Raw genomic sequence first — 55,970 nt, 5'->3', positions numbered from 1 at the left:
TCCATCCTCATCGGAATATCCAGCATCTTTGCCGTCGTGAGCACAGTCGAGACCGCCAAAAAGATGACGATGGAACGGTTGAAGCTTTACACGGGAAACGCAGACTATTCCATACAGTCAAGCAGCCATACCTTTTCCGGCAGCGTCCTGGACGACATACAGCAAGACAGCAACGTAAAAGCCGCCATAGGCGTCATTCACAAGCAGGCAAGATTTGATTTGGGCGGTCCCGAGAACCTTGCCCAAACACGCTTGCGCATAACGGGTCTGTCATCGCTCCGGAGCGAACTGCTTACTTTGGAGGCCGTTTCCGGGAACCTTGCAAACGAGGGGATCATTCTCCCTCAAACAACTGCTGGCTTGTGGAAAAAGAACGCCGGGGATCTTGTCCGTTTGCAGTTGCCTACGGGCAAGATGGAGGTCCCTGTCGCGGCGATTGTCAAAGACACGCCGCTGTTGGAAGGGCCAAGCAGTTGGGACGAAGCCAGCAGCAAAAGCTGGCGGGCTTTGGCTCCCCTCCAGACAGTCCAGCAATGGTACTCTCTGACCGGCCAAGTCCAGGAGATACGCATAAAATTGAACGATACAGCGGAGGAACAGTCCGCTCTTGCCTCTATCGGCAATAAAATTAGCGATCCGTCTGTTTTCATGGAAAAAATTGTGCTGGACGAAAAACAAACCAATCAACTGGAAGAGCTGTATCTCATGCTTTATGCCATTGGCGGCCTGTCTATGATAATCAGTGCTTTTATTTTGTACAACACCTTGTATGTCAGCGTGGTGGAGCGAAAAAATGAGATTGCCGTCATGAAAACAGTCGGTTTCATCCCCTCACAAATCAAAAAGCTGTTTTTGTGCGAGGTTCTGATTCTTTCTTTGCTCGGGCTGATTTTTGGAATACCTCTCGGGTTGGGGCTGGCATCCCTGATGCAGAAAGGATTATTCCATTCCTTCCAAGCCAACATCAGCTATTCGCCGGAGTTTGCCATCGCTCTGCCGATCACGATCATCTTGGGCTTGTGCATCCCGTTGGCCGCTGCGCACATCCCGGTTGCATATGCGAGTAAAATCGATGTGATCGCCACGCTGAAACAAGTTCCTGCTCAACAGAAGGAAAAGACAACCTATCGGGTTGTAGCTGGCATTGTGCTGTTATTTGGCGTGTTCTTGAACAGCATTGTCTCGCTCCTGTTTTTATTGGCGGGGGTCACACTGCTGTTCCCGTTCATACTCAGCCTGTTCACGCGCTTTTTCAAAAGGATCGGCTTCATGGGCTACGAGGGAAAGATCGCCAGCAACAACATTCTTCGCACGCTCAATCGCTCGGCCAACATGTCTGTCATCCTGGCCTTCGTCATTTGTCTAGGCCTGTTCGTCTCCTCCATCTTCGCTTCCATGGAAACGAGCATTGAATCAGAGGTGAATCACTCCTTCGGGGGAAACCTGCAGTTGTCCACGGAAACCCCACTTACTCCCGAGAAACTGAATGCGATCCAACAGTTCGAGGGCATTCATGGCGTCACCGCTTACAAAGAAAAAGAGGTTCTATGGAGTGGAGACAAGAAAATAAACCGGTTTACCATCATCAGTGCCAATCCGGACTGGTACCAAAAACACCCGTTGTTTTATGATCCCCAAAGGAAAAATACGGATTTGCTCCAGCTTCTGAAAGCGCACCCGAACGGGGTATTGCTAGGCGACTATGCTTTTCGCGAATGGGGCGGAAAAGCAGGCGAGCCGATACGAATCATCCGGAATAACGTACCGACAGAGCTGATCGTGCTCGGCAAGGTCAACACTTCTCAATACGGCGGTTATACCGCTTTTATGGAAGAAAGCCATTTCGACAAGCTGTTCCCCGAAACGAATGCCTACAAAGGCTTGATTACAGTCGCAGATCGCGCTGCCGAAACCAGTGTGAAGGACTTTCTCCTGAATACGTTCCCGTTTGATCTTGAGCGCGTGCAGACTTTATCCGAGGAGCTGGAAAAACAAAAGCGCGCCCTTCCAGGCGTAAAGAGTCTGTTCAACGGCCTGTTAATGATCTCCATCGCCGTCGTCGGGATAGGCATTCTCAATACGTTGATCATGAATGTCATGGATCGGATGCGGGAGATTGGCGTAATGAGGGCAGTGGCGTTTACTTCCGGGCAAGTCATAACATCAATCGTGAGCGAGTCGGTTGTGATGGGAATATGCGGGACCTTGATGGGCATCCTTCTGGGAATCGCGATGACTTATGTAAATGCGTTGACCATGCAGGACACGGCCGCCTCCTTTGTCATTTCTATAGATACGCTGTTGCTGTCTACCTTCAGCGGTTTGCTGATCAGTCTGCTGGCAGCTGTCGTTCCTGCCCAAAAGGCGGCGAGATACAACCTTGGTCAAGCGCTTAAACATGACTAAACAATAAGGAATGGGTTTATATGTCTGTGAAGTACGCGATATTGACCTTGTTATCGGAAGCACCCCGTCACCGCTACGATCTGAAGGTTTCATTCGAGCGTATGGTTTACCATCAATGGGAACTGAATGCCGGTCAAATCTATACAACCATTGACCGGCTTGTCCGTGATGGACTGGTTGAGGAGGCAAGGGACGGTTCCTCCGAACTGAAAGTTTACAAAATTTCCGATAAAGGAAAGGAAGATTTGTCTGCCTGGCTTCTGCAGCCCGTTGAAAAAACATTGTTGAAGGACGAGTTTTTCTTCAAGCTGCTGTGCGCCAAGAAGCTCCGCTTTGATTCGTTGCACGACATGATCAAAAGCCAACAGGAGCTCATTATTCAAACCATATTTCAATTGCAAAGGCTGCGCAGAAGTATCGATCCAACCGGCGACAATAAATACATTCTGTACCTGATCGAGGGAAAAATCCTCCATCTGGAAGCCGACATGAAGTGGCTCACCATGTTTTCACACTCTTTGTAAAGGGAGACAACAACCATGGATTACATTTTAGGCCATAAATGGATGTTCTTGATTCTCGCAGAAGTCATCTTTTGGATTTCCATCATCACTTTCTTGGTCCTCAGGTATTGGTTTGGCAAAAAAACTCTCAGTTTTGTGTTTTTTCTTCTCTTTATTATCAATGACCTGTGGATCGCTTCCTTAGGCTTTTTCGATTATTTGCAAACTGGGCAGTTTTCCAGTTACCAAGTCGTGATCGTGGTTGTTTTCCTCTATGCGATCACGTATGGGAAAAGCGACTTCAAAAAACTTGATTCCTACATCCAAATCTATGTAGCCAAGTGGAAAGGGGAGCCTGCTCCCGCTATCGCTCCGCCGAAGAAGCTGGTCGGCAAGGAACACGCACAAAAAGAACGGAAGCATTTTTACGTTCATCTGGCCGTCTATGCGGCAGCCCACCTGGTTTTCTTCTTACTGTTCGGGCTGTCCTCACGCGTCTATGAAATGGCAAGCATGAACCAGTTTTTTGACGAGTTTTTCTCAGCCAAGGAAGGAACACTGCCTTTTGCCAATCCAACTGTCAACAACCTTAGCAGAATTTGGACCTTGATCTTCGTAATCGACAGCATCGTCGCTCTTTCGTATACCGTATTTCCGAAGGGCGGCGGGAAAGCCTCCTAGACTACTTCAGACATGCATTCCACACTCCCATGCGAGAACAGCCGCGAAGAAAGAGACCTGTTTTTCTTCGCGGCCCCTTCTTTTTAAGGGGCTATGACCATCCCGGTGAGAGTATCGGCTTGGACCTTGCCCGAGAACGCCCCGCGAATATTTACACCTCCTCGAACATTCACGGCCAAGTCACATTCTTGAATTTTACAGAGGGATTCACAATTGTGTAAAGTCGAAACCCAGAAACCACCGATAGGCGATGTTCGTTTCGATCATCATCCAAACGAACCTGCAGAATGTTGATAACGGCCTTCATCCTGTTGATTGTAGAGCATAGTGCCACCTCTTAAAACGATTGCTGATATGAATTCCTGTATTCAACAAAAAAGCCTGCAGACCTGTTCCTCACGAAACCTTGTCTGCAGGCAAAGACTGCCCGACGCGGCGGTCTTTTTTCTCACAGGAAGCCGAGCGAATGCAGAAAGACGACGATGATGGCAAGCGGCGCCGCGTACTTGAGCAGCAGCAGCCAGGCGGCAAACAGCTTTCTGCCCAGCGGCGTACGGGCCTGCAGCTCCTGGATCAGGACCTCCCGCTTCATCTTCAACGGCACGAACACCGCGATCAACAGCGCCCCCAGCGGCATCAGCACGTTGCTCACGAGAAAATCGGCGGCGTCAAACATCGTTTTGCCGAAGAAGGTGACGTCCGACCAGACGCCGAACGAGAGCGCGGACGGAATCCCGACGGCGAAAATCAGCATGCCGACGATCCAGGAAAGCCGCTTCCGTTTGTCTTCGTTCCCCCTGGCGAGCGAAGCCACGATCACCTCCAGCATGGAAAAGGCGCTCGTCAGCGTCGCAAACAGAAACAAGGCGAGAAACACCAGCAAAAACAGGGTGCCGAACGGAATATGCTCGAACACCGACGGCAGGATGATGAACAGCAGGCCCGGCCCCGCCTCCGGCTTCATGCCGAGCGAAAACACCGCCGGGAAGATCGCCAGCCCCGCAAAAAAGGCGACCAGGAGATTCAGGCCGACAATCGACCCGGCCGATTTCACCAGGTTTTCCTCTTTGCCGAGGTACGAGCTGTAGGTCACCATCACCGACACCCCGACGCTGAGCGAGAAAAACGACTGCCCCATGGCGTACAGGATCGACTCCGCAGACAGCTTGGAAAAGTCGGGCATCAGGAAGAACGCTACCCCACTTCCCGCCCCGTCCAGCGTCAGCGAGCGGACCATCAGCACCAGGAACAGGAGAAACAGCCCCGGCATCATGTACCGGTTGGCCGATTCGATCCCGCTCTGCACCCCGCGGGCCACGACCACGATCGTCGCCAGCAAGAAGACGAACTGCGCCGCGACGGAGCCGATCGGGTCGGCGATCACGTCCTGGAACAATTGCTCATAGGGCTGCCCGATCAACTGACCGGTGAGGCCGCGAAAGAAATAGGTGAAAATCCAGCCGCCGACCACGCTGTAAAACGACAGCAGCAGGAAGCAGGTGGCCACCCCCAGCCGCCCGATCCAATGCCAGCCCGTACCCGGAGCGATGGTGCGGTACGCCGAAATCGCCTCCTGTTGGGTGCTCCGTCCGATGACAAACTCCCCCAACAGCAGCGGCAGACCGATCAGCACGGTAAACAGCAGGAACAGCAGAAAAAACGCCCCGCCCCCGCTCGTGCCCGCCACGTAGGGAAATTTCCAGATGGCCCCGAGCCCGATCGCCGACCCGGCGGCCGCCAGGATGAACCCCAACCGGTTCGTCCATTGTTCCGTTTGGTTCGTCATACACGAACCCCTCCTTCACCAAATCGTATGTCCTGTATGGAGAAACAAAAAAACTCGTCCCCCTGAAAGGGACGAGTCGATTCACTCGCGGTACCACCCTTGTTAGACCAGGGACAGACGCTGCTGCCAGACACCCGGCCTCACTCGTGCCATTGATAACGGGGATGACCCGGTTCCTCCTACTGGGGGCGCCAGCCGTTCAGAGGACAGCTCCAGAGGGAATTCGGCGGGGCGCGCTTCGGATCGGCTCTCAGTCAGGACCGATCCTCCCTGTGAAGCCGCTGGTCCGCTTACTGGTCTCTGTCATCGCTGATGATGGATGCGGTTGTGTGGGTGTGGCAACGGGCCCATGAAAAAAACCCGCCCCTGTAGGGACGAGTCTGCTCGCGGTACCACCCTGCTTAAGCCTGAGGTGCCTTCGGGTGAAGGACAGCTCAGCTTCTCTTTGCCATTGGTAACGGGAATGACCCGGTGCTCCTCCTACTGGGACAACCGTTCAGAGGACAGCTCCAGAGGGAATTCCACGGGGCGCGCTTCAGAACCGCTTTCAGTCTCCGGCGATTCCTCCCTGTCAAGCCGCTGGACCGTGTACTGGTCTCTGTCATCGCTTTTGGCACAATGAAAATGATATGTATAAATGTAATGCAGTCATTGAAAAAATGCAAGGTTTTTTTCGTGAAAATGAAAAAGCGAGGAACGTCGCCACCCCCTCGCTTTACTTCTGCCGGTGCTCATGAAGATCGGCCAGCTTCCGCTCCAACGAGCCCATGATCTCGCGGCCGATTTCCTCCTCGATCAGTCCCAGACGGACGGCAAATTCTACTTCACGCGACAGCCCGAACATCTGCGTGTCCAGCACTTCTTCATACAACGGGCACTGCGGCATGGTCAGGTTTTCCATCTGTACGTCGATCAGTTTATAGATCTTTTCTGCGTCCGCTCGCAGCAACGCTAGCGCTTTTTGTTCCAGATCGGGAACCTTAATCTCTGTCAAAACCTATCCCTCCGTTTGCCACCATCCTTACCATACATAGTACGCCATTCTGGCGCATTTGAAAAGGGGAGATGGGGAGACAACTGTAACCGGTCCGCCCTCCCGAACGGCACAGATCGTTCCGAAGACCTGCAACCGCGCTCCTAAAAGATGCTCAGGTTCCACTCGGTGGAAATGGTTTCCAGAAGTTTGACCCCGGCCAGCGAGTTGCCCTTGTCGTCCAGGGCCGGGCTGTACACGCCGATTCCCATGCGGTTCGGAACCGCGGCCATGATGCCGCCGGCCACGCCGCTTTTGGCCGGTACGCCGACGTCGATGGCAAACGCGCCGGACGCATTGTACATGCCGCATGTGACCATAAACGTTTTGCAGATCCGGGCCACCTCCCGCGGGATGAACCGCTCACCGCTCGCGGGATCGCATCCGTCGGCGGCCAGCACTGCCCCCAGCCGCGCCAGCTCCGCGGCCGTCGTCTCGATCGCGCAGTGGCGAAAGTAGAAGTCGAGCGTCTCTTCCACGTCGCCTTCCAGGATGCCGCTGTCCTTCAGAAAGTAGGCGAGCGCCCGATTGCGGTTGGCCGTCTTCTGTTCCGAACGGTACACCGCTTCGTTCACGGACAGGTCGGGATTGCCCGTCATCTTCCGCAGCAGACGCAGCATGCGCGCCAGCCGCTCCTCCACGCTAGCCCCCGCGATCATCCCGGCGACGGCAATCGCCCCCGCGTTGATCATCGGGTTGAGCGGTTTGTGCGGCTTGATCAATTCCAGCTTGACGATGGAATTGAACGGGTCGCCGGTCGGCTCTTTTCCCACCCGCTCAAACACGTACCGCTGTCCGTGGTCGCACAAGGCCACCATCAGCGAAAAGATTTTGGATATGCTCTGCAGGGTAAACGGCACATGCGCGTCTCCCGCCGTGAGCAGGGTGCCGTCAAGGAGGCAGACGCTCGCTCCCAGCCGGTTTTTGTCCTGTTTGGCCAGTTCCGGTATGTACGCGGCCACTTTTCCTTCGCCGGTGAACCGGGCCGCCTGCTCGACGGCCGCTTCCAACTGCGACTGCATGTCCTTCAGACCCATCCTGTTCATCTCATATCGCCCTCGCTGCCAGTGTACAGCCTGCAGCGCTTATGGCTGCCCGTTCCCTCATTGTAATAAGCGGGCATGCCGATGTCAAATTCAGGAAGTTCACCGCGTTTCCAACGGGAACTGCTCTACGCTGACCAACCGCTCCTGATCGTACAGGCAGGCGAAGCGGCGCGGACGCGGATCGCGCAGCATCACCGGCAAGAAGTGGCGAATGTTGCTCACCACGCCCCGGTTGGCGGGATCAAGCACCCAGGCGAGCGGCTGCCAGGCAAGAATGCCCTCCGGCGTGTCCCGCACGCCCTGCACAATGGTCTTGGGAGGTACGGAAGCGAGAAAGACGTGCATGCCGCCCGCTCCGCCCTCCCACTGCCAGGTGACGACACCGCCGTAGACGACGTCCGGCAGAACCAGCCCGGCCTCTTCCCTCACTTCCCGCAGGATGCTCTCGGTCGGCGTCTCCCCCGGCTCGATTTTGCCGCCCAGCCCGTTCCACAAGCCCATGTTGGGGGCGCGGCGGCGGTTCAGCATCAGCACGTACTCGCCGCTCGTCACGAAGCAGATGGTGTAGCGAAGGTCGCACAGCGCTGCCGCCCTACTCATGGAGAGCCCTCTCCAGGCGGGACATCGCTTCCTCCAGGACGACGCGCGGGCAGGCAAAGTTGATCCGCTGAAACCCTGCCCCTTCCTTTCCAAACACCGTCCCGTCATGCAGGCCCAGCTTCGCCCGCTTGCGCACGAGTGCGTTCAGTTCGTTTTGGCTCAGGCCCAACCGGCGGAAGTCCATCCATCCGAGATAGGTGGCCTCGGGAACGGCCATGGATACTTCGGGAATTCGCTCGGCCAGAAAGTCCCGGATGTATTCCGCATTCCCCTTCAAATAGACGAGCAGTTCATCCAGCCACGGCTCGCCGTGCCGATAGGCGGCAATGGTCGCTTCGATGCCGAACAGGTTGAGGAATGGGTGCCCCATCCGCCTGGCCGCCTGCCTGAACGCCTGCAGCAGCCGGGGAGCGGGGGATATCACGAACGCGCTCGTCAACCCGGCGAGATTAAACGTCTTGGTGGCGGAGACCAAGGTAAGGCTTTGGCTTGCCAGAGGTTCCGGGAGCGAGAAATAGGGCACGTGCCGCCCTTTTTCGTAGACGAGGTCGGCGTGGATTTCGTCCGACACCACCACGATGTCCCGTTCCGCGCACATCTGTCCAAGCCGCACCAGTTCCTCCCGGGTCCACACCCGTCCCACCGGATTGTGCGGACTGCACATCAAAAACAGTTTCGGCCGGTTCTCGTCCAAGACCTGCCGCAGGCCGTCCCAGTCCATGACGTACCGGCCGTTCTCTTCCCGCAGCGGATTTTGCACGAGCCGGCGGCCCAAGCTTTCCACCGCGTAAAAAAACGAATGGTAGACCGGCGTCTGAATCAGGACGCTGTCGCCCGGTTCGGTAAACGCTTCGACGGCGATGTGCATTCCCGGCACGACCCCCGGCACCGTTCCCAACCAACCGGTGTCGACCGTGACGCCAAACCGCCTGGCGAACCAGTCCGCCACCGCCTCGTACAGCTCGGCCGGCCGCCCGGGATACCCGTAAACGGGATGCTGCGCCCGGCGAACCAGCGCCTCCGTCACCGCCGGCGGGCACGCAAAGTCCATATCGGCCACCCACATCGGCAGGACGTCCTCTTCTCCCATCATCCGCTTGTTGTAATCCCATTTCAAACTGTTGGTGCCTCGTCGTTCAATCCGGATGTCAAAGTGATGCGGCACTGTTCTCCCCTCGCTTTGCATGTTTCTTCCTTTTCACCATACCCCTTTCTCCCGCAAATGTCCAAGCCTGAATGTCTTCCGTTCCGGCAAAAAGAGCCGCAGCTTCGACAGCATGCGGCTCTTCGCCTGTCGGCCTCAGCGGGGATAGACGCCGGGACCGACCGGCAGATCAAGGACAAACCAGACAATCATCTGTACGATCCAGATCAGCAGGAAGGACAGCGCGTACGGTGTCATCGTCGCGAAGATCGTGCCCATTCCCGCGTCCTTTTTGTACTCTTGATAGTAGGCCAGGATCAGCGGCAGGTACGGATTCACCGGCGAAATGGTGTTGGTGGCCGAGTCGGCGATGCGGTACGCCACCTGGATAAACGCCGGATGATAATCGAGCAGCATCAGCATCGGCATGAACACCGGAGCCAGCATCGCCCACAACGCCGAACCGCTGGTGATGAACAGGCTGGCGAATGCGGTGAAGAGCGTGAACCCGAGCACGACCGGCAGCCCGGTCAGCCCGATGCTTTTCAGGAAATCAGCGCCGCTTACGGCCAGCAGGATGCCGATGTTGCTCCAGTTGAAAAAGGCGATGAACTGGGCGGCCGTAAAGGCCATCACGATAAAGCCGGACATGTCTTTCACCGCTTCCGTCATGTAGCGGGGAATGTCCTTTGTAGTCGTGATGAGCCCCATCTTCTTTCCGTACACGGCGGAAACGGTCACGAAAAAGAGCAGGATGATCGGAATGATGCCCTTCAGGAACGGCGACGTCAAAAAGTCTCCTGTCTTGGGATCGCGCAGGAGCGCTCCTTCCGGCACGACGAGCAGGGCCGTCACTGCCGCAAATACCAGGGCGGCGATGCCGGCTGCGCGCAGCGCCTTGTTCTCCCGCTCGCTCAACTCCTCAAAGCGGACCTGCTTTTCTCCCTGATACACGCCCAGGCGCGGCTCGATCACCTTGTCCGTAATCCAGGCGCCGATGAAGGACAGGAGAAAGACGGACGCAGACATGAAAAACCAGTTGTCCAGCGGGGAGACGTGGGCGTGGGGATCGATCGTCTTGGCCACCTCCGTGGAGATGCCGGAGAGCAGGGCATCCGTGCCCGCGATGAACAGGTTGGCCGTGAACCCAGACGAGACCCCGGCCATGCCGGCGGCGATACCGGCGATCGGATGGCGGCCCATCGCCAGGAAGACGAGACCGCCCAGCGGCGGAATAATCACCATGGACGCGTCGGAGGCGAGGTTGCCCAGCACGCCGACAAATACCACCGCGTAGCTGACGATCGCTTTCGGCACGCGGGTCATGATTTTGCGCAGGACGGTCGTGAGCAGGCCCACCTTTTCCGCCAGACCGATCCCCAACGTCATGGTCAGCACGAGGCCGAGTGCCGGGAATTCGGTGAAGTTTTTCAACATGCTGGTGAGAATCCAGTGGATCCCTTCGACGCTCAGCAAACTTTTCACCGGGACGGCTTCCCCTTTGCCGGGATGCATCACGGAGATGTCCAGTCCGGCGAGAATGGCTGAGATCACCATCAGGATCAGGCACAGATACACAAAGAGCATAAACGGGTGAGGCAGTTTGTTCCCCACGGTTTCGATCCATTTCAAAATCCCTTTTTGGTTTTGCAGGTCTGGCTGCAAGCCTGCCGCGCCATTTGCCATTCTCTATCGCCTCCTACGTGCTTGCTGTTGGTTGGCCGGTTTCCGCACCCGTCCATTTCAATGCGCCCCGAACGAACAGGGCAACCCCATCCCGCAGGGCGTCTTCGTCGACGGTGAAGCGCGGATGGTGATGCGGATACACGATGCCCTTTTCCGCGTTGCCGGCGCCAAGGCAGATGTAGCAGCTTGGCACGCGAGCGGAGAATGCGGAAAAATCTTCGCCGCCCATCATCGGCGGCATGCGCAGAAGCGCCTGTTCGCCCCATTCCTCCACGATCAGTTCCTCCACCGCCCTGGTGACCTGTTCATCGTTTACCACCGAAGCGTACCCGTACCGGTAGTCAAAGCTGTACGCGGCACCGTGCGCTTCCGCGATCCCCTTGACAATCTGTTCCATTCGCTTCACCGCCGCTTCGCGAACGGCTTGGCTGAAGCTGCGCACGGAGCCGCGCAGTTCCGCCTTGTCGGGGATGACGTTGTAGGCCCCCGTTCCTCCGTGAAAATTGGTCACGGAGATGACCAGTTGTTCCAGTGGATCGATGTTGCGGGAGACGATCTGCTGCAGATTGGCGATCACCTGCGCGCCGATCGCCACCGGATCAATCGCCGAATGCGGCGTGGAGGCATGACCGCCCCTGCCCTGAATCGTAATGTCGAACCGGTCGGAATTGGCCGTGACCGGACCGTAGGCAAGCCCGATTTTGCCGACCGGGACAGACGACATCAGATGGATGGCGAGCATGGCATCGACGCCCTCCGCCACGCCTGCCTCCACCATCTCACGGGCGCCGCCGGGGTGCATCTCCTCCGCGTGCTGGAAAATGAAGCGCACTTCTCCCCTGATCTGGTCCTGCAGGCGGGAGAGCACGTTCGCCGCGCCCAGGAGCATCGCCGTATGCCCGTCGTGCCCGCAGGCATGCATGACGCCGGGAACCGCGGATGCGAACGGAAAGTCGTTCTCTTCCTGGATCGCCAGTGCGTCCATGTCGGCCCGAAGACCGATCACGGGTCCCGGTTGGGCACCGATGAGACGGGCGACCACACTGGTTTTGGTCGGCCGGGAGAGTTCCAGATTCCCGAACGACTGCAGCCGGTCGTACACGAACTGCGCTGTCTTCTCCTCCTGAAACGACAGTTCCGGATGCTTGTGCAGGTGCCGCCTCCACTGGATCACGTCGTCCGCAACGGAGTCCAGCAGGGCGCGAACGCTTTCCCTGTTCATGACAACAACCCCTTTTCCGTACATGCTTGTCCATCCTGCCGTAAGCCCAGAGTGGTAAAAAGCAGACAGGTTTCCGTATTGATTGGTTACTATTATTAATGAATTCAAAATCATGAGTCAATTACAAAATTACTCTTATTTCAGAAAATTTTCTTTTCCAAGATCCGTTTGCCGCATCCCGGCATGTACAGTACAATCAAGGGTAGGATTTTGTACAAACGGAGGAATGCTGGATGTCAGATGTGATCGTGTTCAAGGGGGCCGTGTCGTTCCCCATCACGCTGGACCCGAGTGTGTGGATCTTCGACGAACGAAAAATCGACCTGCGCACCTACCGGGGAGAAGAAGAGCAGACGGACGGACGGCAATCCGCCTACCTGCAGGGAACCGGTTCCCAGTGGGACAAGGAACTGCGGGAAGGAGCCACACTGCCGTCGGAACGGCGGAGTCTGGCGGAAGAACGGAAAGCGCTTGAGGGCGATTACGGCATGCGGCTGGCCCCGTTTATCGACAACGCCAACCCGCTGCCGGAAGCGACGCACGTGCGCATCCACCGGCACGGACAGGAGCCGGTGACGCTGCCGATCGAACAGGCCAGACGGGCGATCCTGCAGTTTTCCCGAGACGGCAAACCGCTGCGCGAAGACGGCCCCGTCTACTTTTTCCTGCCGGAGTGGTTTGCGTCTGGCGAACCGCCGCTCAAGGCCATCACCGCGTTCGAATTCGTCACGGCAGAGTAAGCGGCTGCCCCCAACCGGACATGCCGCGGAAGACAGCCGCCGTACCCGAGCGGTGCGGCACAAGCGAGGGACAGTGTCCCGAACATACGTGTGGAGATGCATCAAAAAAAGCCATCCGCCGAAACGGATGGCTTTTCTATGATGGATGCTGTCTTGAGGTTTGCCCATCAAGCGCTGACTTGTGTAATGCGGAGGTTTCTCCTTTCCATCTCTGCGCAGAGCAGCTCGATGAAGGCGGGATCCAATTGAAGGTCGACGGCACGCTGATATACTTCTATCAACATCTGGTCGCTCAAGTATTTCACCTTGGTCACCTCCATCTGTTTCATGTGCCCATTGTAGCAGAAGGGACGTGCGCGAACAACCGTTCCGATATCCACAGCCCATGTGGACATCGTGTGGGTAAGCTGTGGGCAAATTGTTGACAACTGGAAAAAGATACCGGTTTGTCTCTGTGGATTTCCATCGAACGCTTATCCACACCATGTCACAATTTGTCGAACGATTGTGGCCGGTCAGGAGCGGCAGCCGGACTCCGCCCCCATCCCCGGCGTCAGGATCAAGGTAAGACGCAGCAAAAAACCACCCGGTCGGGGTGGTTTTCGTTTTTCAGCGGTATGGGCGCAGCCGTGCTTTACGCGTTGGCCGGCTCGGCGATGTGCAGCACCTGTCTGATCCGCTCGATCGCCCAATCCAGCTCTTCTTTGCTGATGACCAGCGGCGGCGCAAAGCGGATGGTCGTCTCGTGCGTCTCTTTGCACAAGAGACCCCGTTCCTTCAACTGCTCGCAGTACGGACGGGCGGCCGTTTTCAGCTCCAGTCCGATAAACAGGCCGCGGCCGCGGATTTCCTTGATCAGCGGGTTGCGGATCTCTTTCAGCTTTTCCATGAAGTACGCCCCCAGTTCGCGGGAACGATCCACCAGCTTTTCGTCGATCAGGACGTCCAGTGCGGCCACGGCGACGGCGCAGCCCAGCGGATTGCCGCCAAACGTGGAGCCGTGGGACCCCGGTTCAAAGACCCCGAGCACTTCCCTGTCCGCAGCCACTGCGGAGATCGGGAACACGCCGCCGCCCAGTGCTTTGCCCATGATGTACACGTCCGGCTTGACGTCCTCCCAATCGGACGCGAACAGCTTGCCCGTGCGGCCAAACCCGGTCTGGATCTCGTCGCAGACGAGCAGCACGTTGTTGGCTTTGCACACGTCGTACGCCTGCTTCAGGAAGCCGTCCGGCGGAATGATGATGCCGGCTTCGCCCTGGATCGGCTCCAGCATGAACGCCGCCGTGTTCGGCGTGATCGCCTGCTTGAGGGCCTCGATGTCGCCGTACGGGATGATTTTGAAGCCCGGGGTGAACGGCCCGAACCCGCGCTTGTAGGACGGATCGGATGAGAACGACGTAACCGTGATGGTACGGCCGTGGAAATTGCCTTCACAGACGATGATTTCCGCCTGGTTTTCCGGCACCTTTTTCACCTCGTACGCCCAGCGGCGCACGGCTTTCAGCGCTGTCTCCACCGCCTCCGCTCCGGTGTTCATCGGCAGGATCATCTCCTTGCCGGTCAACTGCGCCAGTTTTTCATAGAACACGCCCAACTGGTCGTTGTAAAAAGCGCGCGAGGTCAGCGTCACCTTGTCCGCCTGGTCCTTCAGCGCCTGGATGATGCGGGGATGGCGGTGGCCCTGGTTCAGTGCCGAATACGCGCTCAGCATGTCCAGGTATCTGTTGCCTTCCGGGTCTTCCACCCATACGCCTTCCGCTTTGGAGATGACGATCGGCAGCGGATGGTAGTTATGCGCGCCGTATTTCTCGGTTTGATCGATGACCGCCTTGGTCTTGTTCATGTTGTCTGCCTCCTTGAATCGCTTGTTGTCCTGTTCATCCATTCAAGAATGATGCCAACCAAGCCAAATCTTGCCGCAGCTTGAACCTCCGGTGGTTCCATTCCAGCAGTTGCAAAATTTTTTTGCATGTCCCTCGTATGTTTTCGCACAGGTGCACAATCATTTTGCACATGCCTCCTCCTATGGTATGATAACCTTCATAGGAATGACAGGCAGGTGCATGATGATGGCGAACGAGTCGCATGAAACCTTCTTGCGCATCTACGAACACATTCTCGACAGCATCAGCGAAGGGGTCCACGTGATTGACGCCCAGGGGACGTCCATCGTGTACAACCGGAAGATGACGGAACTGGAGGCGATGAACAAACGCGACGTGCTGGGCAGGCCGCTGGCAGAGGTGTTCCAGTTTCCGCAGGGGCAGGAGAGCACGCTCCTTCGCTGCCTGCGGACGGGCAAAAGCGTGCGCAACGTGCGGCAAACCTACTTCAACGACAAAGGGATCGAAATCACCACCATCAACAATACCTTCCCGCTTATGGAGGACGGCCGGATCATCGGGGCGATGGAGATTGCCAACGACGTCACCAAGATGGAGCGGCTGATTCGCGAAAATCTGTGGGACAAAAACGGCGCCCGCTACACGTTTGACACCATGATCGGCGAGAGCCCGGCCATCCGCGAAGTGATTGAGAGCGCCAAACGTGCGGCGCGGACCTCGTCTTCCGTGCTGGTGGTGGGTGAAACCGGCGCCGGCAAGGAGCTGTTCGTGCAGAGTATCCACAACGCCAGCCTGCGCGCGGGAGGCCCGTTTATTTCGCAAAATTGCGCCGCCCTGCCCGATACCCTGATCGAGGGGCTGCTCTTCGGCACCGCGCGCGGCGCCTTTACCGGAGCGGTGGAGCGGCCGGGGCTGTTTGAACAGGCGGAAGGCGGCACGCTGTTTTTGGACGAGATTAACTCGCTTAGTATGCCGCTGCAGGCCAAATTGTTGCGTGCCCTGCAGGAAAAGTCCATCCGGCGCATCGGCGACACGAAGGACCGGGCGATCGACGTGCGCATCATCGCCGCGCTGAACGAAGACCCCATCGAGGCGATCTCCCAACAGCGGCTGCGCAAGGACCTGTACTACCGGCTGGGTGTGGTCACGCTCTTCATCCCGCCATTGCGCGAGCGAAAAGAGGACATTCCCCTGCTCGTCGACCATTTTATCCGCAAGTACAACCAGTTGTTTCAGATGAACGTGACGGGGATCAGCGACGAGGTCATGCGCTTTTTCCTCTCCCACGACTGGCCCGGAAACGTGCGGGAGCTGCAGCATGTCATCGAAGGCGCGATGAACCTGATGGCGGACGAAACGGTCATCACTTCCGCGCATCTTCCCTATCACTTTTTGCGCCGCACGGCAGGAGCCGCCAAGGAAAAGATGCCGGTTCAGCCGTTTGCGGACGAGATCAAGCCGCTGAAAGAAAAAATGCGGGAGTTTGAGACATACTACATACAGCGCGTGGTCGAAAAGCACAACGGCAACATCTCCCGCGCCGCCAGGGAATTGGGAATCAGCCGGCAGAGCCTGCAGTACCGCCTGCGCAAACTGGGCGTGAAGCCTTCGTGAGGTGCGCCAACATTTTTGGCGGCTGACGAATTTTTTTGCGCTTGCTGCCCAATTCGTTTGCAGAGGCTGTCCCCGTTTTTGCAATTGTCCGCAAACGCAAGACAATTCCGACTTGGTACACTCCTTGCATGACATGTCCTCGCAGGTTATGCAAGGCTGTTTGTATTTTTCCTGAAGGAGAGGGTTACATGACATCACGGAAAGAGCACCACCACGAATTGAAACGGGCCATGAGCAGCCGCCACCTGTTCATGATTTCGCTCGGCGGCGTAATCGGAACCGGCCTGTTCCTGGGCTCCGGCTATACCATCAGCCAGGCGGGACCGATCGGAACGATTGTCTCCTACCTGGTTGGCGGCCTGATCATGTATCTGACGATGCTCTGCCTGGGCGAGCTGTCTGTGGCGATGCCGGTGGCCGGTTCGTTCCAGACCTACCTGACCCGGTTTGTCAGCCCGTCGCTCGGGTTTGCCGTCGGCTGGCTGTACTGGTTCGGCTGGGCCGTCACGGTGGCGCTGGAGCTCTTGTCTTCGGGCATGCTGATGCAGCGCTGGTTTCCCGATTCACCGGTCTGGATGTGGTGCGCGATTTTCGGTGCCGTCTTGTTCGTATTGAATGCGCTTTCGGCGCGGGCGTTCGGGGAGACGGAATTCTGGTTTTCGAGCATTAAGGTAAGCGCTATCATCCTGTTCATCATTCTGGGCGGCGCCGCCATGTTCGGCCTGATCGAGATGAAAAACGGCCAACCCGCCCCGATGCTCTCCCATTACCTGGACAGCCCGCTTCTGCCCAACGGGATCACCGGTCTCTTGCTGACGATGATCACCGTCAACTTTTCCTTCCAGGGAACGGAGCTGATCGGCATTGCCGCCGGTGAGAGCAAGGAGCCGGAAAAGACGATTCCCAAATCGATCCGCAACACCGTTTGGCGCACGCTCGTCTTTTTCGTGCTGGCGATCTTCGTCCTGGCCGGCATGATCCCCTACCAGCAGGCGGGCGTGATCGAAAGTCCGTTTGTTGTCGTCTTTGACAGCATCGGCATCCCGTATGCGGCCGACATCATGAACTTCGTCGTGCTGACGGCGCTGTTGTCCGTGGCCAACTCCGGCCTGTACGCGGCCACCCGGATGCTCTACTCCCTGTCGAAAGAAGGCATGGCCAGCGACAAACTGGCGACGGTCAACCACAAGGGGATTCCGATGCACGCGCTCCTGATCACCTTTGCCATTTCCCTGCTGTCGCTCTTGTCCGGCTTCATCGCGGAAGACACCGTATTTATGGTCCTGCTGTCGATCGCCGGTCTGGGAGCGCAGGTGGGCTGGATTTCCATCTCCCTGTCCCAGCTCGCATTCCGCCGCCATTACCTGCGAAACGGCGGCTTGCTGGAGGACCTGAAGTTCCGGACGCCGTTCTACCCGGTGCTTCCGCTGATCGCGCTGATTCTCAACATCACCGTGCTGGTCAGCCTGGCGTTCGACCCGGAGCAGCGGATCGCGCTGTACTGCGGGATTCCGTTCCTCGCGGCCTGCATCCTCATCTACCATCTGCATGTCAAAAAAAAGAACGGCTGGACGGATCAAAACGCGGCCTGACCGGCCGGATGCACCGCTGATCCGGGATGGGGGCGCGGGCGGTCCCCTGTTTCCCGCACCAAGCCAAACCGAACCGAACGCGGAACGCGCCTTTCCACACAGAAAAGCTTGCGGCCTTTGAGGGACCGCAAGCTTTTCGTTTCCGCAAGCGATTCATGTAAGTTGCTATCGTGCGTCGTACGGCGTGTTACATGGCTACGCGTACAATCTCCGTGATTACCACCATGGCAAAGACGGCAAATCCAAGGGAACTGGTTACAAGCAGCATCCGTTTCAGTTTCTTCATGTCTTCCATATGTGATTCCCTCCCTTTCTCTTGTGCCAACCATCTCTACCGTTATATACGAGCGGAAGATGGAAAATGTTTCAAGTCAGCACAAAAAAAATTTTTCAGGAGCGGGCCATCCTCATACAGTCGCTGCCGGATTGAGCCATCTCCTGCTCCATCCGGTACAGCTTCCAGGCCACCCAGAGGCCGACGAACAGGCACAGCGTCCACGGCAGCCAGGACATCTCCAGCCGCTGGGCCGCATCGTACACCCAACCGCCGGCAAACTGGCCCACGGAACCGCCGATCGCCAGCGAATACCCGTTGAAGCCGTAGTAGGCACCGACGTGCTCGCGCGGCGCAAAACGCTGCACCATGTCCATCATATGGGGCACGGCGATCATCGTGCCCAGGGCGAACAGGAGCGCATCCGCGATCAACATCCACAGCGTATCAGCAAACGCCAGCAAAAACAAGCCGAATCCCATGACCAGGGTGCCCAATCCGATCAGGGTGAGGCGCTGCGCGTACCCTTCCAGCCACTGGCTGACCTTCATCTGCAGCAAAATGACGGAAACGGAGACGGCCGACAAGACGATGCCGACGGCGGTTTTGCTGTGCGTCACGTCCTCCGCCAATTGCGGGATGGTGAGAAAAATCTGCATGTTGAGGTAGTAGTAGCCCATCAGGATCATCGTGTAGCGGACAAAGCGCCTGTCTTTCAGGACCAGCGACATGCTCGCCCAGACGCCGTGCCGCTCGTGCTTCGCCTCAATCGGCTGCAGCAGGAACAGCGCGATCAGCCCGTTTCCCGCGAAAATGGCGCCGGCAAACAGCGACAGGTACGTAAAATCGACGGCGGCCAGGGCGGTCCCCACGACCTGGGAGCCGACGACGCCGATGTTGGTCAGCACGTTGCGAAACGCAAACACGTCTTTGCGGATCGATTCGGGAGTCAGCACGGCAAAAGCGGCCGACATGGCCGGTTCAAACAGCGAGCCGCCCAAACCGGAGAGAACGGCCGCCAGAAAAAAATGCCACGGCTCTGTACAGAACGCAAACAGGGCAAAACCCGCGGCGCGAATCAACAGGCCCAGTACCATGGTGCCCTTGTAGCCAAAGGTGTCGGCCACCACCCCGCCGAGAAAGGCAAATCCCTGCTGCGAGAATTGACGCACGCCAAGGACGAGGCCGGCCATCGCCACCGTCCACCCGATGCTGCCCGTCAAGTACAGGGTCAGGTACGGAATCAGCGCGTAAAACCCCAGGTTCATCAAAAACGAGGTGGCCAGCAGCAACTTGACGGAAAACGGCGTTTCGCTCCACACTTCCCTCTTCATCTCTCTCACACTCTCTCTACCAACTGTCAAACAATTCGCGATACCCTCAGCTTACGGAAGCGGGTATAATTTGAGAAACGAACATTTTTGCACAGAGTAATCAAAGAATGTGATAAGAGGGAACCCAGCATATGGATTTCGAACAGTTGCGTGCCTTTTATACCGTGGCGCAAACGAAAAACTTCACAAAAGCTGCAGAAATGCTGCACGTTGTCCAATCGACCGTTACGACGAGAATCAAACAACTGGAAGAAAAAGTAGGCAAGCCGCTGTTTACCCGGGACAAGCGCAGCGTGAAGATCACCCAGGCCGGTTTGACGCTGCTGCCGTACGCCGAACGGATCCTGAAGCTCGCCAACGAGGCGCTGAACGAAGTGGCCGCCCTCCAGCCGTACGAGGATTACCTCTCCATCGGCAGCCTGAATTCGATCTGGACCTCCATCCTGGAGCCGATTCTCAAGGAGTACCACTACCGCTACCCGCACATTGCCATCAGCACCAAAACGGGCCACTCCGCCGACGTAATTCAATTTCTCCTGGACAACGTCATCCAGATCGGGATCGTCTACGTGCCACCGTCCCTGCCCAACTTTGAGGTGATTCCCGCCTGGGAAGACGAGATCGTGCTGGTCAGCCCCCCGGACGACTCGATACTCGCGGCGACCCGTGTGGACGCTCGCGAACTGCGCAACCTCCCCCTGCTCTTCATGAATTGGGGGCCGCCGTTTGACGAGTGGATCCGGCAGACGCTGCCGCGCAGCTTTGTCCCCAAACTGCACGTGGACAAGGCGGAGCTGGCCATCGACCTGGTGAAGGAAGGGCTGGGCGTCAGCCTGCTGACCCGTTCGACGGTAAAGGCCGACCTCGCCGCCGGAACGCTGAAGGAAATCGCCATTGTCGGCAGCCGACCGCCCAAACGTTCCGCCTACATCGTCCTGCCCCGGGACAAAAAGAACAAGCCCAGCGTGGAAAAATGGCTGGGCCTGATGCAGGAATTCGGCTATTCCGTCTGAGCGGGCGTGACAGGACCGACCGTCTGCGGCCGCGGCCGGCTGCCCCACGCTTCCAGACCGTATCGGACAAGGCAGTACCAGCAAGCGCCCAGACAGAGGCCTGTCAGCACATCGCTCAGGTAGTGCACGCCGAGGTAGACGCGGCTTGCGGCAATCAGGACGATCAAGAGCACACCAGCAGGTGTTATGTACACGGACCACGCCTTGTCCGCCAGCCGCCCGCGCAGCAGATGGGCGAGCATGGCGTAAAAGGGCGGGCTCACCATCGCATGACCGCTGGGAAAGGAGTACGAGTCGGGCCGCTCGATCAGGTTGAAGCCGATCGGCCGCGGCCGGGCAAACCAGTGCTTCAGCCCCTCGTTCAACAGTTCGCTGCCCAGGAGGGCGATCAGGACGGCAGCCGCTTGCGAACGGTACCCGTTCACGAACAGCAGCGCGGCCGCGAGCAGCCCGAGCGGCGCGAGCACGATTCCCCCGCCCAACTGGGTCACCGCCGTCATGGCCGCCGTCAGGGGCGCGGACCGCATCCCGGCGGCTGCCGCAAACGCCGCTTGATCCAGCGGGCCGAACCAATCCCGGCGCCACATCGCAATCAGGGCGAGCGACAAGATCAAAAAGAATCCGGCTCCCCACAGGAGACCGGCCAAATGGCGATTCATCCTCGTCCTCCCTCCTCCATCAACCAGCGCAGCGCGTCCGCAAACCGCTGATCGTCCTCCTGCGTGCGCGCGGACGGTCCGCGGGTTCGCCCGCCTCCCCGGCGGAAGCGCGCTTTTTCGTTTCGTTCTTCCAATTGAAACGCGATCCGTTCCGCATCGAACACCGACCCGTGCGGCGTCACGGCCCTGGACCGTTTCCCCAGCACGAGAGCGGCCAGTCCGATGTCCTGAGTGACGACGATGTCGCCCGCTCCCGCTTCGTTGGCCAGCTTCATGTCCACCGCCTGGGGGCCGGCGTCCACCACGACGTGATCTTCGCCGTGAAGCTGGTGATGGTAGCTGGCAAAGGTGACGCAGCGCCACCCTTTTTCCTCGCACAGCGCCCGGGCAATCTCCAGCGCGCTTCGCGGACAGGCGTCGGCGTCAATCAGCACGCGGCCGTTGGCTGCAGTCGTCACAATGGTTCACCTCTTTGCGGGCTTGGCCCTCCCCCTGCGGCTCCTTTTTTGGTATGATGGGAGCGGAGAGGAGTGAAAGGGCTTTGCGTTACCAATTTCAGTACGACGAACGGCTGGGCATTCGGCTTCCCGTCCTCTACCACGACTGGGACGAGTATTCGCCGGAAGAGCGGGCCAGCATGCTGCTGGAGTGGGAAGAAATTCGCGCAACGATTCCCGACCGCATCATTCAGTTGGAAGCCATCATCATCGAAAAGCAAAAACAGATGTTCGAGGAAGAAAACTTCGCCCGCTCCTGCGAGTTGAACAGCGAGATTCACGAATTGGCCAGCGTTATAAACGATCTTAATATATGGTTTCGCGTCCAGCAAGACTACGAAACAAAAACGCACCAGTAACCGCAGGCGGAACAGGACGGCACAAAGAAAACGGGCAGGCGATCAGCGGCATCGCCTGCCCGTCATTGTGGAGCCTCCGGCCGGTCAACTCGCGGCCGTTTTTTTCCGCCGCGCCAAGCGCAGCGCAATCAATCCGGTCACGTGCGGAGCCGCCATCGACGTTCCGTTCAGCTTCTTGAAGCTGTTGCCCGGCCAGGTGGACAAAATGTCCACGCCCGGCGCTGTCGTCGTCATCCCTTTTCCGCGCGAGCTGAATTCGGCCAGCTTGCCGTTTTGGCCCACCGCCCCGACACCGATCACCTCCCGATACCGGGCCGGGTATTCCACCGTCCCCCCGTTGTTGCCGGCCGACGCCACCATGACGATGCCCCGGTCCGCGGCCTTTTTGACGATCCGCGCCAGCGCCTCGCTGTACTGCGGCATGCCGAAGCTCATGTTGATGATCTCCATGTTGTGTTCAATCGACCAGTTCAACGCCCGCATGATGTCGGACAGCGTGGCGGTGCCGTCCTCGCGGAACGTGCGCACGTCGTAGAGATCGGCCTCCGGCGAGACGCCGACAATCCCCCGCTGGTTCATTTCCGCCACGATGATGCCGGCCACGTGGGTGCCGTGTCCGTTGCGTTTGCCCCGGACCAGTTCGATGCCTCCTTTCACCCGATCCCGCAGTTCGAAATGGCTGCGGTCAATCCCCGTATCGATGACGGCGATCTTCACCCCGGTTCCCTTGCTTCTCTTCCACATCCGTTCCGCCCCTACATACTTCACGCCCCAGGGCACCTCTTCTTCCGTGTGCACGCTGACCACCACGTTTTCTTCCACGATCGGATTGTGCCGCAAAAAGTGGTCCTGGTACATCTGAAACAGTTCATCGCGAACGCACATGCAGGACACGTCGTCAAAGCAGCGCCACGGCTGTTTCACCGCCCGGGTGGCCAACTTCTCCTTCAGCTCCGCCAAAATGTCGGCAAACGGCGCTTGATGATGAAACGTCAAGATCTTCACCTGGATTCCTCCCTGTCGTGACAAATGTCTGCATCATCCTATGTACAGATGCCGCGTTTGGGGTTGGGTGTTCACACAGGTTGGAAAAAAAGGGCGAATGGCTGTGCGCTGTTCCAGCCGCCCGCCAAGCTGCTGTGCCTCACGCGCAAAAAAACCGCAAAGCAAAAGGGAGCGCTTCCGCTCCCCCTTTGCTCATACCCGCCTTTTGCGTGTCCGGATTAGTTGTCGCAGGCGCACCCGACGATCGTCAGCAAGACAAACAACACCAGCACCAAGGCAAAATCGTCAAAAAAACCGCCATTAAACAGACTACTCATTACGCTTCCCCTCCTTTGTCGGCAACTACTCATACGGTATGAGTCAAACGTATGGATTGATTGGACGGACGCCCATGTGCTGCATTTCAGCGCCGTCCAATTTGGCAGGCCTGCCCCATCGGTTCCCGTTCCGCCGCATGCGGCGGGGAGCCGGACAATCCCGGCGGTCATAGCCATAGAGTGTGAGCTGATTTCCCGGCGAACCGCAACCGAAACGATGACAGACGAAGGAGGTGGCGCGCGTGCCGCTGCGCGTGAACAGCGAGCTGGAACGGCTGACTGCTGTGCTGCAGCGCGAGCAGCAGGCCGACGGCTCCTGGCGGTACTGTTTTGAAAGCGGGCCGTTGACGGACGCGTACGCGATCATCCTGCTGCGCACCCTGAACATCCCCAACGAACCGCTGATCAGCGGGCTGGCGAAGCGGATCGCTTCCCGGCAGGCACCGGACGGCACCTGGAAGCTGTATTCCGATGAGAGAGACGGCAATCTCTCCACGACGATCGAATCCTATTTCGCCCTGCTGGCAGCCGGAGCCGCCGCGCCGTCCGATGAGCGCCTGCAGGCGGCCAGACGGTTCATCCGGGCCAAGGGAGGACTGGCGCAGGCCAATCTGGGCACGAGGGTCATGCTCGCCCTGACCGGCCAACATCCCTGGCCGCCGTTTCCGATTCCGGCGGAGTTCATGCTCGTTCCGCCCTTTTTTCCCCTCCATCTGTTTGATCTGGTCGGCTTTGCCCGGGTACATCTGGTCCCGATCATGGTGGCGGCTGCCCGGACGTTTGCCGTCAGGTCCCGGCAGATGCCCGACCTGTCCGACCTGTTTCGCGGACTGCCATCGGCCGGTCCGCAGCAGCTGGACCTCATCTGGTTCCACGAGCTGATCGACAGCGGAATCCGCAGTCTCCCCTCCTTCTTGCGGCCTGCCCGCGAGCTGGGGCTGCGGGAGGCGGAGCGTTTTCTCCTGGACCGTCTGGAGCCGGACGGCACCTTGTACAGTTTTTTCACCGCCACGTTTCTGATGATCTTTGCCCTGCTCGCGCTGGGCTACCGACCGGATCACCCCGTCATCATCCGGGCGGTTCGCGGCGCTGAGCGGTTGGTTTGTCCCGTTGGCGACGTTTTGCACATGCAAAACTCCACGTCCACCATCTGGGATACGGCACTGCTCAGTCACGCCCTGCAAACGGCCGGCATGCCGGTCTCCCACCCCGTCATCCAACAAGCGACTCGTTACCTGCTCAGCCGCCAGCACAACCGATACGGCGATTGGGCCCGGCGCAGTCCGGGCGTGCCGCCGGGCGGGTGGGGCTTTTCCGACATCAACACGATCAATCCCGACGTGGACGATACGACGGCGGCGCTGCGTGCCCTGCACCGCGCCGGCAGTGGGGACCCGGCAATTCGGCAGGCGTGGGACAGGGGACTGCGCTGGCTTCTTTCCATGCAAAACAGTGACGGCGGATGGCCGGCGTTTGAACGAAACACCGCCAATCCGCTGGTCAAGCTGCTTCCCGCCGGCGGGGCGGAGGCCGCTTTTACCGATCCGTCCACAGCCGACCTGACGGGGCGGACATTGGAATTTTTGGGGAATCACGCCGGTATGACGCTGCAGCATCCGGCCGTCCGGCGGGGCGTTGACTGGCTGCTCCGTCATCAGGAGACAAACGGCTCTTGGCACGGACGTTGGGGCATCTCCTACCTGTACGGCACCTGGGCGGCCCTGAGCGGGTTGATCGCGGCAGGTGTCTCTCCCGATCATCCGGCGATCCAAAAAGGCGTCTCGTGGCTGCGGAGCGTTCAGAACCGGGACGGCGGCTGGGGGGAGTCGTGCCAAAGCGACGTGCTGAAACGATACGTTCCCCTCGGCGCCAGCACGCCGTCGCAAACGGCCTGGGCCGTCGACGCGCTGACTGCCGTCTCCCGCAGAACGGGCCCGGAGCTGGAAGCGGGCGTCCGCTTTCTCCTCGCGGCGGGAAAGCGGCGGGACTGGACGTCGTCTTATCCGACAGGCGCCGCCCTGCCCGGAGGCTTTTACATTCACTACCACAGCTACCGCTACATCTGGCCGCTCTTGACGCTCGCCCAGTACCGGAACAAATTTCAGCCGTAGCCGAACGGCAAAACCGCCCGTCGTCCGTCCTCCCTGCCGTTTGCAAACGCCAAAAAAGCCTGCGCTCCGTCAAGAAGCTGCAGGCTTTTTGGCTTGGGGGGCAGGCGCCATCCCGTACGGTTTTTGCATGACGGTTTGCCAGAACGGGATCGTGCGCTGGATCAGCGGGCCGGTCAGCAGCGCGATCAGCACGGTGCCGATCGACACCGGTCCGCCCAGGGCCGCTCCCGCCAACAGGACGGTTACCTCGATGGCGATGCGCACCTTTTGAATGCTCCAGCCCATCCGTTCGTTCATCGCCAGCATGAAGCTGTCGCGCGGCCCCGCGCCCAGCCGCGGGGAGATGTACATCCCGGTGCCGACGGCCATCACCAGCACACCGGCGAGCAGCATCAGCAGCTGTTCCAGCATGGTTTCGGCTGTCGGGACGACGTCCAGCCAGAGAAAAAAGTCGAGAAAACTGCCAAAGCAGACCATATTTAAAAACATGCCAAACGTCGGTTTGATTTTCGCCAGCACATACGAAAGAAGGATGACGATGACCCCCACGATTTGCGACCAGATGCCGATCGTCAGCCCAAAGGTCTTTTGCAGGCCGATGTGCAGCACATCCCAGGGCGAGACGCCCAGGTGGGCCTTGATCGTCAGCGCGCAGCCAAACGCGCCGATGAACAGCCCCAGCACAAACATGGCGTAGCGAACCACGAGCGGCCCGCCGATTCGTTTCCCGGACACTCCCGTTCACCTATCCTCTCCGGTTCTCTCTCTGTTCTTCACCGGTTACCGCCATCCGGCCACCACTTCGTGAAAAATGCCGTCTTTGCGGAAGTACGCCTCCGCTTTCGGGCGGTCGATGTAGGCTTCCAGCTCGTTCAGCCGCTCTCCCGCCAGGACGACCTGCCGCTGCCGGTTTTCCTCGTCACGGTACTCCACGATCAGGGAAAGGTTCTCCCGCAGGCAGTGCTCCCGCAGTTCTTCCGGTGTTGCAAAGGTAACCCGTTTCATGCTCTCCCTCTTTCCTGATGATGATCATTCATTATAGCAGGGATTTTCCGTTTCTCCCACCGTGCCGCGTACCCGTTTTACGGGGATGCTGGCAAAATCCTCCGCCAGCGTCGTATTGGGAAAGACGTCCTGCGCCTCCGCCAAGAGATCGGCCATCGTCAGGTCCCCGTCTTCATTTTCATAGCGCGGGCTGAAGTGGGTGAGGCAGAGCGCCTTCACCCCCGCTTCCCGGGCCAGCAGGGCCGCTTCCCGGGCCGTGGAGTGGCCGCTGCGCACGGCCAGTTCCTTGTCCCGGTAGGCGTACGTCGCCTCGTGAATCAGCAGGTCGGCCCCGGCCGCCAGTTCCCGGACGGCGCGGCACGGCTGCGTGTCTCCGCTGTAGACCACTTTCCGCCCCGGCTGGGCCGGACCGACAAAATCGCGGCCATCGAAGACACGGCCGTCGGACAGGGTGATCCGCTCTCCCCGCTTCAGCGCCCCGTACAGCGGCCCCTGCGGGATGCCGGCCCGTTTGGCCGCGTCCGCCAGAAACGCGCCGGGGCGATCCTTTTCCACCACGGCATAGGCGTACGCCGGTACCCGATGCTGCACCCGGCGGCATGACACCGTCATCTCTTCGTTTTCCCAGACGGTCCCTTCCTCGATGATGTGCACATGCAGCGGGTAATGCAGATGGACGGGGCTGACGTCCATCACCGCCTGGATGTAGCGGTCCACACCCGGCGGCCCGTACAGCTCCACCGCCGATGCCTCGTCGTTGCGCAGCGAGCGGCTGGCCAGCAGGCCGATCAAGCCGTACAGGTGATCCCCGTGGAGGTGGGTAATGAAGATTTTTTCCAATTGACTCACTTTTAGCGGCGAACGCAGAATCTGGTGCTGCGTGCCCTCGCCGCAGTCAAACAGCCACCACTTGCCTGTTTGGACAAAGCGAAGGGCAATCCCGCTGACGTTTCGTCGCGTCGACGGGGCACCCGATCCGGTTCCCAGGAAGGTAACGATCATGTAGCGATTGGTCTCCTTTTCATCCTGACGTCCAGGTGCCTGTCCGGACGCTGGGCATTCACCCTTTTTTCAGGGGGCGCATACCCTACATCAGGCAAATCGTTCAGGCACTTGACCTGTCAGGAGGGATTATGATGAAGCGACTGCTCTCTCTGGGGCTTGCCGCCGGACTGGCGCTGACGGCGCTGTTGACCGGCTGTGCCGACGCCCCGGAAAAAATACGGATCGGGGAAGTAACCCGATCGATCTTTTACGCCCCCCAGTATGTCGCGCTGGAAAAAGGCTTTTTCAAAGAGGAAGGGCTCGACGTGGAGCTGACCACCACGTGGGGCGGGGACAAAACCATGACCGCCCTGCTCTCCGGCGGCATCGACGTGGCGCTGGTCGGTTCGGAGACGAGCATTTACGTCGCCCAGCAGGGAGCGGCCGATCCGGTCATCACCTTTGCCCAGTTGACGCAGACGGACGGCACCTTCCTCGTGTCGCGCCAAAAGCTGGATCACTTCAGCTTCGACCAACTGAAGGGCAGCGTCTTTCTCGGCCAGCGAAAAGGCGGCATGCCGCAGATGGTCGGCGAGTACGTGCTGAAAAAGCACGGCATTGATCCGCACGCCGACCTGCAGTTGATTCAGAACATCGAATTCAAAAACGTCGCTTCCGCTTTTGCCTCGGGGACGGGAGCGTACGTCCAGTTGTTCGAGCCGCAGGCGTCCCAATTCGAGGCGGACGGCATCGGGTACGTCGTCGCCTCGTTCGGCAAGGAAAGCGGCACGGTTCCCTACACCTCGTACATGGCCAAACAAAGCTATCTCGACGAGCGGAAAACCGCTATCCAAAAGTTTACCAATGCCATCTACAAAGGGCAACAATGGGTGGCCAGCCACTCTCCCCAAGAGACCGCCCAGGTGATCGCGCCCTACTTCCAGGAGGTCAAGCCGGAGATTCTGGAAAGCTCCGTCAAACGCTATCTGGAGCAGGGCTCGTACGCCACCGACCCGATTCTCGACGAAACCGAGTGGAACCTCCTGCAGGACATCATGGACCAGGCGGGTGAACTGAAACAGCGCGTCGATTACGCCAAGCTGGTCAACACCACGTTCGCCAAAACCGCCAAGGAAGGGAAGTAAGCTCCATGAACCAGCTTCTTTCTCTGCCGGCCAAGATCGAGCTGCGCCACGTCACCCATCTCTACGTCACGACGTCCAGGGCGTTCATGGCGGTCAGGGACATCAACCTGCGCGTGGAGGAAGGCGAGTTCATCTGCCTGGTCGGCCCCAGCGGCTGCGGCAAAACGACACTGCTCTCCCTGATCGCCGGGCTGGAAAAACCGACGGCCGGCAAGATTCTGATCGAAGGACGGCCGGTGGAGGGAACCTCCCGCCAGGTGGGCTACATGCTGCAGCAGGATTTTCTGTTCAACTGGCGCACGATCGAGGAAAACATCTTCCTCGGCCTGGACATACAAGGCATCCGCAACCGGGAGACGGAAGCGTACGCCCTGCATCTGCTGGAGGAAATGGAACTGGCCGACGTGCGCAAGGCGTATCCGTCGCAGCTTTCCGGCGGGATGAGGCAGCGGGTGGCGCTGGTACGCACGCTCGCCTGCCAGCCTGACATCCTGCTGCTGGATGAACCGTTTTCGGCGCTGGACTACCAGACCAAACTGAAGCTGGAGGACCTGATTTTCTCCGCCCTGCGCCGCCACAAAAAAACGGCCGTGCTGGTGACGCACGACCTGTCCGAGTCGATTGCGATGGGCGACCGGGTGTACATCCTGGCGCGCAATCCCGGCCGCATCAGCAGCGAAGTGGTCGTGCCGGCGGCGATCCGTGAAGCGCTGCCGTTTGACGCCCGCAATCATCCCGGGTTTCACGAGCTGTTTCACCAGGTATGGAAAGAGATGGAGGTGGTGTCCGATGCAGCCAAATGAGATTGACGCGATCCACCGCAGCCATTTGAGACAGGCAGCGAGACAGCGCTGCCTGATCGTCGCCACCCAACTGGCCCTGTTGCTCTTGTTCATCGGCGTCTGGGAAGGCCTCGCCCGCGCCAACGCCATCAACGTGCTGATCTTCAGCTACCCGTCCAAAATGTGGCAGTTGTTCTGGTCGCTGATGCTGGACGGCAGCCTGCTGCCGCACGTGGCGATGACCGTGGGGGAGACCGTTGTCGGCTTCCTGCTGGGCACGCTGCTCGGCACGCTGCTCGCCACCCTGATCTGGTGGTCCCCTTTTCTCTCCCGGGTGCTGGAGCCGTATCTCGTGGTCGGCAACAGCATGCCCAAGGTGGCGCTGGGCCCCGTCTTCATCGTCGGTCTGGGGCCCGGCCTGCTCTCCGTGATCGCGATGGGATGCGCCATCTCCGTCATCATCACCACCATCGTGATCTACACCAGCTTCAAGGAAGTGAACCCCAATTACGTCAAGGTGGTCCAGACGCTGGGCGCCAACAAGCGGCAAACCTTTACGATGGTGATCCTGCCCGCCACGATCCCGACGATTCTCTCCACGCTCAAGGTAAACGTCGGCCTCTCCTGGGTGGGCGTGATCGTCGGCGAGTTTCTCGTCTCGCAAAAAGGGCTGGGCTATCTGATCATCTACGGTTTTCAGGTGTTCAATTTTACCCTGGTGATGGTGAGCCTGGCGATCATCGCGGTGGTCGCCACCCTGATGTATCAAGGCGTCGCCGTTCTCGAACGGCTGCTCACCCGCCAGTTTCAATAGAGGCTTGGCACCGGCGCCGTTCCGCTCTCGCGGGGAACGGCGCCGGTCTGCGTGAAGCACGTTCCGTTTGTCCATGGTAAAATGATGCCAAGACAAAGGAGGTGGCTCACTTGTTCGTGTGGGAAGGATCTGCCGCCGTGTGTGTCAACGACCACAGGCAATTGCTGATGGTGCTTCAGGGAACACCCGAAGAGCCAAAACGCTGGTCTGTTCCTTCCGGCGGCAAAAAGCCGGGCGAAACGCTTCAAGAATGCTGCGTCCGCGAGGTATGGGAAGAAACCGGGTTCGTGGTGCGGATACGGCGCGAGATGTGGGTGAAGCGAATGAAATCGAACGATGCCCAGATTACGGTTCACTACTTTGAAACGGAGATCATCGGCGGCCATCCTCGTCTCCACGATCCGGACGGCCTCATTCACGAGGTGGCATGGATTTCACCAGAGGCGCTGGAACATCTGGAACTTTCCTTTCCGGAAGACCGCGACCCGCTCCTTTCCGTGCTCCGCTCCCGCCGGTCGCCGTGAAGCATGCCCGCGCCCTCATCCCCACACCGGCGCCACCACTTCCACCTTGATCCGATCCGGATCTTCAAAGTACACCGCGTAGTGATCAGGCCCTCCGGCATGGGGATGACGGTCCTCGTACAGGATCGTCACGCCCCGCCTGCGCAGTTCCTCCGTCAGCGCATCCACCTGCCTGCGGCTGCGGGCGTGAAACGCCAGATGGTTGAGCCCGACCCGGCAGCGGTGGTAGGGAATGTCGAGAAACCGTTCCTCCGCCTGGACAAAGACCAGATACGTCTCCCCGCATCGCCAACTGACGCCGTTTTCCCACTCCTGAAACGGCTCGTATCCCAACTGTTCCAACAGCCAGCCCCAAAAGGCGGCCGACCGGCGCAAATCGGACACGTACAGTTCCACATGGTGCAGCATTGCCGTCCCCTCCCCTGTACAAAAAAAGCGTCCGGCCGTACGTACTGCCGGACACCTGGACGCAAGCGGGCTATTGCCAAAACTTCCACCAGCTCTTTTTGTTCGATTCTTCCTGTCTGGGTACCGTCTGCGCCTGCGCCTGCTCCCGCATCGCCGCTTCCGTCTCCTGCGCTCCCGGCACCCGGGCCAAAAAATGGTCCACCATCGGCTTGTACTTGTCGGGCAGATGCTGCTGCATCTCGCGCAGCACGGCGATGGCCTTCTCCTTCTGGTCGGTGGCCAGCAGCGCGTTGGCGTAGTTGAACCCCGCATACGGAAAGGGGAACGCGGGTGACCAGTACTCCTCGCAGATCTGGATCAGTTGATAGACGTACCCGGCTTGTCCCAGCTCGCCGGTGACGGTCATGACCACTTCGTCCTTCCCCTTGGCTCTCTCGATGGCCTGCCTGTACCACTGCATCGCCTTCAGCAGATTGCCCTCCGTCAGGAACAGGCGCGCCATGTGGAGCTGCGGCATCCACGCCCCCTCTTTGGCGGCAAGCGCCTCCAGCCGCTGTTTCAGCTCGTCCCGCTTGCTGAACTGCAGGAAGCTTTCCACGTACATGTTCAGCCCGTTTTCCTGATTGGGGTCCTTGAACAGCCCGGCTTCCAGGGTTTCAAACGCTTTGGCCTCTTCGCCCTGAAACGCGTAGATTTTGGCCAGATTGGTGCAGGCGGTGCCGGAGGTGGGAAAGCGCTCCAGACAGTCGATCAGCATCGTCTTGGCCTTGTCGAACTCGCGCGCCTGCATGTGCACCACGGCGCGAAAAATGAGCGCAGACTCGATCGGTCCGTACAGTTCCAGCAGGCGATCGGCCGCGACGGCCGCCTGTTCGGTGAACTGGTCGCGCACCAGCCCCATCGCAAAATCGCGAAGCTTTTCCTTCTCGTCCCAGTACTTGTCCAGATAGTTCGGAATCACTTTCTTCTGGTAATCTTCGCGCGACATCTGGATCGTTTGGCCAAATTCGTTGGTAAACGTCACAAATTCCGACATGCAACAGCCTCGCTTTCGTCTCTGTGCCATGTCAAACAGGGAAATGTCCCCAAGAAGAAGAACGATTTCCCCGAAAGGAAACCGTTCGCTGTCCATGGGCCCCCGTTAGATCCAGGCTTTTATGTTCACTTTGCGAATGAACTCTTCCATTGATTCCTTAACAGGGTCGCCATTGTCCGCTGCTTCGTCCTGCATGCCCATCAGTTGGCGGAAGAGGGCCTCGTTGCGCGTAGCCAGCGCAAAGTCAAGCAGAGCTTCCCGCTGGATGCGTTCCGCCTCCTGCTCGATCAGCTTCTCTTCCAAGGCGATGTCCTCTTCCGGCACAGCGTACTGCTTATCTATCTTCGGAATGCGTACAATCCACGCAAACGCGCTGTCGGGATTTCGGTCACGACCAATCAGATACCCGTATTCACCAATCGGCATCCCTTGTTCAAAGGAGTCAGCAACGATGACGACACGTTGTCCTAGCTTGAACATGGGCGTCAGCTCCTTTTGAGTCTCATTCTAATAATACTAAATTGTATGTGCGCTTGGGAAGAGCAAACCGCCCACTCTGCACATCCGCCCGACAACGCGGACGGAATGCCGCCTTCCGCTCGCCGCTGCCGGCCGGCCCGTCCGTTTGCAAACGGCCTGCGCTTCTAGTACGCTGTATCCAGGCACCCCTGGTGAGAGCGGCGTACAGCGCGTGGAAAAAAGATTTGTTGGAAAGCGTGAAATGCGCTATAGTTGCGCTTAGAAGAACAGGATTGAGGTGTTGCACACGCTATGCAAATGTCCACGGGTTTTTCCTTGTTTATCATCGGCTGGACGTTTGTTCTGGTCGCGCTGATGGGCATCGGCGGGTATTTCATGTTCCGCAAGTTCTTGAAATCCATGCCGAAACAGGACGGCAAATCCGATCTGGATTGGCAGGACTACTATATCGAACAGACCCGCTCCATGTGGACGGATGAAGGGCTTGCACTGCTCAACGAACTGGTGGAGCCGGTGCCGAAGCTGTTCCGCGATGTGGCCCGCCGCTCGATCGCGGCGAAGATCGGCCAGCTCGCCCTGGAGGAAAAGGCGACGACCATCACCATCGAGCTGATCGTCAAAGGCTACATCATCGCCACGCCGAAGCGGGATCACAAGTGGCTGATTCAGCACCTGCAGAAAAAACAGATCGATTACACGCCGTACGAACAATATCTGCACGCGGAATCGTAGGCTCGCCGTTCTCCTGAAACCGGACGCCGGCCCGTTCGTACAAACAGGTAGACCCACATGACAAGGAGACGATGAGCATGTCAGTCATTCTCGCCATACTCGGCATCGGCCTGCTGCTGTTGATCATCGCGGCGGTCGTGGTGATCGCCCTGCTGAAAAAGGGGGCCGGCCTGCTGATGAATACGGGCGGACACCGCCGATACAGCAGCAGCGATTACCGCCACCGCGGCCCCTTCGGCCACACCGGTCACACTTCTTACGGCCACGCGCACTACCGCCGCAGACACTCCAGCCGCAGCGGCTTTTTCAGCAGTTGACGGCTCTGATTCAAGATCAATTCCTTTTTACGCAGAAAACAGACCCCTCTCCGTCAGGAAGGGGTCTGTTCGATGTTGGGCTGTTTTCCGGACACCCCGCCGGAGACGAGGAAGGTCATCGCCTCCGAGCTGTCCACCTCCAGCGGCTGCACCTGCTCTTTGGGAAACAGCAGGAGATTGCCGGCGAAACTGTACGACTGCGGCAGGTAGACGGCCACATGGTCATGCAGGCCATACGCCTCCAGGCTTTCTCTGGTGACAAAGCCGATCGCCTTGGCGTGGCCGTCGCGGGTGAGCGTGACCAGCACCGGCTTGTCAAAACTTTTCTTTTCTCCTACAAACGCGCCGATCAGATCCTTGATCGCCGAGTAAATCAGCTTGATGACCGGCATTTTTTCAAACAAGGCGGCCACCAACGAGAGCAGCCCGCGCGTAAGGACGTTGGACGCAAGAAAGCCGATGGCCGTAATCCCCGCGATCGTCAGCAGGAATCCCGCTCCCGGCACGGGCAGCCCCAGCCAACTGTCCACCGTGACAAAGATCGTGTACAAAATGTAGACGGTGGCGGCCAAGGGGATGACGTACAGCAGTCCTTCCAGGAAATAGCGCACGACACGTTTCACAGACGTTTCTCCTTTCGCTCCCTTCTCCCCGATCATTGTACCCGACTGACGGGGAGAACGACAGCACCATTTCCCGTTCTGCGTACGTGCGCCTTTTTTCATGGGCAAACAGCAGGACTTCAGGCTGGCTGCCGCCCTCTACAGGCATGACAGCAGCAGCGTCTGTACATGTTCAAGCACTCTTCTGTTATTATTTTCCACACCATTATCGGTCGGGAACCGCCCGTTACCCCTTCACGCTCTCCTTGGCATACCGGTTTGCCGGGATCGGCAGCCCCAGATTGCCGCGCAGGGTATCGTGTTCATACTCGGTTCGGAAGATGCCCCGCTCCTGCAGAATCGGCACGACCAACTCGACGAAGTCGTCCAATCCCCTCGGAACGTTGGCATGAATGATAAATCCGTCCGCCGCCCCCTCTTCAAACCACTGCTGGATCAGATCGGCCAACGTCTCGGGCGTCCCGATGAAGTTGTCTTTCGGGGTCGCTGCGCGCAGCGCCACCTGACGCAGCGTCAGACGCTGTTCTTTCGCGATTTGCTTGATTCGGTCCGTGGTGCTGCGGAAGCTGTTGCTTCCGATCTCCCCGATATCGGGGAAGGGCTCATCCAGCGGAAACTGCGAGAAATCGAAGTGATCGAAGTATCGGCCCAGATAGTTCAGCGCATGCTCGATGGTGACCAGCCGGGCCATTTCCTCGTACTTCCGTTCGGCCTCTTCCCGGGTTCTCCCGACAATCGGACCGATTCCCGGGAAAATGAGAATGTCGTCCGGGGAGCGGCCGTAGCGGGCAGCCCTCTGTTTGACATCCTGATAAAAGCGCTTGGCGTCCTCGATGGTTTCATGGTTGGTAAAAACGGCGTCGGCCGATTTGGCCGCCAAGGTTTTGCCGCTGTCCGACGACCCCGCCTGGAAAATGACCGGCTGCCCCTGCCTGGAGCGGGCGATGTTGAGCGGACCCTGCACGGAAAAGTACGTCCCTTTGTGATTCAACCGGTGCATTTTCCTGGGGTCGAAGAAAATGCCCGATTCCTTGTCTCGGATAAAGGCGTCGTCTTCCCAGGAATCCCACAGCCCTTTTGTCACTTCGAGAAACTCCTCGGCAATGTTGTACCGCTCCTCGTGGGACGGGTGTTTTTTCCCGTAATTGAGCGCAGAGCCTTCCAAGGGTGACGTCACGACATTCCAGCCTGCCCTGCCTCCGCTGATGTGGTCGAGGGAAGCGAACTGCCGCGCCACCGTAAACGGCTCGCTGTAGGAGGTTGACAGGGTGCCGACGAGGCCAATCCTGGAGGTAACCGCGCCCAGTGCCGACAAAATCGTAAGCGGCTCAAACCGGTTTAAAAAGTGCGGAATCGATTTTTCGTTGATGTACAGGCCGTCCGCGATAAAGATCAGATCGAACTTCCCGGACTCCGCCTTCTGCGCCTGCTGCTTGTAAAATCCGAAGTTCACGCTGGCATCGGAGAGGATGTCCGGATGCCTCCAGCCATCCATCGTGCCCCCGACACCGTGGATCATCGCGCCCAGTTTCAACGTCCGTGCCGCTGCCATTTGGATTCCTCCTTTTCAAAACGCTTGTGCCCGTTTCCCGCATGCGCGTGTCCGACAAACGTCCTGCTCACCATGCGGGAATGTCCGCCAACCAAAAAGGAGATGCGTCACTCCCATCGGGGGGGTGAGGCATCTCCAGTTGACTGGTCGACAGATGGATATTCTCCGTGCTTTTGCGAGACGTTCGTAAGAGGCGGACCGGTCGATCCGTGTCCTGGTTACAGTGACTTCGCTTCCTTCGCAGTCCCCTTCACCGCGTGTACCCACTCGGCCAGCGATTGCTGCAGGCGGGCTTGCAGCTCTTCGGCCAGCTCGAACCCGCCGCCCTCCAAACGGGTGACCTGTGTGTCCAGCGCATAGACACCCGTGAAAATGTGGTTGGCTCCGAGTGCCGACAAGACCGGCTTCAAGGCGTAGTCGATGGCCAGGAGGTGGGCAATGGTGCCCCCGATCGCCAAGGGAAGCACGATTTTCTTCTCCAGCCCCTTCTGCGGAATCAGGTCGAGAAACGACTTCAGCACACCGGTATACGACGCTTTGTAAATGGGCGTCGCAACGACGACCGCGTCGGATTTGGCGATGATTCGGTTCGCTTCCAGAATGGCCGGGCTGTCAAACCGGGTATAGACCAAATCTTCCGGGGGGAGCTGCCTGACCTGAATTTCATGGTACTCCCATCCCTCGGATTGGACCGTTTTGCGCACTTCCTGCAGCAGCCCGTTCAACCGTGACGACTCGGTCGGACTGCCTGAAATCACCGTAATGATTGCCATTCAGAGCACAACCTTTCACATGGATTTGACAAACAAAACCGTTATTTCCCACCTGTTTACTAGGTTATGGAAAGTATAGCGCGGCTTCGGCAGGGTGTCAACGGCCGATGCCGGCAGCTTGACCGTCTCCCTCAAAACGCGGGCACCACGGCGACCCCGTATTTGTTCTGGATAAATGTCTTCACGTCCGGCGTTTGCAGAGCCGCTCCCAGCTTTTTGATTTCTTCGCGGTTTTCGTCGCCTTTGCGGACCACGATCACGTTGGCGTAGGGGGAGTTCCCGTCTTCCCGGAACAGCGCGGAGTTGGGATCGATGTTGGCTTCCAGCACGATGTTGGTGTTAATGACAGCGCCGTCCAGATCCGGCAGGGCCCTCGGCAGGGTAGCGGCCTCGGCCTCCACGAATTGCAGGTGTTTCGGGTTTTCGACGATGTCGTTTGGCGTTGCCTCGTACGTGGTCAGGCCGTCTTTCAGTTTGATGAGTCCCTGCTCCTGCAAGAGCACCAGCGCTCTGTACTCGTTGGACGGGTTGTTGGGAATCCCGATTTTGGCTCCGTCCTTCAGCTCGTCTTTCGATTTGAGTTTGTCCGAATAGAAGCCGATCGGTTCCACGTGAACCTTTGTGGTCACGGCAAAGTCATACCCCTTTTCCTTGCTGACCGAATCCAGGTACGGGACGTGTTGAAAGAAATTCGCATCGATTTGGCCGTCCTGCAGCGCGGGATTCAACTGGCCTTCGTCGTCCAGCACGACCACTTCCAGATTGATGCCTTCTTCTTTCAGCTTCGGTTTGATGAATTCCAAAATCTCCGCATGCGGGACGGGGGCGGCCCCTACCTTCAGCGTCACCTCTTGTTTCGGCTGCGCGGTTCCTCCCGCGTCGGATGACGTACCGGCGTTGGCCGGGCTGCCCTGCGCGGCTGTGTCCGAAGCGGCTGGTGCGCTGCTGCCGCCGGAGCCGCAACCGGCAAGGACCGAACTGAAGATGGCCAAAAGTGCGATAACGACGAACAAACCTTTCTTACCCATACGAACACTCCCATTTTCTTTGGATTTAGGTGAAATGAATGAAACCGTGACTGATCCTGTCTGCTGCCTTACTCGAATTTGTAGCGCTTCTTGCTGATTTGTCCGGCAATAAAGTCGCCGCCCCACTGAATGAGTTGAACCAGCAGGATGATCAGAATGACGGTCGCAAACAGCACGTCCTCCCGAAACCGTTGATAGCCGAAACGGATGGCCAGGCTGCCGAGGCCGCCAGCGCCGATCGCGCCGGCAACGGCGGTAAATTCCGTGATGCCGATAATGCCGATGGTGATCCCCCGCACCAGTGCCGGCAGGGCCTCCGGAATCAGCACGTGAAAGATGATGGTAAACGGCGGCGCACCGATGGACTTCGCCGCTTCGACTTTTCCCGGGCTGACCTCCTTGAGCGTGTTCTCGATGATTCTCCCGAGAAACGGAGCCGCACCGATGGAAAGCGAAACGATGGCGGCGGTGGGGCCCAGCGTCGTCCCCACGACCCAGCGGGACAAGGGCAAAAGCAGCACGATGAGGATGATGAACGGAAGCGAACGGACACTGTTGATCAGGGTACTGATCACCTTGTGCAGCCGGGGGGCTTCCAGAATGCCGCCCTTCTCGGTCACGACCAGCGTAACCCCCAGTGTCATTCCCAGAACGAGGGCAAACAAGGACGACCAAAACACCATGTACAGCGTTTCCAGAAGGCCTTTCCACAGCAAATCAATCAGATCGTCCCTCATATCCCCGCCCCCGTTCCTTCCATGACCATGCGCTTGTCGCGGTAATACTCGATGATTTTCACGAACCGTTTGGCGGTGTCGCTTTCCGGATTCAGGAAAAACTTGTCGACGGAACCGGTTTCGACGATTCGGCCGTTCTCGATGACCGCCATGTTGTTGCAGATGTGCTGCAGTACGTCCAATTCGTGTGTTATCAACACGATGGTAAGGTGCAGCTTCCGGTTGATGTCCTTCAATAGTTCCAGAATCGAGTAGGTGGTTTGCGGATCGAGCGCGGAGGTGGCCTCGTCGCTGAGCAGGACATCCGGCTCGTTCACCAGTGCCCTGGCGATGCCCACGCGCTGCTTTTGTCCGCCGCTGAGCTGGAACGGATAGACGTTCTCCTTGTCGCTTAGTTGGACGAGATCGAGAATCTCTCTGACCCGCTTTTGAATGAACGGCTTCGGGTGACCCGCCACCTTCAGCGGGAACGCCACGTTCTGGAATACCGTCTTGGAGTCGAGCAGGTTGAACTGCTGAAAAATCATGCCGATTTTCCGCCGCGCCTGCTGCAGTTCCGACTGGTTCAACTGCGTGATCACTTTGCCTTCGATCTCGATGCTGCCGGAATCGGGTTCCTCCAGCCGGTTGAGGCAGCGGATCAACGTGGACTTGCCCGCGCCGCTGAAGCCGATAATGCCGAAAATATCCCCTTTTTCAATGCGCAGGTTGATGTTCTCCAGCGCCGTGACGGTGCCTTTGGGGGTTTTGTACGTCTTGTTGAGGTTGGAAATGACGATCATGTATTCACCACCTGTGTCGGGACGTGAGCGTTTTCTAGACGTGATGCTTATTCTCGGACAGGGCAAGGCGATACGGCGGAATCGGCAGTCCGAGATGCCCCCGCAGGGTGTCGCTGTCGTAGTCGGTACGAAACAGCCCTTTTCGCTGCAAAATCGGCACCACGTGATTCACAAAGTCGGCCAAGCCGTCCGGGAGCAGCGGCGCCATGATCATGAAGCCGTCCGCAGCCCGTTCGGTGAACCATCTTTCCAGCGTGTCGGCGATTTTCTCAGGCGGGCCGACCAGGCTGTCATCGCTGAACGATCCGGTCAAGAGGGAGTACAGCTCCCGCAGCGTCGGATTTTCCCTGGCGATGACGGGCTGATGCTTTTTGTAGTCGGCTTTGGTCTCCGGCAGCCGGTCCAGTCCCAGATCGGCGGCTCGTGTCTCCAGCGTGGCGTGGCTAAAATCGACGCCCTTGAAATAGTCGGCCAGGAAGCGCAGGCCTGTTTCTTCCGTGATCAGCGATTCGAGAAGCTTCTGGGTCGCCCGCGCCGCTTCTTCCGTTTCGCCGATGATGGGAGAAATGCCCTGCAGGATGCGCACATCCTCGGGAGAACGGCCAAAGGCGGCCGCTTTCTCCTTGAGGGAACGGTAAAACGCCTTGGCGTCCTCGATGTTGTATTTGATGGAAAAGATGACCTCCGCCGTCCGGGCGGCGAGGTTTTGCCCCGATGCGGAAGAGCCGGCCTGTACGAGAACGGGGTGACCCTGTCGGGAGCGTCCGATGTTCAGCGGCCCCTGGACGGAGAAGAACCGTCCTTTGTGGTTGAGGCGGTGCAGCTTGTTCCGTTCGAAAAACCGGCCGCTCTCCTTGTCCCGCACAAACGCGTCATCTTCCCACGAGTCCCATAATCCTTTCACCACATCCACAAATTCCTCCGCACGCTGGTAGCGGAAGGTGTGGTCGTAATGCTCCTCGCGCCCAAAGTTGAGCGCGGTGTTTCCCGACAAATCACGGGTGGTGACGACATTCCAGCCGGCTCTCCCTTTGCTGATGTGATCGACTGACAGAAACTGCCGGGCCAGGTTGAACGGTTCGGCATAGGACGTGGACGCGGTCGCCACAACGCCGATGGTCGAAGTCGCTCCCGCCAAAGCCGTGATCAGCGTGATCGGCTCAAACCGGTTGAGAATGTTCGGGTGAGATTCTTCATTGATGGCCAAACTGTCCGCGATAAACACCATGTCGAATTTTCCCCGTTCGGCCAGCACGGCAAGCCGTTTGTAGTAGTCGATATCGATGCTGGAATCGGCCTGTGCATGCGGGTGCCTCCAGGAAGCCACGTGCATGCCCGTTCCGACCAAATAGGCGGCCAGTTTGATGTGACGGTTTCGGATCACGAGAGCACCTCCACTACACCAAGTTATGAAAGTTGGATACTCGGATATAAAGCGGCGCTATTCTGTCAAGCGGGACGATCTCGGTCGTGTGCCGCCTCTTTTGATCTGCCGTTACGTCCCGGACCACCTGGCTGCCGGACGATCCCGTTCCGCATCCGCAAGCAAACGGGTGTCCGCGTACTGTTTCAGCGACGCCGCCAGCACTCCCTTTCCAGCTTCAACCGGTTTGTCCGGGGCTTGCGGCCGGTCGCCTGCAGCCGCTCCAGGAAATCAATCACGATCCTTCTGCGGGAGACGATATGTTTGACGCCGCATTGGTAAAACCAGAGGTCGATTGTATTGTAGACCCCCCTGTTCACACCGTACTGCTCCAGGCACCAGGCGGCGAAGGAAATGTCGGGCTGGTGCAGCACGTCCGGGTCAACCGAGGGTGGCGCCGGTTGACTGACAGACAAGATGGTTCCTCCCATCGCCTCATCCACTCCACGCTCGTAAAATGGTTTCAATATGCCGCACGCCAACCCCCGTCATACTGCGGCGGCCATGGCCTGCTTGATTCGCTCAATCTGCCGCAGATGAACCTGCACGTGATCGATAAACGCTTGAACAACCTCGGCCAGACTGATGGTCTCCCCTTTTGCGTTCACGCCCGTTTTTCCCCAATCTTCGTCCGTCAGCCGCTGAAACAGCAAGCTGTTGTAGATCAGCAGGGCGTGAAAGATGGTCAGAATCACCGAAGCGGAACTTTCGTTGGCCTTGGAATGGCTTACCCACGGGTCTTGTGCGAAAGCCGGCAGCCTCGCCGAAGAACCGGACAGAATCTCCCGGATTCGGAAGGAAACGACGATGTTATGGTCGGCCAGATGGGACAGCACTTCCGTCACGCTCCACACATGCGGCGCCTCTTTCCACTTCAACTGCGCTTCCGTCAACCCTTCGATGGCCTGCTTTAGCTGCTGATGCGTATCCATGTAGTGCCGAATGTCAATCTGGTGTTGACTCATTTTCCATTCCTCCCCTGTTCTCCCGTTCTCGGCGTTCGCCCGGCCTCCACCCGATGTCCCGCCGCGTCCGGCTCGGACCACCTCTCCGCCGCGTACAGGGCCGCAAGCGCGAACAAGGCGGCGCTTGGCACGAGGGCCTCTTCGTTTACCGTAAACCGGGGATGATGCCACTCTTCCGTCCCGCTGGTCCCCATCCAGATAAAGGTACCGGGGACTTTTGTCTGATAATGGGCGAAGTCTTCCCCGCCGGTGGAAGGCTGCGCCTCCACAATCGTCAGATGCAGGGCTTTCGCGGCGGCGCGAATCACCTCGGTCGTCACCGGATCATTCCGGACCGTTGGCGTTCCGGCAAACCATTCCAGCCTGGCGTCGGCGCCGTACCCGGCTGCAATTCCTTTCGCGATCCGCTGCAGCAGGCCGGGCATGTTTTTTCGGACGTGCGGTTCGAACGTTCGCACCGTCCCTTCCAGAATGGCCGTGTCGGGTATCACATTCCACGATGTGCCGGCGTGGAACTGGCACACGCTGACCACCGCGCGTTCAAACGGACTGATGCTGCGGCTGATCGCCGTCTGCAATCCGCCGATGATCGCGCTGGCCGCAACGATCGGATCGATGGCCGCTTGCGGAACGGCCGCGTGTCCTCCCTTTCCGCTGACCGTGATGGCAAACCCATCGACGCTGGCCATTAACGGACCGGTTTTCACCCCGATCGTTCCCACCGGCAGGTCCGGTTTGTTGTGCATGCCAAAGATCGCGTGCACCCCGTCCAGCGCGCCCGCTTTGATCAAGACGTTGGCGCCGCATCCCTTTTCTTCACCGGGTTGAAACAGAAAGCGAACCCGGCCGTGGAGATGACGGACATGCTTTTGTAGAAGCACCGCCGCCCCCAGCATCGCCGCCGTGTGAAAATCGTGGCCGCACGCGTGCATCTTCCCGTCGATCCGAGACGCAAACGGCAGTCCCGTCTCTTCCTGTACAGGCAGCGCGTCGATGTCGGCTCGCAGCGCAATCGTAGGGCCGGGCCGCTCCCCCGCGACTTCCGCCACCACCCCCACCGGGACGTCCAAGGGCAGAATCACGATGCCTTCGTCCTGCAGAAACCGGCGAATTCTGCGCGTCGTCTCAAACTCCGCCATGGACAACTCCGGATACTGGTGCAGTTCGCGCCGGATGTCCACCAGTCTTGGCCGCAATTCTTCAGCGTCCTTGCGAAACCGTTCCGCTACCATATTGCAATGGCCCCTCCTCCCTCACTCTGCTCCCCGGATCGTGAAGCCGGTCCCGACGAGCTGCTTTTTCAAAAAGACCAGCGTGTCGTCATGCCCCAACTCCCGTTCATAAAACGGAACATACCCTCTTCGTTCATACATGGACAAAAGCCACGGGTGCTTGCGCGATGTCGCCAGGGTGACGGCCGGCACCTGCAGCGTATCCCGCACCACCGTTTCCTCAACATACCGCAGCAGCTTGGACCCGATTCCCCGATTCGCGCGGGCGGGGTCTACCGCAAACCAGTACAGGAACGGATACTCCGTCACCTCTTCCAGCGTTTTCAGGGAAATGGTCGCCACAAGCGAGCCGTTCTGTTCCAGCACATAGCACGTATGCTGCGTCAGATTGTCCTGGATCATGCCGAGGTCGGCCTCGGTCGCGGTAAAGGCGATGTCCAGCGCCCTGATGGATTCGTATGCACGCGTGATCAGATCCAGCAGCGTCTCCGCGTCTTTCCATGTCGCCAACCGGTACGTGTCGCTCACCTTCCTCACCTCAACGCTTCCATCGGATAGCTCCATTCCGGCGTGATTCGTTTCAGGAACTGTCGTGTTCGTTCTTCCTTCGGGTCAACAAAGATGTCGGCCGGTGTTCCTTGTTCCACGATGACTCCTCCGTCCATGAAGACGACGTGATTGGATACCTCCCGGGCGAAGCCCATTTCGTGCGTGACGACGATCATGGTCACCCCTTCGCTCGCAATGGTTTTGATGACCGCCAGGACTTCGCCGACCAGTTCCGGGTCAAGCGCGGATGTAGGCTCGTCGAACAGAATCAACTCGGGATTCAGCGCCAAGGCGCGGGCGATCCCGACACGCTGCTGCTGTCCGCCCGAGAGCTGGCTGGGGTAATGATCGCACTTGTCGGACAGCCCCACTTTCTCCAGCATCTCTAGGCTTCGCTCCCTTGCCTCTTTCTTGGGCACCTTTTGGGCGACGATCAGCCCTTCCATCACGTTTTCCAGGGCCGTTTTATGCTTGAACAGATTGTAGTGCTGAAAGACCATGGCCGTTTTCCGGCGCAGTTCCAAAATGTCTTTCCGGCTTGGATGCCTGCAGTCAACCGTGAGCGCGCCGATGGTCACCTCGCCGTCGTTCGGCCGCTCCAAAAAGTTGATGCAGCGCAGCAGCGTGGTTTTCCCCGACCCGCTGGGGCCGAGAATGACGACGACATCCCCCCTTTCCACGGTCAGATTGATGCCGTTCAGCACATTCAGCCTGCCAAAGGATTTGTGAATGTTTTTCAAGTGGATCATGCCATGCCTCCCCTGCTGTACGCAGTGACTCGTTTTTCCAGAAACGCCGTAATCCGTTCGGCGATGATCGTCATGCCCCAGTAGATCAGGGCTGCGGCGATGAACGCCTCGAGAAACTTCAGGTTTACCGACGCGACCACGTTGGCTTTACCGAGCAGTTCCATCTGGGACACGGTAAAGGCGAACGTCGAGGTATGCAAAAATCCGATGAACAGGTTGCACAAATTGGGCAGAATGGCGCCGAACGCCTGCGGGAGCACGATCCGCCACACCGCCTGCGGGGTGCTCATGCCGACCGCATAAGCGGCTTCGATCTGGCCCGCGGGGACCGACAGGATGCCGGACCGGATGATTTCCGACATGTACGCGACGGCCGTCAGCGAGTAGGCCGTCAGCACAAACAGAAGGATCGGGATCGACGCGGATTTGAACGACCAGCCGAAATAGGCGGACAGGCTGTCAATCAGCTTCGGCATGGCGAAGTAGATGATCAGCACATGCAGCACAATCGGCGTTCCGCGCAGAAAGGAGACGTAAAACTCGGCCAGCTGATGCACAACGCGCACCTTGTACAACCGGATCAACGCCGTCACGACCCCGATGCCCAAACCGAAAATCAGCGGCACGACCGTGATGGTCAGCGTCAGCGGCAGGGCCGTCAGAATCTCAAAGAACGCGGTAACGATAAACGCTATGTCAATCGTCATCCCCTCTCACCTCCCCCTCTCCGTCAGGCACTGGCCCATTTTCGCTCGTGCTGCTGCAGTTTTCGTTCCGAGGCGGCAAACAGTCTTTCCAGCACAATCACGACGAGGTAGTAGATCACGGCGAGGCTGATATACACCTCAAGCGCATGGGCGGTGGCCGAGATGAGCGTCTGCCCGCGTCCCATCATATCCATCACGCCGATGGTAAAGGCGAGCGAGGTATCCTTGAGAAACCCGATCACCTTGTTGGCGAAGTTCGGGACAGCAACCATCAGCGCCTGCGGCAGCACGATGCGCCCGAACGCCTGACGCGCGGTCATCCCCACCGCATAGGCCGCTTCCGTCTGTCCGAGGTCCACACTGTTCACCGCGCCGCGTATGGTTTCGGACAGAAACGCCGCGCTGCTCAGCGAGTACGTGACGATCACGAACAACAGCGGATCGGCTCGTGACAGATCGAGATGGACCAGGCCGAGCACTGCCGGCAGCCCGTAATAGACCAGAAACAATTGGATCAGCACGGGCGTTCCCCGGATAAAGGAAACGTACACGACAACCAGTTGGGTCAGCACCGGAATGTTGTAGAGCCGCGGAATCGCAAGCAGCAGGCCGAGCAGCAGGCCAAAGAACAGGGACGCGGCCAGAATCAGCAGCGTGATCGGCAGGTACGCCAGAAGTTCGGGAAGAAACGTCCCCAGCAATGACAGATCAAATGCTTTTCCCATGTCCACCCTTCACCTTTCGATGACATGGAACCGGCTATTGTTCCACGGTGTAGTCTGAACCCAGCCACTGTGTGCTCAGTTTGGCCAGCGTGCCGTCCGCCTTGATTTCCCGCAACGCTTCGTCGACTCTTTGCTTGAGTTCCGTTTCGTCCTTCCGCAGGAGGAAGTACACTTTCGAATTGGAGAGCGTCTCCCCCACCGTCTTTAATTGGGCGTCCACCGACTTGTTGAGAAAATCGATCGCAAACTGCGTGCTGATCGTCGCGTCAACCCGGCCCGATTTGATTTGCTCGTTCGCATCCTCGCCGGCGCCGGTGTACACGATTTGGATCGGGTTCCCGTGTTCGCTGTTCCACTTTTCCGCCAGCACCGCCGAGTTGCTGGTCGCCGTCACAATCAGTTTTTTGCCTTTCAGATCCTCAATCGACTTGACGGTGTTGTTATCCTTGTGAACGACCACTTTCAGGGGAAAAATGTTGTAGGCTTCATCGTTGTACAGGAATTTCTTCTGACGTTCTTCGTTGACTTCCATCTGGTGCGCGATCAGGTCGATTTTCTTCGTTTCCAGGCTGAGCAGCAGATTTTTGAATTCGAACGTCTTCAGCTCAAATTCATAATCCGGCAGGCGCTTGTCGATTTCCCTGATCAGTTCGACGTCATACCCGGTCAGCTTGCCGTTCGCGTCGATGAAGCAGATGTTGGGAAACTGCGTCCCGGTCCCCACCACCACCTTTTTCACGCCTGCCGATGCTCCGCCCCCCTGACTGCCCGGGTTGTCTTTGGATGTGGCCGCGTCGGAAGAGCATCCCGCCGCAATCAACAGCGTACTGATCAGAGCGGTCAACATGATTTGCTTGTTCATGAATCATCCCCCTTCCTGTGTCCTCTATTTGTGTGAAAGGCTCGATTCGGCAAACGCTTCCCTGAGCAGCACGCACGTCCGGAGACGATCTGCAAATCGCTTCACGGCCAACGTGATGAGCAGCTCATCCACTTCGTACTTTTTCTGCAGGGCGAGCAGTTTCCGGCGGACCGTTTCCCGGGAGCCGCAGATGAGGTTGGCTTCCTTTACTTCGATGGTGTACCTCTCATCCGACTGCCGCCCGTACGATTCCGCCGCTTCGACGCTGCTCACCGTCAGCGTTCTTCCGCTTTCCAGATGAATTTTCACATTCTTCACATCAGCCGCCAGCGCTCCGGCTTCCTCATCCGTATCCGCCACAATGACACCGAGGGCAAGAATGGCCAGCGGGCGGGCAGCTTTCCGGGTGTCGAATCGGTTCCGGTATGTGTCAAAAGCCTGCTGGATGACGGTTTCGTCGCCGTTGATGAACTGCGCAAACACGTAGGGCAGTCCCTGCTGCGCCGCCAACTCTGCACTGGAGGGAGTGGTTCCCAACACGTACAGATCCACAGGCTGCTGCGGGATGGGAACGGCCCGCAAGCCGTAAAGCGGATGGGCCGGGTCCAATCGGCCACTCAGGTACTGCTCCAATTCCGCCAATTTCTCCGCCAGCGATCTGGTATGACCGCCGTCCTGCTGCAGTGCTCTGGTGGACAAGGGAAGTCCCCCCGGCGCTCTGCCGATTCCCAGGTCGATCCTCCCCGGCGCCAGCGCCGCCAGCACATGAAAGTTTTCCGCCACCTTGTACGGACTGTAATGCTGCAGCATGACACCGCCCGACCCCAGGCGGATCCGGTCCGTCTTCGCCGCCAGGTATGCGAGGAGCACCTCGGGTGAAGACCCGACCACGTCATCGGAGTTGTGGTGTTCCGATACCCAAAAGCGGTAGTATCCCAGTTCTTCCGCTTTCCGGGCCAGTTCAACCGTGTGCCGGAAAGCCTCTTCCGCCGTTTCTCCCGTATCCAGCGGACTTTGATCCAGAATGCTGATCCGAATTCCCATCGTACACCCCTCCCGGAAGCATGGAGATGCCAATTCATAGTAATCACATTTGTTTAGTCTGTTTTATTTTTTACACACTCTACCACCTGCGTTTTTCACCGTCAACCGGCTTCATAATCAGGTTTTTCTATCGGCACATCGAAACATTCAATGAAACATCCGATGCCGCATCCGCCGCCCCAACGTCCCACGGGATCTCTGCAAACAGTTTTCGAATCCCGGCTCCTTCCCCTTTCAAGGAGATGAGGTTGGTGCGCAGCGAGAGGCTTGCCAGGGACGGAATGCGGATCGGAAACAGCCGCCTGTCCTGCACTTCCTTTCGAACGCACAGGTCCGGCAAAAAACCGATGCCCATCCCTTTGGCGATACATTTCTTGGCGGCTTCCAGGTTGTCGATGTACACATCGATCACGGGCGGCCGATGCAGGGTTTCGAACAGACGGTGCAGCTTGATCCAGTCAAGCGAGCCGCACTCAAAAAACACCAGCGACTGCCCGCCCACCTCTTCCATGGTGCTCGGAGGCTGTTCGATGAACCGATGCCCCTGATGCACATAGAGGCGGATCGGGTCTTCATAGAACATGACGGAATCCACAAGCGGATGGCTGATATTCCGCACCAGCCCCACATCGATCTCCTTTTGCAGCACCTTTTCCAGAATCGTTTCGGTGGAGGCCGTCACCAGCTTGATCCGCAAGCCGGGATATTGTTGTTTCAGACGGGGGAGGATCTCCGGGATGATGTAAGCGGAAACCGAGGCCGTGCAGCCGATCCTCAGTTCGTCGAGCGTGGTCTGGTTTCGCTGCAGATGCTGCTTCCCTTTTTTGTACGATTGGAGGATTTGCTGCGCGTACGGCAGAAACTGCTTTCCTTTCTCCGTCAGGGAAACGTTTCTCCCGTCCCGCTGAAACAGCTTCACGTCCAGTTCACGTTCGAGCGACTGGATGCGGGCGGTAATGGATGGCTGCGACAAAAACAGCGCATCCGCCGCTTTGTTGAAGCTGTTGAAGTGAACGACGTATACGAACGCTTCGAGGTTCTCAATGTTCATCCGTTCCCCTCCTTCGTTCCCAAACCCCTTTGGCCTATTCCAAAATGGACACGATTTTGCCGATGGCGTTCACTCCGGTGCATGTCTCGGCGTTGAAATCCTCGATGCATATCGCCTCTGACACCATCAAGGGCTTTTCACTTACCATTGCTTGAAACTGTTCGTCACTCAAAAATTCATACGCATACCGGTGGAGATAGCGAATGCGCCAGACTTTTTTCCCGTGGAGAGACGCGAAGAAGCTCAACAGGTGCGGGCAGATTTCCGCTTCCGCCTGGAATACCTGATGGCAGGTCGGACAGAGATACTCCATGTGCATTCCCCCTGATTGCGATATGGATGGAGGATGAAAAAGGCTCCCGCACTTGCGCCTGGCAAGCAGTCGGGAGCCTTCAGTTGACTGATCGGCTGGTTATGGATTCAGTTTAATCTGATTATTCCTACTGGTCAAGTGTGAATTGAATGTGCTTGGCTGTTTCCGGCCATGTTTCCCTCGCGCTGCCGCACCCGTCATGAAAAAGCAGCCCCCCACCTCGCAAAGAAAACCGAGGCGGAGGGCCGCTTGGGACGGAGAAGGAAGCTGTCAGATGATGTGGTTCTCCTCCAGCTCCCGAATCGCGTCTTCCGAATAATTCAGTTCCCGGAGCACTTCCCTGGTGTGTTGGCCCAGGTAGGGGGCCGGGCGTCTGACTTGTCCCGGGGTTTTGGAAAACTTCGCGGGAAACCCCAGATTCACAATGGGGCCGGCAACCGGATGCTCATACTCGATGATCATCTCGCGCGCCCGGATATGCGGATCGTTCATGGTTTCGTCATACCGGTAGATGGGACCGGACGGAATGCCCGCCTTGTCCAGCTTTTCCAGCCAGTACTGGGACTCTTCGCGGATGATGATCTCCTGGATAATGGCTTCCAGTTCGTCCACATGCCGGATGCGGTCGCTGTTTGTGAGGAACCGGGGGTCTTCCATCAACTCCGGCCGGTCAATGACGTCCTGGCAAAAACGCTCCCACAGCTTTTGATTGGCCGCGCCGATCAGAATGTGCCCGTTTTTGGTCCGGAACCCTTGATAGGGGGCGGAGACGCGGTGAGCCGACCCGTTCGGCCCGGACACTTCCCCCGCCCCGAAATAGGCGGCCGCTTCCCATACCGTCCACGCCAGTCCCGAATCAACCAGCGACAAATCAATGTACTGGCCTTCACCTGTCCTAATCTTGTGGACATACGCCGCCAAAATCGAGTAGAGCGCGGTAACGCCCGCCGCGATGTCGTGGATGGCGATGCCGCTTTTGACGGGTCTGCCGCCTTTTTCACCCGTCATGCTCATGATCCCCGACAGGCCCTGTGCCATAATGTCAAACCCGCCTTTGTGGCTGTACGGCCCCGTTTGTCCGTATCCGGAGATCGAGCAGTAGATCAGGCCGGGGTTGACGGCTCGCAGGGTTTCAAAATCAATCCCCAGCTTGCGGGTCGTGCCGGGCCGAAAGTTCTCGATAAAGACATCGGCCGTTTTGACAAGGTCATACAGGATGGCGCGGCCCGCTTCTTCCTTGATGTTCAAGCGGATTCCCCGCTTGTTCCGGTTCACCATCATGTAGCAGTAGCTCTCATCGTTCACGAACGGTCTCATCGTCCGGGTGTCGTCCCCGTCGGGATACTTCTCCACCTTGATCACGTCGGCTCCCAGATCCCCCAGCACCATCGTGCAGTAGGGACCGGCAAGCACCTGCGTCAGATCAACGACTCTCATGTTTTGCAACGCTTGCTGCATGTTGGACGCCTCCCGCAGTGGATTACAGGCGAGTGAGAATGCCGCGGTTCAGGTCGCTGACGGATTTGCTGCCGGACAAGGCCAGTGACACGTCCAACTCGCTGATCAGCGTATCGATGACGCGCGCTACCCCTTTTTCCCCCGCAACAGCCAGGCCGTACAGGAACGGGCGTCCAATCAGGACGGCATTCGCTCCCAGCGCGAGCGCCTTGATGATGTCCGCTCCCGTGCGAATCCCGCTGTCCAGCAGGAGAGGGATTCGTCCCCCCACCGCTTCCACAATGGGCGGCAGCGCATCGAGGCTGGAGATGGCTCCGTCCAACTGCCGTCCCCCGTGATTGGAGACGATAAGGCCGTCGACTCCATGCTCGACGGCCAGCTTCGCATCTTCGGGATGCAGAATGCCTTTGAGCAAAATCGGCAGGCGGGTCTGCTGCCGCAAAAAGCGAATGTCCTCCCAGCTCAATGCCGGGTGATAGATATTGCGGAGAATTTCCTGCACGGCGGACTCTTCGTTGACGACCGGCAGCCGGGAGCAGAAGACCGGGTCGTTGATGTAGTTGGCCAGCCCTTTGCCTTCCTTGAGCGGCGAATACCCGTTCCGGAAATCCCGCCGCTTCCATCCGAGCATGATCGTGTCGACGGTCAGCACAATGGCACCGTACCCGGCCGCTTCCGCCCGCCGCACCATGCTGGCGGACACCTCCCGGTCATTGGACCAGTAGAGCTGGAACCAGCGGGGCGCATCCCCCATGGTCTCGGCGATCTGCTCCAACGAATAGGTGGACACGGTGCTGACGATGAACGGAACCCCATGGGCAGCCGCCGCCCGGGCAGTCGCAAGCTCCCCCTCCGGATGGGCGATGCCCTGCATGCCGATCGGGGCCAGCAGAATGGGCGTGTCCAGGTGTTGATCAAAGAGTGTGATGCTCAGCGTGCGGTCGGACACGTCCCGGAGCATTCTCGGCACGATGGCCCACCGCTGAAACGCGGTGCGGTTGGCCGCAAGCGTCTCCTCGGCTCCCGATCCGCCGCAGATGTAATCGAACGGTCCGTCGGGCAGTATCGCTCGTGCCCGCTGTTCCCAATCCTCGCTCGAGATGGGCAGTGACTGCGTGTCCTTGTCGATTTTGGTAAACAGTGCGGTTGCCGTCCGTTTTTCTGCTTCCACCATTTGCTGTTCGCTTCCTTTCCCATTACGAAAATCGCGGTTTTCTTTTCTCCAAAAACGCCTGTACGCCTTCCCGGTAATCCTCCGAGTGAAACGATTCCAGTACCATCTGCGCCAGCTCCGGACTTTCCTCGATATGGCCGTCCAGAATCGCCTGCACCATTTTTTTGGTTCCGCGTATGGACACCTGGGAGCGCTCCGTCAGCAGGCGGGCAAATGCGTAGGTCTGCCCGACGATCTCATCCTGCGAATAAATGCGATCAACCAGGCCGATCCGGTAGGCTTCGTGCGCATCCAGCGATCTGGCCGTGTAGAGGATCTCCTTGGTCCTGGAGGGACCGACGAGATCCACCAGACGCTTGGTGCTGGTCAGATTGTACACAATCCCCAGCTTGGCCGGCGTAATGGCGAAGACGCCGTCCTCCGAGCTGAAGCGAAAATCGCACGAGAGCGCAATATCCAGCCCGCCGCCGACCGCGTACTTTTGGATCATGGCAATGGTTGGCTTGGGAAAGCGGTGCAGCCGGTCCACCGCTCCCATGGACTGGTCGTTGTAGCGTTTCGCCTGTTCCGGGGAAAACCGATTGGATACAAACTCGCTGATATCCGCTCCCGCGGAAAAGGCGGTGTCATCCACCCCGCGAATGACCACCACTTTAGTCTCCCGGTCCTCCTCCAACTGCTGCAGCAGCGTGGACAAGGTGCCCCACATCTCCAGATTGAGGGCATTCCGCTTTTCCGGCCGATTCAGCACAATCGTCGCGACGGCCCCTTCCTTTTCCACAAACAGATGCTGTTCTCCCACATCGCTCGCTCCTTTCGCACGTGCCGTCAGTCTTTCTTGTATTTCGCCGCCATCCGGTTGCCGATGGTCTGCAAGCCCTGTACGAGGAGTATCAGGATGAACACGGTGACGTACATGACATCCACTTCGTAACGCAAATGCCCGAAGCGGTACGCCAGATCACCCAGCCCCCCGGCGCCGACCAGACCCGCCATGGCCGTGGCGCCGACCAGGCTGATCACCGCGATGGTCAGGCCCAACACGATGGAGGGACGGGCTTCCCGAAGCAGCACGTGCCAAATGATGTCCCGCGTCCGGATGCCCATCGACTTGTACGCTTCGACCACGCCGCTGTCCACCTCCAGCAAGGCGCTTTCCATCAGGCGGGCAATGGACGGCGCGGAATGCACGATCAACGGGACAATCGCCCCTTTTACCCCAATCGTTGTTCCCACCACCAGCTTGGTAAACGGCAGGATGAAGAACAGCAGGATGATAAAGGGGATGGACCGGATGACGTTGATCACGACGTTCAGGAGCTGATAGACAAACCGATTCTCCCATGCGTTTCCCGGTCGGGTGAGGATCAGCAGCACACCCATGGGCAGGCCGATCAATACGGAGAACAGCAGGGATACGGACACCATTTGAAAGGTTTGCACCACGGATTCCCCGATAATGGGGAGGCGTTCCTGGACAAATTCTTGCAGATCAGACATGGCCCCTCTCCATCTCCTCCACGTTTACTCCTTGTTCCTCCAGGAAGGCAATCGCCTTCTTCGTCTCCTCGCCCTCTCCCTGCAGATGGACCACCAGCGACCCGATCTTCTCCTGCTTCAACTGGATGATTCCTCCGGCCAGGATATTGGGAGAAACGTCAAACTTCCTGCTGACCGCTGCCAGCACCGGCTTCCCGGTGCTTTCCCCCACAAAGGAGAGTCGGACCACGGGCCCGGTCTCCCGGAGTTCCCTGAGCAGGGACGGGGGCAGCTCCCGGTGATAGGTCCCGTTGACGAACCGTTTGGTGGTGCTGTGTCTGGCATTGGTGAAGATGTCCACCGTTCTCCCCTGTTCAATCACTTCTCCCTTTTCCATCACCGCCACTCGGTCGCAGATCTTCTGGATCACGTTCATCTCATGGGTAATCAGGAGAATCGTGATCCCCAGTTCCTGATTGATCGTGAGGAGAAGTTCCAGAATCGACTCGGTGGTTTCCGGGTCCAGCGCACTGGTCGCCTCATCGCTGAGCAGCAGTTCCGGCTCCTGCGCCAACGCGCGGGCAATGGCCACCCGCTGCTTTTGTCCCCCGGAAAGTTGGCTGGGGTAGGCGTCGTGCTTGTCTTCCAATCCGACGATGCTCAGATACTTGCCCACACGCTTGTCGATTTCCTGTTGACCGACATCCATCAGGCGAAGCGGGATCGCGATGTTGTCGTAGACCGTAGCTGTCTTCAGCAGGTGAAACCCTTGAAAAATCATCCCGATCTTTCGCCTGATCGCAAGGAGCTCGTGTTCGGGCAGACGGGTGACATCCGTGCCATTGATTTCAACCGTCCCGGACGTCGGGGTCTCCAGCAGATTGACACATCGGATCAACGTGCTTTTGCCTGCGCCGCTGTACCCGATTACTCCGAAGATTTCCCCTTTTTCCACTTCGAGCGAGACATTGGTAAGCGCACGAACGATGCCTTTTCCGTATGAAAATGTTTGGACACGTTTGTCAGCTTGATCACGCTTGCACTGTACCTCCCTGTTCCGTCCCCCCGGAAAACCCGTCCCCGTCGGTGCCGCGCAGCACCATCCGGTGCAAGAAAGGAAGCTTCACCGAAATGAAGCTTCACGGGCGGCCCGGGATTCTACCACAACGGAATAACCGATCCCTGGAACGTTTCTTCGACGAATGCTTTCACCTCGTCGGAGCGGTACGCTTTCACCAGTTTTTGCACCACGGGATCATCCTTGTTTTCGGTCCGGACCACAATGACGTTATGATGCTTGGACTCTTTCTGCTCGAGGAAGATGGCATCGCGCCCCGGATTGAGATTGTTCTTCAGCGCATAGCTGGTGTTGATGGCGGCGGCAGTCAGGTCGTCCAACTGCTTCGCGATTTGCGCGGCGTCCAGCTCGACAAACTCCAGCTTGCGCGGATTTTCCGCAATGTCCAGCACAGTCGCTTCCCCTTCGATGCCATCCTTGAGCTTGATCAGTCCGGCGCTTTGGAAGAGATGCAGCGCCCGGTCGCAGTTCGTCGGATCGTTCGGCAGGCCAATTTTATCGCCTTCTTTGATCTCGGAAATGTCTTTCACTTTTTTGGAATACATGCCCATGGGATTCAGGACGGTTTCTCCCACAGCGGTCAGGTCCGCGTTGTGCTCTCGCTTGTAGGTTTCGAGGAAGGGGATGGTTTGATAGCTGTTGGCGTCGATCTCCCCTTCCACCAGGGCAACATTGGGCATTTGAAAATCGGAAAACGCCTTGATTTCCACTTCCACGCCGTCTTTTGCCGCCACTTCCTTTACTTTTTCCATAATCTGTTCGTGCAGGCCGGACGTAACCCCCACGACGATTTTCTTCTCATCCAGTGCACCGCCCGTTTTTCCGCCGCATGCGGCCAACGCCAGAACGAGCAGGCCGGAAGCAAGTCCACCCAGAATCTTTTTCATGTTGTCCCCCTCCATATACATACTATTTCTATGCGCATACTATGAATTACATTTACACCCAATTATGGGTTTGTGAGGAAATTCACAATCTTCATCAAGTAAATTCAGAAAATAATATACTATAGGCAGTATATCCTAGTCAACCACTATGTTTTATGGGAGTACCATGCCATTGTACATCCCCCATGAATCACCTGTGCAATCGGGCAGCCAGACGAATCAGCCCCTGGTCCTGCCTGCCGGCAAAACCAAGGGCTGCGCATGGTCTGTCTTATTCTTCATTGAACCGATCCAGCATCGAAATCGTGTCGATCAAATGGTTGTTAAAGATTTGCCGAGCGACGGCCAAGAGTTCGATAATCATGGGATCACGAAGCGAGTACGTCACCTTGTTTCCATCCTTGGTCCCGTACACGATGTTCTTGTTTCGCAAAATCGCGAGCTGCTGGGAAACCGCGGAGCCTTCGCTCCCGATCAACGCTTGCAGCTCATTGACGTTTTTGTCCCCTTCTGACAGCAGCTCCAGAATGCGAATCCGCAATGGATGCCCCAGAGCCTTGAAAAAATCTGCTTTGAACTGCTGCAGTTCCAAATTCAACGACCGATCCCCCCATTTTTCATTTTCCTCTCATGAAATACTGCCATGCGCCGCCGCTCTCCTCTTCGTATAGACGCCGTTCGTTTTCGCTCGTTACACCTGATGGGCCGGGTGCATGTCCGGGTTCGCCTGTTTCGGCGAAAGCTCAGGGTTCGACAAACCCGCACATTCCCGAAAGGCAAAATGCCGGCACCCTGCACAGCGGTTCTGATCCAGGCGGGCCAGGGCGAAATTGATCGCGTCCCCTGTGTGGTCGAAGAAATGCTGCTCGCCAATGTACGCATACAGTCCGGTACGCTTGAGGACTTCCCTGGGCTGGGATTGGATGCCCGAAATCAGCACCATCCCCCCGTTGTTTTTCCATGTTTTCACCACACTGGCCAATTTGGATTCACCCGTCGTATCCATGAACGGCACTTTTCCCATTCTGAGCAGCAAAATCTTCGGACGATGCTGAAGGGTGCGCATCACGGATTGTTCAAACG

The 55,970-nt window shown here is 58.2% G+C and carries 60 protein-coding genes, 1 pseudogene and 1 other annotated feature (2 of these 62 cut by a window edge); of the genes and pseudogenes, 15 read left to right on the top strand and 46 right to left on the bottom strand.

Features of this window, described 5'->3' with window-relative positions; genetic code table 11:
* The 3 genes in view from M516_RS0112330 to M516_RS0112320 are tightly spaced (at most 20 nt apart) and all read left to right on the top strand, a layout consistent with a single transcriptional unit that may run on beyond the window.
* A protein-coding gene (locus M516_RS0112330; RefSeq protein ID WP_193746973.1) for an ABC transporter permease crosses the window boundary here: on the top strand, positions 1-2,406 show its 3' portion. 69 nt of this gene lie to the left of the window's left edge; the window shows 2,406 of its 2,475 coding nt (coding positions 70-2,475); its start codon lies off the left edge, out of view; its stop codon occupies positions 2,404-2,406.
* 20 nt (positions 2,407-2,426) lie between these two features.
* Complete coding sequence (locus M516_RS0112325; RefSeq protein ID WP_029099388.1) at positions 2,427-2,930, top strand: PadR family transcriptional regulator; 504 nt, start codon at positions 2,427-2,429, stop codon at positions 2,928-2,930.
* A 15-nt stretch (positions 2,931-2,945) separates the two neighbouring features.
* Positions 2,946-3,590 carry a hypothetical protein gene (locus M516_RS0112320; RefSeq protein ID WP_029099387.1) on the top strand — a complete coding sequence of 215 codons (645 nt, stop codon included), beginning with the start codon at positions 2,946-2,948 and terminating at the stop codon, positions 3,588-3,590.
* A gap of 448 nt (positions 3,591-4,038) precedes the next feature.
* On the opposite strand, the gene M516_RS0112315 is transcribed toward M516_RS0112320, so the two are convergent.
* From M516_RS0112315 to M516_RS0112285, 7 genes are all read right to left on the bottom strand, one after another.
* Positions 4,039-5,376 carry a sodium-dependent transporter gene (locus M516_RS0112315; RefSeq protein ID WP_029099386.1) on the bottom strand — a complete coding sequence of 446 codons (1,338 nt, stop codon included), beginning with the start codon at positions 5,374-5,376 and terminating at the stop codon, positions 4,039-4,041.
* A 64-nt stretch (positions 5,377-5,440) separates the two neighbouring features.
* Positions 5,441-5,692: a binding site (T-box leader), on the bottom strand.
* 399 nt (positions 5,693-6,091) lie between these two features.
* Entirely contained in the window at positions 6,092-6,370 is a 279-nt protein-coding gene (locus M516_RS0112310; RefSeq protein WP_029099385.1) for an Fpa/YlaN family protein, read from the bottom strand.
* A gap of 143 nt (positions 6,371-6,513) precedes the next feature.
* Positions 6,514-7,446: a glutaminase A gene (gene glsA, locus M516_RS0112305; RefSeq protein ID WP_035289679.1), complete on the bottom strand. Its 933-nt coding sequence runs from the start codon at positions 7,444-7,446 to the stop codon at positions 6,514-6,516.
* 108 nt (positions 7,447-7,554) lie between these two features.
* Positions 7,555-8,055 carry an NUDIX hydrolase gene (locus M516_RS0112300; protein ID WP_035289676.1) on the bottom strand — a complete coding sequence of 167 codons (501 nt, stop codon included), beginning with the start codon at positions 8,053-8,055 and terminating at the stop codon, positions 7,555-7,557.
* Positions 8,048-9,241, bottom strand: a complete 1,194-nt coding sequence (locus tag M516_RS0112295; RefSeq protein WP_035289673.1) for a MalY/PatB family protein — start codon at positions 9,239-9,241, stop codon at positions 8,048-8,050. The genes M516_RS0112300 and M516_RS0112295 overlap by 8 nt, the downstream gene beginning before the upstream one ends.
* A gap of 114 nt (positions 9,242-9,355) precedes the next feature.
* Positions 9,356-10,885, bottom strand: coding sequence for an AbgT family transporter (locus M516_RS0112290; protein WP_029099381.1), 1,530 nt, complete (start codon positions 10,883-10,885; stop codon positions 9,356-9,358).
* Between the two features lie 13 nt (positions 10,886-10,898).
* Positions 10,899-12,107, bottom strand: a complete 1,209-nt coding sequence (locus M516_RS0112285; RefSeq protein ID WP_029099380.1) for a M20 family metallopeptidase — start codon at positions 12,105-12,107, stop codon at positions 10,899-10,901.
* Positions 12,108-12,340: 233 nt separating this feature from the next.
* Between M516_RS0112285 and M516_RS0112280 the strand changes: the two genes are divergently transcribed.
* On the top strand, positions 12,341-12,847 hold the full coding sequence (locus M516_RS0112280) for a molybdopterin-binding protein (protein ID WP_029099379.1): 507 nt from the start codon (positions 12,341-12,343) through the stop codon (positions 12,845-12,847).
* 167 nt (positions 12,848-13,014) lie between these two features.
* Here M516_RS0112280 and sda read toward each other — a convergent pair whose 3' ends face one another.
* Both sda and M516_RS0112270 read right to left on the bottom strand, forming a co-directional pair.
* A complete protein-coding gene (gene sda, locus M516_RS0112275) occupies positions 13,015-13,152 on the bottom strand; it encodes a sporulation histidine kinase inhibitor Sda (RefSeq protein ID WP_029099378.1) in 138 nt (45 codons plus the stop codon).
* A 329-nt stretch (positions 13,153-13,481) separates the two neighbouring features.
* The gene (locus tag M516_RS0112270; RefSeq protein ID WP_029099377.1) at positions 13,482-14,693 is read right to left on the bottom strand and encodes an ornithine--oxo-acid transaminase; all 1,212 of its coding nucleotides are present in this window, start codon (positions 14,691-14,693) and stop codon (positions 13,482-13,484) included.
* Positions 14,694-14,916: 223 nt separating this feature from the next.
* Here M516_RS0112270 and M516_RS0112260 point away from each other — a divergent pair, with 223 nt between their 5' ends.
* Complete coding sequence (locus M516_RS0112260; protein ID WP_370512100.1) at positions 14,917-16,308, top strand: sigma-54 interaction domain-containing protein; 1,392 nt, start codon at positions 14,917-14,919, stop codon at positions 16,306-16,308.
* A gap of 188 nt (positions 16,309-16,496) precedes the next feature.
* Positions 16,497-17,900: an amino acid permease gene (locus M516_RS0112255; RefSeq protein ID WP_029099375.1), complete on the top strand. Its 1,404-nt coding sequence runs from the start codon at positions 16,497-16,499 to the stop codon at positions 17,898-17,900.
* 390 nt (positions 17,901-18,290) lie between these two features.
* On the opposite strand, the gene M516_RS0112245 is transcribed toward M516_RS0112255, so the two are convergent.
* A complete protein-coding gene (locus M516_RS0112245; RefSeq protein ID WP_029099374.1) occupies positions 18,291-19,508 on the bottom strand; it encodes an MDR family MFS transporter in 1,218 nt (405 codons plus the stop codon).
* 131 nt (positions 19,509-19,639) lie between these two features.
* On the opposite strand from M516_RS0112245, the gene M516_RS0112240 reads away from it, so the two are divergent.
* A complete protein-coding gene (locus tag M516_RS0112240; RefSeq protein ID WP_029099373.1) occupies positions 19,640-20,521 on the top strand; it encodes a LysR family transcriptional regulator in 882 nt (293 codons plus the stop codon).
* Here M516_RS0112240 and M516_RS0112235 read toward each other — a convergent pair.
* Together M516_RS0112235 and M516_RS0112230 are read right to left on the bottom strand one after the other, a co-directional pair.
* A complete protein-coding gene (locus M516_RS0112235) occupies positions 20,509-21,180 on the bottom strand; it encodes a phosphatase PAP2 family protein (RefSeq protein WP_035289666.1) in 672 nt (223 codons plus the stop codon). The two genes, M516_RS0112240 and M516_RS0112235, sit on opposite strands and share 13 nt — an antisense overlap.
* Positions 21,177-21,638, bottom strand: coding sequence for a YaiI/YqxD family protein (locus M516_RS0112230; protein ID WP_035289663.1), 462 nt, complete (start codon positions 21,636-21,638; stop codon positions 21,177-21,179). The genes M516_RS0112235 and M516_RS0112230 overlap by 4 nt, the downstream gene beginning before the upstream one ends.
* A gap of 83 nt (positions 21,639-21,721) precedes the next feature.
* On the opposite strand from M516_RS0112230, the gene M516_RS0112225 reads away from it, so the two are divergent.
* Entirely contained in the window at positions 21,722-22,036 is a 315-nt protein-coding gene (locus M516_RS0112225) for a hypothetical protein (protein WP_029099371.1), read from the top strand.
* Between the two features lie 84 nt (positions 22,037-22,120).
* On the opposite strand, the gene M516_RS0112220 is transcribed toward M516_RS0112225, so the two are convergent.
* Both M516_RS0112220 and M516_RS24800 read right to left on the bottom strand, forming a co-directional pair.
* The gene (locus M516_RS0112220; RefSeq protein ID WP_029099370.1) at positions 22,121-23,041 is read right to left on the bottom strand and encodes a S8 family peptidase; all 921 of its coding nucleotides are present in this window, start codon (positions 23,039-23,041) and stop codon (positions 22,121-22,123) included.
* 218 nt (positions 23,042-23,259) lie between these two features.
* Positions 23,260-23,358 (bottom strand): YjcZ family sporulation protein, encoded by a 99-nt coding sequence (locus M516_RS24800; RefSeq protein WP_029099369.1) that lies wholly within the window; start codon positions 23,356-23,358, stop codon positions 23,260-23,262.
* Between the two features lie 242 nt (positions 23,359-23,600).
* Here M516_RS24800 and shc point away from each other — a divergent pair, with 242 nt between their 5' ends.
* Positions 23,601-25,469, top strand: coding sequence for a squalene--hopene cyclase (gene shc / locus M516_RS0112210; protein WP_152523394.1), 1,869 nt, complete (start codon positions 23,601-23,603; stop codon positions 25,467-25,469).
* 69 nt (positions 25,470-25,538) lie between these two features.
* Here shc and M516_RS0112205 read toward each other — a convergent pair whose 3' ends face one another.
* The 3 genes from M516_RS0112205 to rnz form a co-directional block, all read right to left on the bottom strand.
* Positions 25,539-26,159, bottom strand: a complete 621-nt coding sequence (locus M516_RS0112205; protein ID WP_051188228.1) for a YczE/YyaS/YitT family protein — start codon at positions 26,157-26,159, stop codon at positions 25,539-25,541.
* 90 nt (positions 26,160-26,249) lie between these two features.
* Positions 26,250-26,474, bottom strand: a complete 225-nt coding sequence (locus M516_RS0112200; protein WP_029099366.1) for a hypothetical protein — start codon at positions 26,472-26,474, stop codon at positions 26,250-26,252.
* A gap of 24 nt (positions 26,475-26,498) precedes the next feature.
* Positions 26,499-27,476 carry a ribonuclease Z gene (rnz, locus tag M516_RS0112195; RefSeq protein ID WP_029099365.1) on the bottom strand — a complete coding sequence of 326 codons (978 nt, stop codon included), beginning with the start codon at positions 27,474-27,476 and terminating at the stop codon, positions 26,499-26,501.
* 134 nt (positions 27,477-27,610) lie between these two features.
* On the opposite strand from rnz, the gene M516_RS0112190 reads away from it, so the two are divergent.
* The 4 genes from M516_RS0112190 to M516_RS0112175 all read left to right on the top strand — a co-directional run bounded on the left by M516_RS0112190 (position 27,611) and on the right by M516_RS0112175 (position 30,723).
* Positions 27,611-28,603, top strand: a complete 993-nt coding sequence (locus M516_RS0112190) for an ABC transporter substrate-binding protein (protein ID WP_029099364.1) — start codon at positions 27,611-27,613, stop codon at positions 28,601-28,603.
* Positions 28,604-28,608: 5 nt separating this feature from the next.
* Positions 28,609-29,406, top strand: a complete 798-nt coding sequence (locus M516_RS0112185; protein ID WP_029099363.1) for an ABC transporter ATP-binding protein — start codon at positions 28,609-28,611, stop codon at positions 29,404-29,406.
* Positions 29,393-30,199, top strand: coding sequence for an ABC transporter permease (locus tag M516_RS0112180; protein ID WP_029099362.1), 807 nt, complete (start codon positions 29,393-29,395; stop codon positions 30,197-30,199). The genes M516_RS0112185 and M516_RS0112180 overlap by 14 nt, the downstream gene beginning before the upstream one ends.
* 116 nt (positions 30,200-30,315) lie before the next feature.
* A complete protein-coding gene (locus M516_RS0112175; protein WP_420796323.1) occupies positions 30,316-30,723 on the top strand; it encodes an NUDIX hydrolase in 408 nt (135 codons plus the stop codon).
* Positions 30,724-30,738: 15 nt separating this feature from the next.
* On the opposite strand, the gene M516_RS0112170 is transcribed toward M516_RS0112175, so the two are convergent.
* The 3 genes from M516_RS0112170 to M516_RS0112160 all read right to left on the bottom strand — a co-directional run bounded on the left by M516_RS0112170 (position 30,739) and on the right by M516_RS0112160 (position 32,647).
* Positions 30,739-31,131: a VOC family protein gene (locus tag M516_RS0112170; protein WP_029099360.1), complete on the bottom strand. Its 393-nt coding sequence runs from the start codon at positions 31,129-31,131 to the stop codon at positions 30,739-30,741.
* Between the two features lie 70 nt (positions 31,132-31,201).
* Positions 31,202-32,167 carry a tetratricopeptide repeat protein gene (locus M516_RS0112165; RefSeq protein ID WP_029099359.1) on the bottom strand — a complete coding sequence of 322 codons (966 nt, stop codon included), beginning with the start codon at positions 32,165-32,167 and terminating at the stop codon, positions 31,202-31,204.
* 105 nt (positions 32,168-32,272) lie between these two features.
* Positions 32,273-32,647, bottom strand: a complete 375-nt coding sequence (locus M516_RS0112160) for a hypothetical protein (RefSeq protein ID WP_029099358.1) — start codon at positions 32,645-32,647, stop codon at positions 32,273-32,275.
* A 297-nt stretch (positions 32,648-32,944) separates the two neighbouring features.
* Here M516_RS0112160 and M516_RS0112155 point away from each other — a divergent pair, with 297 nt between their 5' ends.
* Complete coding sequence (locus M516_RS0112155; protein ID WP_029099357.1) at positions 32,945-33,379, top strand: DUF2621 domain-containing protein; 435 nt, start codon at positions 32,945-32,947, stop codon at positions 33,377-33,379.
* Between the two features lie 77 nt (positions 33,380-33,456).
* The gene (locus M516_RS23420) at positions 33,457-33,696 is read left to right on the top strand and encodes a hypothetical protein (RefSeq protein WP_035289659.1); all 240 of its coding nucleotides are present in this window, start codon (positions 33,457-33,459) and stop codon (positions 33,694-33,696) included.
* Positions 33,697-33,749: 53 nt separating this feature from the next.
* Here the strand turns inward: M516_RS23420 and M516_RS0112145 are convergent, their stop codons facing one another.
* From M516_RS0112145 to M516_RS0112020, 26 genes and pseudogenes are all read right to left on the bottom strand, one after another.
* A complete protein-coding gene (locus M516_RS0112145; protein ID WP_029099356.1) occupies positions 33,750-34,319 on the bottom strand; it encodes a DUF502 domain-containing protein in 570 nt (189 codons plus the stop codon).
* A 226-nt stretch (positions 34,320-34,545) separates the two neighbouring features.
* Positions 34,546-35,871, bottom strand: coding sequence for an LLM class flavin-dependent oxidoreductase (locus tag M516_RS0112140; protein ID WP_029099355.1), 1,326 nt, complete (start codon positions 35,869-35,871; stop codon positions 34,546-34,548).
* 218 nt (positions 35,872-36,089) lie between these two features.
* Complete coding sequence (gene ssuE / locus M516_RS0112135; RefSeq protein WP_029099354.1) at positions 36,090-36,644, bottom strand: NADPH-dependent FMN reductase; 555 nt, start codon at positions 36,642-36,644, stop codon at positions 36,090-36,092.
* A gap of 131 nt (positions 36,645-36,775) precedes the next feature.
* Complete coding sequence (locus tag M516_RS0112130; protein WP_029099353.1) at positions 36,776-37,672, bottom strand: MetQ/NlpA family ABC transporter substrate-binding protein; 897 nt, start codon at positions 37,670-37,672, stop codon at positions 36,776-36,778.
* A gap of 68 nt (positions 37,673-37,740) precedes the next feature.
* Complete coding sequence (locus tag M516_RS0112125; RefSeq protein ID WP_029099352.1) at positions 37,741-38,409, bottom strand: methionine ABC transporter permease; 669 nt, start codon at positions 38,407-38,409, stop codon at positions 37,741-37,743.
* A complete protein-coding gene (locus M516_RS0112120) occupies positions 38,406-39,191 on the bottom strand; it encodes a methionine ABC transporter ATP-binding protein (protein ID WP_029099351.1) in 786 nt (261 codons plus the stop codon). Before M516_RS0112120 ends, M516_RS0112125 begins: the two co-directional genes overlap by 4 nt.
* A gap of 34 nt (positions 39,192-39,225) precedes the next feature.
* A complete protein-coding gene (locus M516_RS0112115; RefSeq protein WP_029099350.1) occupies positions 39,226-40,575 on the bottom strand; it encodes an LLM class flavin-dependent oxidoreductase in 1,350 nt (449 codons plus the stop codon).
* A 185-nt stretch (positions 40,576-40,760) separates the two neighbouring features.
* Positions 40,761-41,030, bottom strand: a complete 270-nt coding sequence (locus M516_RS23415) for a hypothetical protein (RefSeq protein WP_152523393.1) — start codon at positions 41,028-41,030, stop codon at positions 40,761-40,763.
* 72 nt (positions 41,031-41,102) lie between these two features.
* Positions 41,103-41,579: a DinB family protein gene (locus M516_RS0112105; protein WP_029099349.1), complete on the bottom strand. Its 477-nt coding sequence runs from the start codon at positions 41,577-41,579 to the stop codon at positions 41,103-41,105.
* Positions 41,576-42,811: an amidohydrolase gene (locus tag M516_RS23410; RefSeq protein ID WP_081656530.1), complete on the bottom strand. Its 1,236-nt coding sequence runs from the start codon at positions 42,809-42,811 to the stop codon at positions 41,576-41,578. Before M516_RS23410 ends, M516_RS0112105 begins: the two co-directional genes overlap by 4 nt.
* Before the next feature lie 21 nt (positions 42,812-42,832).
* Positions 42,833-43,339: a GNAT family N-acetyltransferase gene (locus tag M516_RS0112095; RefSeq protein WP_029099348.1), complete on the bottom strand. Its 507-nt coding sequence runs from the start codon at positions 43,337-43,339 to the stop codon at positions 42,833-42,835.
* Between the two features lie 5 nt (positions 43,340-43,344).
* Positions 43,345-44,109, bottom strand: a complete 765-nt coding sequence (locus M516_RS0112090; RefSeq protein WP_029099347.1) for an amino acid ABC transporter ATP-binding protein — start codon at positions 44,107-44,109, stop codon at positions 43,345-43,347.
* Positions 44,106-44,816, bottom strand: a complete 711-nt coding sequence (locus M516_RS0112085; RefSeq protein ID WP_029099346.1) for an amino acid ABC transporter permease — start codon at positions 44,814-44,816, stop codon at positions 44,106-44,108. The genes M516_RS0112090 and M516_RS0112085 overlap by 4 nt, the downstream gene beginning before the upstream one ends.
* Before the next feature lie 23 nt (positions 44,817-44,839).
* Positions 44,840-45,541 (bottom strand): amino acid ABC transporter permease, encoded by a 702-nt coding sequence (locus M516_RS0112080; protein WP_029099345.1) that lies wholly within the window; start codon positions 45,539-45,541, stop codon positions 44,840-44,842.
* Between the two features lie 34 nt (positions 45,542-45,575).
* Entirely contained in the window at positions 45,576-46,403 is an 828-nt protein-coding gene (locus M516_RS0112075) for a transporter substrate-binding domain-containing protein (protein ID WP_029099344.1), read from the bottom strand.
* A 24-nt stretch (positions 46,404-46,427) separates the two neighbouring features.
* Positions 46,428-47,447, bottom strand: a complete 1,020-nt coding sequence (locus M516_RS0112070) for an LLM class flavin-dependent oxidoreductase (protein ID WP_029099343.1) — start codon at positions 47,445-47,447, stop codon at positions 46,428-46,430.
* 127 nt (positions 47,448-47,574) lie between these two features.
* Positions 47,575-48,498 (bottom strand): LysR family transcriptional regulator, encoded by a 924-nt coding sequence (locus M516_RS23405; protein ID WP_044900184.1) that lies wholly within the window; start codon positions 48,496-48,498, stop codon positions 47,575-47,577.
* A gap of 34 nt (positions 48,499-48,532) precedes the next feature.
* Positions 48,533-48,811, bottom strand: coding sequence for a hypothetical protein (locus M516_RS0112060; protein WP_231558699.1), 279 nt, complete (start codon positions 48,809-48,811; stop codon positions 48,533-48,535).
* A gap of 270 nt (positions 48,812-49,081) precedes the next feature.
* Positions 49,082-50,269 (bottom strand): CaiB/BaiF CoA transferase family protein, encoded by a 1,188-nt coding sequence (locus M516_RS0112055; RefSeq protein ID WP_029099341.1) that lies wholly within the window; start codon positions 50,267-50,269, stop codon positions 49,082-49,084.
* A gap of 22 nt (positions 50,270-50,291) precedes the next feature.
* On the bottom strand, positions 50,292-51,443 hold the full coding sequence (locus tag M516_RS0112050) for an alpha-hydroxy-acid oxidizing protein (RefSeq protein WP_029099340.1): 1,152 nt from the start codon (positions 51,441-51,443) through the stop codon (positions 50,292-50,294).
* A gap of 22 nt (positions 51,444-51,465) precedes the next feature.
* Complete coding sequence (locus tag M516_RS0112045; RefSeq protein WP_029099339.1) at positions 51,466-52,245, bottom strand: enoyl-CoA hydratase/isomerase family protein; 780 nt, start codon at positions 52,243-52,245, stop codon at positions 51,466-51,468.
* Between the two features lie 26 nt (positions 52,246-52,271).
* Positions 52,272-52,943 (bottom strand): methionine ABC transporter permease, encoded by a 672-nt coding sequence (locus M516_RS0112040; RefSeq protein WP_044900181.1) that lies wholly within the window; start codon positions 52,941-52,943, stop codon positions 52,272-52,274.
* Positions 52,936-53,957 (bottom strand): annotated as a pseudogene (locus M516_RS23400) (methionine ABC transporter ATP-binding protein). Before M516_RS23400 ends, M516_RS0112040 begins: the two are co-directional and overlap by 8 nt.
* Positions 53,958-54,080: 123 nt before the next feature.
* A complete protein-coding gene (locus M516_RS0112030) occupies positions 54,081-54,887 on the bottom strand; it encodes a MetQ/NlpA family ABC transporter substrate-binding protein (RefSeq protein ID WP_029099337.1) in 807 nt (268 codons plus the stop codon).
* 271 nt (positions 54,888-55,158) lie between these two features.
* Positions 55,159-55,485 carry an ArsR/SmtB family transcription factor gene (locus M516_RS0112025; RefSeq protein WP_029099336.1) on the bottom strand — a complete coding sequence of 109 codons (327 nt, stop codon included), beginning with the start codon at positions 55,483-55,485 and terminating at the stop codon, positions 55,159-55,161.
* 93 nt (positions 55,486-55,578) lie between these two features.
* On the bottom strand, positions 55,579-55,970 hold the 3' portion of the coding sequence (locus tag M516_RS0112020) for a SulP family inorganic anion transporter (protein ID WP_029099335.1). Its footprint extends 1,369 nt past the window's final position; the window shows 392 of its 1,761 coding nt (coding positions 1,370-1,761); its start codon lies beyond the right edge, outside the window — the gene reads right to left on this strand; the stop codon is at positions 55,579-55,581.

Origin of the sequence: Brevibacillus thermoruber 423 (assembly GCF_000454065.1) — a bacterium.
Classification (GTDB): Bacteria; Bacillota; Bacilli; order Brevibacillales; family Brevibacillaceae; genus Brevibacillus; species Brevibacillus thermoruber.
The sequence above is the reverse complement of the archived record's forward strand: the minus strand, read 5'-3'. Positions and strand labels throughout refer to the sequence as shown.

What these genes read in the sequence shown, in the direction of transcription:
- M516_RS0112325 (WP_029099388.1), top strand. Translation starts at nt 2,427, where the DNA reads ATGTCTGTGAAGTACGCGATATTGACCTTGTTATCGGAAGCACCCCGT.
- M516_RS0112140 (WP_029099355.1), bottom strand. Translation starts at nt 35,871, where the DNA reads ATGGCAGCGGCACGGACGTTGAAACTGGGCGCGATGATCCACGGTGTC.
- M516_RS0112090 (WP_029099347.1), bottom strand. Translation starts at nt 44,109, where the DNA reads ATGATCCACTTGAAAAACATTCACAAATCCTTTGGCAGGCTGAATGTG.
- M516_RS0112190 (WP_029099364.1), top strand. Translation starts at nt 27,611, where the DNA reads ATGAAGCGACTGCTCTCTCTGGGGCTTGCCGCCGGACTGGCGCTGACG.
- M516_RS0112120 (WP_029099351.1), bottom strand. Translation starts at nt 39,191, where the DNA reads ATGATCGTCATTTCCAACCTCAACAAGACGTACAAAACCCCCAAAGGC.
- M516_RS0112165 (WP_029099359.1), bottom strand. Translation starts at nt 32,167, where the DNA reads ATGTCGGAATTTGTGACGTTTACCAACGAATTTGGCCAAACGATCCAG.
- rnz (WP_029099365.1), bottom strand. Translation starts at nt 27,476, where the DNA reads ATGATCGTTACCTTCCTGGGAACCGGATCGGGTGCCCCGTCGACGCGA.
- M516_RS0112050 (WP_029099340.1), bottom strand. Translation starts at nt 51,443, where the DNA reads ATGGTGGAAGCAGAAAAACGGACGGCAACCGCACTGTTTACCAAAATC.
- M516_RS0112160 (WP_029099358.1), bottom strand. Translation starts at nt 32,647, where the DNA reads ATGTTCAAGCTAGGACAACGTGTCGTCATCGTTGCTGACTCCTTTGAA.
- M516_RS0112270 (WP_029099377.1), bottom strand. Translation starts at nt 14,693, where the DNA reads ATGAACAAGACCAAGGCGGTCATCGATCAAACCGAGAAATACGGCGCG.
- M516_RS0112085 (WP_029099346.1), bottom strand. Translation starts at nt 44,816, where the DNA reads ATGACGATTGACATAGCGTTTATCGTTACCGCGTTCTTTGAGATTCTG.
- M516_RS0112300 (WP_035289676.1), bottom strand. Translation starts at nt 8,055, where the DNA reads ATGAGTAGGGCGGCAGCGCTGTGCGACCTTCGCTACACCATCTGCTTC.
- M516_RS0112180 (WP_029099362.1), top strand. Translation starts at nt 29,393, where the DNA reads ATGCAGCCAAATGAGATTGACGCGATCCACCGCAGCCATTTGAGACAG.
- M516_RS0112245 (WP_029099374.1), bottom strand. Translation starts at nt 19,508, where the DNA reads ATGAAGAGGGAAGTGTGGAGCGAAACGCCGTTTTCCGTCAAGTTGCTG.
- M516_RS23420 (WP_035289659.1), top strand. Translation starts at nt 33,457, where the DNA reads ATGTCAGTCATTCTCGCCATACTCGGCATCGGCCTGCTGCTGTTGATC.
- M516_RS23405 (WP_044900184.1), bottom strand. Translation starts at nt 48,498, where the DNA reads ATGAACATTGAGAACCTCGAAGCGTTCGTATACGTCGTTCACTTCAAC.
- M516_RS0112320 (WP_029099387.1), top strand. Translation starts at nt 2,946, where the DNA reads ATGGATTACATTTTAGGCCATAAATGGATGTTCTTGATTCTCGCAGAA.
- M516_RS0112205 (WP_051188228.1), bottom strand. Translation starts at nt 26,159, where the DNA reads ATGTTTGTGCTGGGGCTGTTCATCGGCGCGTTTGGCTGCGCGCTGACG.
- M516_RS23410 (WP_081656530.1), bottom strand. Translation starts at nt 42,811, where the DNA reads ATGGTAGCGGAACGGTTTCGCAAGGACGCTGAAGAATTGCGGCCAAGA.
- M516_RS0112075 (WP_029099344.1), bottom strand. Translation starts at nt 46,403, where the DNA reads ATGAACAAGCAAATCATGTTGACCGCTCTGATCAGTACGCTGTTGATT.
- M516_RS24800 (WP_029099369.1), bottom strand. Translation starts at nt 23,358, where the DNA reads ATGAGTAGTCTGTTTAATGGCGGTTTTTTTGACGATTTTGCCTTGGTG.
- M516_RS0112255 (WP_029099375.1), top strand. Translation starts at nt 16,497, where the DNA reads ATGACATCACGGAAAGAGCACCACCACGAATTGAAACGGGCCATGAGC.
- M516_RS0112070 (WP_029099343.1), bottom strand. Translation starts at nt 47,447, where the DNA reads ATGGGAATTCGGATCAGCATTCTGGATCAAAGTCCGCTGGATACGGGA.
- M516_RS0112280 (WP_029099379.1), top strand. Translation starts at nt 12,341, where the DNA reads ATGTCAGATGTGATCGTGTTCAAGGGGGCCGTGTCGTTCCCCATCACG.
- M516_RS0112235 (WP_035289666.1), bottom strand. Translation starts at nt 21,180, where the DNA reads ATGAATCGCCATTTGGCCGGTCTCCTGTGGGGAGCCGGATTCTTTTTG.
- M516_RS0112130 (WP_029099353.1), bottom strand. Translation starts at nt 37,672, where the DNA reads ATGGGTAAGAAAGGTTTGTTCGTCGTTATCGCACTTTTGGCCATCTTC.
- M516_RS0112030 (WP_029099337.1), bottom strand. Translation starts at nt 54,887, where the DNA reads ATGAAAAAGATTCTGGGTGGACTTGCTTCCGGCCTGCTCGTTCTGGCG.
- M516_RS0112040 (WP_044900181.1), bottom strand. Translation starts at nt 52,943, where the DNA reads ATGTCTGATCTGCAAGAATTTGTCCAGGAACGCCTCCCCATTATCGGG.
- M516_RS0112260 (WP_370512100.1), top strand. Translation starts at nt 14,917, where the DNA reads ATGATGGCGAACGAGTCGCATGAAACCTTCTTGCGCATCTACGAACAC.
- M516_RS0112295 (WP_035289673.1), bottom strand. Translation starts at nt 9,241, where the DNA reads ATGCAAAGCGAGGGGAGAACAGTGCCGCATCACTTTGACATCCGGATT.
- M516_RS0112170 (WP_029099360.1), bottom strand. Translation starts at nt 31,131, where the DNA reads ATGCTGCACCATGTGGAACTGTACGTGTCCGATTTGCGCCGGTCGGCC.
- M516_RS0112315 (WP_029099386.1), bottom strand. Translation starts at nt 5,376, where the DNA reads ATGACGAACCAAACGGAACAATGGACGAACCGGTTGGGGTTCATCCTG.
- M516_RS0112285 (WP_029099380.1), bottom strand. Translation starts at nt 12,107, where the DNA reads ATGAACAGGGAAAGCGTTCGCGCCCTGCTGGACTCCGTTGCGGACGAC.
- M516_RS0112125 (WP_029099352.1), bottom strand. Translation starts at nt 38,409, where the DNA reads ATGAGGGACGATCTGATTGATTTGCTGTGGAAAGGCCTTCTGGAAACG.
- M516_RS0112080 (WP_029099345.1), bottom strand. Translation starts at nt 45,541, where the DNA reads ATGGGAAAAGCATTTGATCTGTCATTGCTGGGGACGTTTCTTCCCGAA.
- M516_RS0112060 (WP_231558699.1), bottom strand. Translation starts at nt 48,811, where the DNA reads ATGGAGTATCTCTGTCCGACCTGCCATCAGGTATTCCAGGCGGAAGCG.
- M516_RS0112290 (WP_029099381.1), bottom strand. Translation starts at nt 10,885, where the DNA reads ATGGCAAATGGCGCGGCAGGCTTGCAGCCAGACCTGCAAAACCAAAAA.
- ssuE (WP_029099354.1), bottom strand. Translation starts at nt 36,644, where the DNA reads ATGGCAATCATTACGGTGATTTCAGGCAGTCCGACCGAGTCGTCACGG.
- M516_RS0112055 (WP_029099341.1), bottom strand. Translation starts at nt 50,269, where the DNA reads ATGCAGCAAGCGTTGCAAAACATGAGAGTCGTTGATCTGACGCAGGTG.
- M516_RS0112200 (WP_029099366.1), bottom strand. Translation starts at nt 26,474, where the DNA reads ATGAAACGGGTTACCTTTGCAACACCGGAAGAACTGCGGGAGCACTGC.
- M516_RS0112240 (WP_029099373.1), top strand. Translation starts at nt 19,640, where the DNA reads ATGGATTTCGAACAGTTGCGTGCCTTTTATACCGTGGCGCAAACGAAA.
- M516_RS0112105 (WP_029099349.1), bottom strand. Translation starts at nt 41,579, where the DNA reads ATGAGTCAACACCAGATTGACATTCGGCACTACATGGATACGCATCAG.
- M516_RS0112155 (WP_029099357.1), top strand. Translation starts at nt 32,945, where the DNA reads ATGTCCACGGGTTTTTCCTTGTTTATCATCGGCTGGACGTTTGTTCTG.
- glsA (WP_035289679.1), bottom strand. Translation starts at nt 7,446, where the DNA reads ATGGGTCTGAAGGACATGCAGTCGCAGTTGGAAGCGGCCGTCGAGCAG.
- M516_RS0112185 (WP_029099363.1), top strand. Translation starts at nt 28,609, where the DNA reads ATGAACCAGCTTCTTTCTCTGCCGGCCAAGATCGAGCTGCGCCACGTC.